General features: G+C 68.8%; 60 protein-coding genes (1 of these 60 cut by a window edge). 26 read left to right on the top strand and 34 right to left on the bottom strand.

The window, feature by feature from the left end; genetic code table 11:
- Positions 1-42: 42 nt before the first annotated feature.
- From ABFY07_RS28520 to ABFY07_RS28510, 3 genes are all read left to right on the top strand, one after another.
- Positions 43-390, top strand: a complete 348-nt coding sequence (locus ABFY07_RS28520) for a hypothetical protein (protein WP_346177252.1) — start codon at positions 43-45, stop codon at positions 388-390.
- Positions 391-499: 109 nt separating this feature from the next.
- On the top strand, positions 500-1,024 hold the full coding sequence (locus tag ABFY07_RS28515) for a hypothetical protein (protein WP_346177251.1): 525 nt from the start codon (positions 500-502) through the stop codon (positions 1,022-1,024).
- An 88-nt stretch (positions 1,025-1,112) separates the two neighbouring features.
- Positions 1,113-1,610 (top strand): hypothetical protein, encoded by a 498-nt coding sequence (locus ABFY07_RS28510; RefSeq protein WP_346177250.1) that lies wholly within the window; start codon positions 1,113-1,115, stop codon positions 1,608-1,610.
- Between the two features lie 170 nt (positions 1,611-1,780).
- Here the strand turns inward: ABFY07_RS28510 and ABFY07_RS28505 are convergent, their stop codons facing one another.
- Together ABFY07_RS28505 and ABFY07_RS28500 are read right to left on the bottom strand one after the other, a co-directional pair.
- Positions 1,781-2,158: a hypothetical protein gene (locus tag ABFY07_RS28505; RefSeq protein ID WP_346177249.1), complete on the bottom strand. Its 378-nt coding sequence runs from the start codon at positions 2,156-2,158 to the stop codon at positions 1,781-1,783.
- A 195-nt stretch (positions 2,159-2,353) separates the two neighbouring features.
- Positions 2,354-2,842 (bottom strand): Lrp/AsnC family transcriptional regulator, encoded by a 489-nt coding sequence (locus ABFY07_RS28500; protein ID WP_346177248.1) that lies wholly within the window; start codon positions 2,840-2,842, stop codon positions 2,354-2,356.
- Between the two features lie 170 nt (positions 2,843-3,012).
- On the opposite strand from ABFY07_RS28500, the gene ABFY07_RS28495 reads away from it, so the two are divergent.
- Positions 3,013-4,452 (top strand): pyridoxal phosphate-dependent decarboxylase family protein, encoded by a 1,440-nt coding sequence (locus tag ABFY07_RS28495; RefSeq protein WP_346177247.1) that lies wholly within the window; start codon positions 3,013-3,015, stop codon positions 4,450-4,452.
- Positions 4,453-4,731: 279 nt separating this feature from the next.
- On the opposite strand, the gene ABFY07_RS28490 is transcribed toward ABFY07_RS28495, so the two are convergent.
- The 4 genes from ABFY07_RS28490 to tap all read right to left on the bottom strand — a co-directional run bounded on the left by ABFY07_RS28490 (position 4,732) and on the right by tap (position 8,429).
- Positions 4,732-5,265, bottom strand: coding sequence for an NUDIX hydrolase (locus tag ABFY07_RS28490; RefSeq protein ID WP_346177246.1), 534 nt, complete (start codon positions 5,263-5,265; stop codon positions 4,732-4,734).
- Between the two features lie 201 nt (positions 5,266-5,466).
- Entirely contained in the window at positions 5,467-6,021 is a 555-nt protein-coding gene (tpg, locus tag ABFY07_RS28485; protein ID WP_346177245.1) for a telomere-protecting terminal protein Tpg, read from the bottom strand.
- Between the two features lie 8 nt (positions 6,022-6,029).
- Positions 6,030-6,287, bottom strand: coding sequence for a hypothetical protein (locus tag ABFY07_RS28480; RefSeq protein WP_346177244.1), 258 nt, complete (start codon positions 6,285-6,287; stop codon positions 6,030-6,032).
- A gap of 3 nt (positions 6,288-6,290) precedes the next feature.
- A complete protein-coding gene (gene tap, locus ABFY07_RS28475; protein WP_346177243.1) occupies positions 6,291-8,429 on the bottom strand; it encodes a telomere-associated protein Tap in 2,139 nt (712 codons plus the stop codon).
- A 264-nt stretch (positions 8,430-8,693) separates the two neighbouring features.
- Here tap and ABFY07_RS28470 point away from each other — a divergent pair, with 264 nt between their 5' ends.
- The gene (locus ABFY07_RS28470; RefSeq protein WP_346177242.1) at positions 8,694-9,296 is read left to right on the top strand and encodes a hypothetical protein; all 603 of its coding nucleotides are present in this window, start codon (positions 8,694-8,696) and stop codon (positions 9,294-9,296) included.
- Positions 9,297-9,433: 137 nt separating this feature from the next.
- On the opposite strand, the gene ABFY07_RS28465 is transcribed toward ABFY07_RS28470, so the two are convergent.
- The 4 genes from ABFY07_RS28465 to dapF all read right to left on the bottom strand — a co-directional run bounded on the left by ABFY07_RS28465 (position 9,434) and on the right by dapF (position 12,662).
- A complete protein-coding gene (locus ABFY07_RS28465; RefSeq protein WP_346177241.1) occupies positions 9,434-10,279 on the bottom strand; it encodes a hypothetical protein in 846 nt (281 codons plus the stop codon).
- Positions 10,276-11,175 carry an RNA polymerase subunit sigma gene (locus tag ABFY07_RS28460; protein WP_346177240.1) on the bottom strand — a complete coding sequence of 300 codons (900 nt, stop codon included), beginning with the start codon at positions 11,173-11,175 and terminating at the stop codon, positions 10,276-10,278. Before ABFY07_RS28460 ends, ABFY07_RS28465 begins: the two co-directional genes overlap by 4 nt.
- Positions 11,172-11,390 carry a hypothetical protein gene (locus tag ABFY07_RS28455; RefSeq protein WP_346177239.1) on the bottom strand — a complete coding sequence of 73 codons (219 nt, stop codon included), beginning with the start codon at positions 11,388-11,390 and terminating at the stop codon, positions 11,172-11,174. Before ABFY07_RS28455 ends, ABFY07_RS28460 begins: the two co-directional genes overlap by 4 nt.
- A gap of 423 nt (positions 11,391-11,813) precedes the next feature.
- Positions 11,814-12,662 carry a diaminopimelate epimerase gene (dapF, locus tag ABFY07_RS28450; protein WP_346177238.1) on the bottom strand — a complete coding sequence of 283 codons (849 nt, stop codon included), beginning with the start codon at positions 12,660-12,662 and terminating at the stop codon, positions 11,814-11,816.
- Between the two features lie 160 nt (positions 12,663-12,822).
- On the opposite strand from dapF, the gene ABFY07_RS28445 reads away from it, so the two are divergent.
- The gene (locus tag ABFY07_RS28445) at positions 12,823-13,149 is read left to right on the top strand and encodes a hypothetical protein (protein ID WP_346177237.1); all 327 of its coding nucleotides are present in this window, start codon (positions 12,823-12,825) and stop codon (positions 13,147-13,149) included.
- 70 nt (positions 13,150-13,219) lie between these two features.
- Here ABFY07_RS28445 and ABFY07_RS28440 read toward each other — a convergent pair whose 3' ends face one another.
- The 3 genes from ABFY07_RS28440 to ABFY07_RS28430 form a co-directional block, all read right to left on the bottom strand.
- Entirely contained in the window at positions 13,220-14,359 is a 1,140-nt protein-coding gene (locus ABFY07_RS28440) for an RES family NAD+ phosphorylase (RefSeq protein WP_346177236.1), read from the bottom strand.
- 12 nt (positions 14,360-14,371) lie between these two features.
- Positions 14,372-15,847, bottom strand: coding sequence for an alpha/beta fold hydrolase (locus ABFY07_RS28435; protein ID WP_346177235.1), 1,476 nt, complete (start codon positions 15,845-15,847; stop codon positions 14,372-14,374).
- Between the two features lie 225 nt (positions 15,848-16,072).
- Positions 16,073-16,384 carry a helix-turn-helix transcriptional regulator gene (locus ABFY07_RS28430; RefSeq protein ID WP_346177234.1) on the bottom strand — a complete coding sequence of 104 codons (312 nt, stop codon included), beginning with the start codon at positions 16,382-16,384 and terminating at the stop codon, positions 16,073-16,075.
- Between the two features lie 159 nt (positions 16,385-16,543).
- Here ABFY07_RS28430 and ABFY07_RS28425 point away from each other — a divergent pair, with 159 nt between their 5' ends.
- On the top strand, positions 16,544-18,373 hold the full coding sequence (locus tag ABFY07_RS28425; protein ID WP_346177233.1) for a zeta toxin family protein: 1,830 nt from the start codon (positions 16,544-16,546) through the stop codon (positions 18,371-18,373).
- Here ABFY07_RS28425 and ABFY07_RS28420 read toward each other — a convergent pair.
- A complete protein-coding gene (locus ABFY07_RS28420) occupies positions 18,337-18,651 on the bottom strand; it encodes a hypothetical protein (protein WP_346177232.1) in 315 nt (104 codons plus the stop codon). The genes ABFY07_RS28425 and ABFY07_RS28420 overlap by 37 nt on opposite strands.
- Positions 18,652-18,818: 167 nt before the next feature.
- On the opposite strand from ABFY07_RS28420, the gene ABFY07_RS28415 reads away from it, so the two are divergent.
- Positions 18,819-21,497, top strand: a complete 2,679-nt coding sequence (locus tag ABFY07_RS28415) for an ATP/GTP-binding protein (protein WP_346177231.1) — start codon at positions 18,819-18,821, stop codon at positions 21,495-21,497.
- Between the two features lie 82 nt (positions 21,498-21,579).
- On the opposite strand, the gene ABFY07_RS28410 is transcribed toward ABFY07_RS28415, so the two are convergent.
- The 3 genes from ABFY07_RS28410 to ABFY07_RS28400 form a co-directional block, all read right to left on the bottom strand.
- On the bottom strand, positions 21,580-21,954 hold the full coding sequence (locus ABFY07_RS28410) for a PIN domain-containing protein (protein WP_346177230.1): 375 nt from the start codon (positions 21,952-21,954) through the stop codon (positions 21,580-21,582).
- Positions 21,951-22,208 carry a hypothetical protein gene (locus ABFY07_RS28405; RefSeq protein WP_346177229.1) on the bottom strand — a complete coding sequence of 86 codons (258 nt, stop codon included), beginning with the start codon at positions 22,206-22,208 and terminating at the stop codon, positions 21,951-21,953. The genes ABFY07_RS28410 and ABFY07_RS28405 overlap by 4 nt, the downstream gene beginning before the upstream one ends.
- 288 nt (positions 22,209-22,496) lie before the next feature.
- Positions 22,497-23,369 carry a pentapeptide repeat-containing protein gene (locus tag ABFY07_RS28400; RefSeq protein ID WP_346177228.1) on the bottom strand — a complete coding sequence of 291 codons (873 nt, stop codon included), beginning with the start codon at positions 23,367-23,369 and terminating at the stop codon, positions 22,497-22,499.
- A gap of 482 nt (positions 23,370-23,851) precedes the next feature.
- On the opposite strand from ABFY07_RS28400, the gene ABFY07_RS28395 reads away from it, so the two are divergent.
- Positions 23,852-24,202, top strand: a complete 351-nt coding sequence (locus ABFY07_RS28395) for a hypothetical protein (protein WP_346177227.1) — start codon at positions 23,852-23,854, stop codon at positions 24,200-24,202.
- A gap of 99 nt (positions 24,203-24,301) precedes the next feature.
- Here ABFY07_RS28395 and ABFY07_RS28390 read toward each other — a convergent pair whose 3' ends face one another.
- Together ABFY07_RS28390 and ABFY07_RS43225 are read right to left on the bottom strand one after the other, a co-directional pair.
- On the bottom strand, positions 24,302-24,556 hold the full coding sequence (locus tag ABFY07_RS28390; RefSeq protein ID WP_346177226.1) for a hypothetical protein: 255 nt from the start codon (positions 24,554-24,556) through the stop codon (positions 24,302-24,304).
- 41 nt (positions 24,557-24,597) lie between these two features.
- Complete coding sequence (locus tag ABFY07_RS43225; protein ID WP_428837020.1) at positions 24,598-24,915, bottom strand: DUF6233 domain-containing protein; 318 nt, start codon at positions 24,913-24,915, stop codon at positions 24,598-24,600.
- A gap of 146 nt (positions 24,916-25,061) precedes the next feature.
- On the opposite strand from ABFY07_RS43225, the gene ku reads away from it, so the two are divergent.
- Complete coding sequence (ku, locus tag ABFY07_RS28385) at positions 25,062-26,129, top strand: non-homologous end joining protein Ku (protein ID WP_346177225.1); 1,068 nt, start codon at positions 25,062-25,064, stop codon at positions 26,127-26,129.
- A 98-nt stretch (positions 26,130-26,227) separates the two neighbouring features.
- Here ku and ABFY07_RS28380 read toward each other — a convergent pair whose 3' ends face one another.
- Both ABFY07_RS28380 and ABFY07_RS28375 read right to left on the bottom strand, forming a co-directional pair.
- A complete protein-coding gene (locus ABFY07_RS28380; RefSeq protein ID WP_346177224.1) occupies positions 26,228-26,491 on the bottom strand; it encodes a hypothetical protein in 264 nt (87 codons plus the stop codon).
- Positions 26,492-26,705: 214 nt separating this feature from the next.
- On the bottom strand, positions 26,706-27,386 hold the full coding sequence (locus ABFY07_RS28375) for an HNH endonuclease family protein (RefSeq protein WP_346177223.1): 681 nt from the start codon (positions 27,384-27,386) through the stop codon (positions 26,706-26,708).
- Positions 27,387-27,657: 271 nt separating this feature from the next.
- Here ABFY07_RS28375 and ABFY07_RS28370 point away from each other — a divergent pair, with 271 nt between their 5' ends.
- The 4 genes from ABFY07_RS28370 (at position 27,658) to ABFY07_RS28355 (ending at position 29,849) form a co-directional block, all read left to right on the top strand.
- Entirely contained in the window at positions 27,658-27,894 is a 237-nt protein-coding gene (locus tag ABFY07_RS28370) for a hypothetical protein (RefSeq protein ID WP_346177222.1), read from the top strand.
- The gene (locus tag ABFY07_RS28365) at positions 27,887-28,462 is read left to right on the top strand and encodes an RNA polymerase sigma factor (RefSeq protein ID WP_346177221.1); all 576 of its coding nucleotides are present in this window, start codon (positions 27,887-27,889) and stop codon (positions 28,460-28,462) included. Before ABFY07_RS28370 ends, ABFY07_RS28365 begins: the two co-directional genes overlap by 8 nt.
- Positions 28,459-29,142: a hypothetical protein gene (locus ABFY07_RS28360; protein ID WP_346177220.1), complete on the top strand. Its 684-nt coding sequence runs from the start codon at positions 28,459-28,461 to the stop codon at positions 29,140-29,142. The genes ABFY07_RS28365 and ABFY07_RS28360 overlap by 4 nt, the downstream gene beginning before the upstream one ends.
- 209 nt (positions 29,143-29,351) lie before the next feature.
- Positions 29,352-29,849 (top strand): hypothetical protein, encoded by a 498-nt coding sequence (locus ABFY07_RS28355; RefSeq protein ID WP_346177219.1) that lies wholly within the window; start codon positions 29,352-29,354, stop codon positions 29,847-29,849.
- Positions 29,850-30,707: 858 nt separating this feature from the next.
- Here the strand turns inward: ABFY07_RS28355 and ABFY07_RS28350 are convergent.
- The 5 genes from ABFY07_RS28350 to ABFY07_RS28330 all read right to left on the bottom strand — a co-directional run bounded on the left by ABFY07_RS28350 (position 30,708) and on the right by ABFY07_RS28330 (position 33,858).
- Positions 30,708-31,055, bottom strand: a complete 348-nt coding sequence (locus ABFY07_RS28350) for a hypothetical protein (protein WP_346177218.1) — start codon at positions 31,053-31,055, stop codon at positions 30,708-30,710.
- 26 nt (positions 31,056-31,081) lie between these two features.
- On the bottom strand, positions 31,082-31,531 hold the full coding sequence (locus ABFY07_RS28345) for a hypothetical protein (RefSeq protein ID WP_346177217.1): 450 nt from the start codon (positions 31,529-31,531) through the stop codon (positions 31,082-31,084).
- Between the two features lie 145 nt (positions 31,532-31,676).
- Entirely contained in the window at positions 31,677-31,985 is a 309-nt protein-coding gene (locus ABFY07_RS28340; protein ID WP_346177216.1) for a hypothetical protein, read from the bottom strand.
- 225 nt (positions 31,986-32,210) lie between these two features.
- Positions 32,211-33,338 (bottom strand): hypothetical protein, encoded by a 1,128-nt coding sequence (locus tag ABFY07_RS28335; protein WP_346177215.1) that lies wholly within the window; start codon positions 33,336-33,338, stop codon positions 32,211-32,213.
- Between the two features lie 367 nt (positions 33,339-33,705).
- On the bottom strand, positions 33,706-33,858 hold the full coding sequence (locus ABFY07_RS28330; RefSeq protein ID WP_346177214.1) for a hypothetical protein: 153 nt from the start codon (positions 33,856-33,858) through the stop codon (positions 33,706-33,708).
- 158 nt (positions 33,859-34,016) lie between these two features.
- Here ABFY07_RS28330 and ABFY07_RS28325 point away from each other — a divergent pair, with 158 nt between their 5' ends.
- Together ABFY07_RS28325 and tcmP are read left to right on the top strand one after the other, a co-directional pair.
- Complete coding sequence (locus ABFY07_RS28325) at positions 34,017-34,460, top strand: hypothetical protein (RefSeq protein WP_346177213.1); 444 nt, start codon at positions 34,017-34,019, stop codon at positions 34,458-34,460.
- Between the two features lie 218 nt (positions 34,461-34,678).
- Entirely contained in the window at positions 34,679-35,860 is a 1,182-nt protein-coding gene (gene tcmP, locus ABFY07_RS28320; protein WP_346177212.1) for a three-Cys-motif partner protein TcmP, read from the top strand.
- 46 nt (positions 35,861-35,906) lie between these two features.
- Here tcmP and ABFY07_RS28315 read toward each other — a convergent pair whose 3' ends face one another.
- Positions 35,907-36,653, bottom strand: a complete 747-nt coding sequence (locus tag ABFY07_RS28315) for a DUF5131 family protein (protein ID WP_346177211.1) — start codon at positions 36,651-36,653, stop codon at positions 35,907-35,909.
- Positions 36,654-37,219: 566 nt separating this feature from the next.
- On the opposite strand from ABFY07_RS28315, the gene ABFY07_RS28310 reads away from it, so the two are divergent.
- Together ABFY07_RS28310 and ABFY07_RS43220 are read left to right on the top strand one after the other, a co-directional pair.
- On the top strand, positions 37,220-37,912 hold the full coding sequence (locus ABFY07_RS28310) for a DUF4232 domain-containing protein (protein WP_346177210.1): 693 nt from the start codon (positions 37,220-37,222) through the stop codon (positions 37,910-37,912).
- 1,248 nt (positions 37,913-39,160) lie between these two features.
- Entirely contained in the window at positions 39,161-39,865 is a 705-nt protein-coding gene (locus ABFY07_RS43220) for a bacteriocin fulvocin C-related protein (protein WP_428837019.1), read from the top strand.
- On the opposite strand, the gene ABFY07_RS28305 is transcribed toward ABFY07_RS43220, so the two are convergent.
- From ABFY07_RS28305 to ABFY07_RS28295, 3 genes are all read right to left on the bottom strand, one after another.
- Positions 39,834-40,745 carry a serine/threonine-protein kinase gene (locus tag ABFY07_RS28305; RefSeq protein ID WP_346177209.1) on the bottom strand — a complete coding sequence of 304 codons (912 nt, stop codon included), beginning with the start codon at positions 40,743-40,745 and terminating at the stop codon, positions 39,834-39,836. The genes ABFY07_RS43220 and ABFY07_RS28305 overlap by 32 nt on opposite strands.
- Before the next feature lie 108 nt (positions 40,746-40,853).
- A complete protein-coding gene (locus ABFY07_RS28300; protein WP_346177208.1) occupies positions 40,854-41,690 on the bottom strand; it encodes a DciA family protein in 837 nt (278 codons plus the stop codon).
- Positions 41,687-44,107 (bottom strand): hypothetical protein, encoded by a 2,421-nt coding sequence (locus tag ABFY07_RS28295; RefSeq protein WP_346177207.1) that lies wholly within the window; start codon positions 44,105-44,107, stop codon positions 41,687-41,689. The genes ABFY07_RS28300 and ABFY07_RS28295 overlap by 4 nt, the downstream gene beginning before the upstream one ends.
- Before the next feature lie 1,131 nt (positions 44,108-45,238).
- Here ABFY07_RS28295 and ABFY07_RS28290 point away from each other — a divergent pair.
- The 3 genes from ABFY07_RS28290 to ABFY07_RS28280 all read left to right on the top strand — a co-directional run bounded on the left by ABFY07_RS28290 (position 45,239) and on the right by ABFY07_RS28280 (position 47,540).
- Positions 45,239-45,877, top strand: a complete 639-nt coding sequence (locus ABFY07_RS28290; RefSeq protein ID WP_346177206.1) for a hypothetical protein — start codon at positions 45,239-45,241, stop codon at positions 45,875-45,877.
- A gap of 168 nt (positions 45,878-46,045) precedes the next feature.
- On the top strand, positions 46,046-46,696 hold the full coding sequence (locus ABFY07_RS28285; protein ID WP_346177205.1) for an HAD family hydrolase: 651 nt from the start codon (positions 46,046-46,048) through the stop codon (positions 46,694-46,696).
- Between the two features lie 4 nt (positions 46,697-46,700).
- Positions 46,701-47,540, top strand: a complete 840-nt coding sequence (locus tag ABFY07_RS28280; RefSeq protein ID WP_346177204.1) for an NAD(P)-dependent oxidoreductase — start codon at positions 46,701-46,703, stop codon at positions 47,538-47,540.
- A gap of 7 nt (positions 47,541-47,547) precedes the next feature.
- Here ABFY07_RS28280 and ABFY07_RS28275 read toward each other — a convergent pair whose 3' ends face one another.
- From ABFY07_RS28275 to ABFY07_RS28260, 4 genes are all read right to left on the bottom strand, one after another.
- Positions 47,548-48,117 (bottom strand): phosphotransferase-like protein, encoded by a 570-nt coding sequence (locus ABFY07_RS28275; RefSeq protein WP_346177203.1) that lies wholly within the window; start codon positions 48,115-48,117, stop codon positions 47,548-47,550.
- Positions 48,114-49,151, bottom strand: coding sequence for an AAA family ATPase (locus ABFY07_RS28270; RefSeq protein WP_346177202.1), 1,038 nt, complete (start codon positions 49,149-49,151; stop codon positions 48,114-48,116). Before ABFY07_RS28270 ends, ABFY07_RS28275 begins: the two co-directional genes overlap by 4 nt.
- A 180-nt stretch (positions 49,152-49,331) precedes the next feature.
- Positions 49,332-49,901 carry a P-loop nucleotide/nucleoside kinase family protein gene (locus ABFY07_RS28265; protein ID WP_346177201.1) on the bottom strand — a complete coding sequence of 190 codons (570 nt, stop codon included), beginning with the start codon at positions 49,899-49,901 and terminating at the stop codon, positions 49,332-49,334.
- A 137-nt stretch (positions 49,902-50,038) separates the two neighbouring features.
- Positions 50,039-50,797, bottom strand: a complete 759-nt coding sequence (locus tag ABFY07_RS28260) for a GntR family transcriptional regulator (protein ID WP_346177200.1) — start codon at positions 50,795-50,797, stop codon at positions 50,039-50,041.
- 334 nt (positions 50,798-51,131) lie between these two features.
- On the opposite strand from ABFY07_RS28260, the gene ABFY07_RS28255 reads away from it, so the two are divergent.
- The 5 genes from ABFY07_RS28255 to ABFY07_RS28235 all read left to right on the top strand — a co-directional run.
- Positions 51,132-51,737: a hypothetical protein gene (locus ABFY07_RS28255; protein ID WP_346177199.1), complete on the top strand. Its 606-nt coding sequence runs from the start codon at positions 51,132-51,134 to the stop codon at positions 51,735-51,737.
- Positions 51,738-51,911: 174 nt separating this feature from the next.
- Positions 51,912-52,205: a hypothetical protein gene (locus ABFY07_RS28250; protein WP_346177198.1), complete on the top strand. Its 294-nt coding sequence runs from the start codon at positions 51,912-51,914 to the stop codon at positions 52,203-52,205.
- A 699-nt stretch (positions 52,206-52,904) separates the two neighbouring features.
- Positions 52,905-53,216 carry a WhiB family transcriptional regulator gene (locus tag ABFY07_RS28245; protein WP_346177197.1) on the top strand — a complete coding sequence of 104 codons (312 nt, stop codon included), beginning with the start codon at positions 52,905-52,907 and terminating at the stop codon, positions 53,214-53,216.
- Between the two features lie 111 nt (positions 53,217-53,327).
- Positions 53,328-53,687, top strand: a complete 360-nt coding sequence (locus ABFY07_RS28240) for a hypothetical protein (protein ID WP_346177196.1) — start codon at positions 53,328-53,330, stop codon at positions 53,685-53,687.
- 240 nt (positions 53,688-53,927) lie between these two features.
- Positions 53,928-54,759 carry the 5' portion of a DUF2637 domain-containing protein gene (locus ABFY07_RS28235; protein ID WP_346177195.1) on the top strand. 935 nt of this gene lie beyond the right edge of the window, so only the first 832 of its 1,767 coding nucleotides appear in the window; it begins with the start codon at positions 53,928-53,930; its stop codon lies off the right edge, out of view.

Genomic DNA, 54,759 nt, shown 5'->3' with positions numbered 1-54,759 from the left:
ATGAGTAGCGAGGTAGTTACTATCTGAGTGGATCCGTGTGAGTTGCCGGCCGACAGCTTCACCGAATCCGACATCGCCAGGATCCATCTGGTGTCCGTGATCGAATCCGCCGCGACCGCCCTCGGCCAGTACGCGCAGATGGTGGGCGAGGACCTGGCGCAGGCCGGCGACTATGCACGTCGAGCGAAGCGTCTCGGCTCGCTCGACTCGCTCGATTCGGTGTTGAGGCAGGCTGTGATCGCAGAGCGGGTCCGTGGGACCAGCTGGGAGACGATCGCAGAGGCCCTCCGCATGGAAGCGCCGGATGCTGAAGCGCGGTGGGGTGATGCGGTAGAGCGGTGGCGCCACCATGCGTTCGCTGGCACCGTCTGCACGCACTGCTCACACTGACCCAGCGACAGCCCGCTCCCGGCCGGAACACGGCGGGTCGCACCGATTCCGTGCTGGCGGTTTGTGTGAGTACCGCCACCGCAGCCCGCCGACTCACTACGGTCAGCGCATGACCAGTGAGCGTGTAGTCGTGGACGAGGCAGTGCGCGCGGCATGGGACTCGTACCGGATCTTGGAGAAGCGCACGCCAGAGAAGGAGCGCCGGCAGGCGCAGCAGCGTGTCCAGGCTGCGATGGACTCCTACGGCCGGGAGGAAGTGTCCCGGGGCGCGGTCTTCCTGGTGGGCGTGCTGACCGCGCACATCATCGGCCAGCCGGGCGGCCCAGAGGAGGACCGCCTCGATCCGCTCAGTGATCTGATCCCGGCCGTGATCCGCAAGCTGCCTGACTTCGAGTCGGCCGACCCCGCCCAGGTGCCGATGGTCACCGGCGTCCTCATGGCCGCGGCCATGGGCATGGACACCGTGGCCTGGCGCGACCAGTTCGGGACGATCCCGCCGAAGGAGGCTCTGGTACACAACTTCGTGCTCTGGTTGCTCGCCGACCTCTTCGACAGCCTGGTCGAACAGCCCGGCGCCACCGACCGGCTGATGCGGGAGACCTTCAACTCGATGGCTGCCGACGATGCCGGTTGACAGGCCCCGACAGAGCGCCTGGCCACGCTCAAACTCGCCCTGCCGACCGTGAGGCCCGACGCCCACGACAGCTTCTAGGAGAAGTGCGATGCCCAAGAAGGCTGGCATCGAGGATTCGTACGGCTACGACCCGGAGACCAACACGGTCCGGGTCGGGCATCACGACTTGGAGCGACTGCTGCTGATGTTCCGTTCGCTGGTCCGCGAGCAGGAGCCTGGCAGCTGGGAGCACATGAGGGACTACGACCTGTCCTTCGAACGTCTGGCAGACGCCGTCGACGCCGCCGCCAAGGCCTGGCAGGGGTCCCGCTGGGAGGGCCCTGACCTCCGGCTGCGCTGCACCACCACTGAGGCCGTCTACGACTGGCCGGACGGAGCCCCCTACGACGGCGGAACGCCGGTCACATGGAACGTTCCGGGCTACGGCTCCCACGCCACCTCCGGTGACAGCAGGGGCCTGCCCACATCGCTGTGTGGCTTCACCTGGTCGACGGAGGAAGGCCGCCCCGTGAGCGGGTTGCCGGACTGCCGCGAATGCCTGCGCGAAGTCCAGCTCGGGGCCGAACGGCCCCGCGGCACCTGGTGACCACGAGCCACCCGGCTGACTACACGTTGCCCCCCGGGTGGCTACTGGTAGTACGGCCGTGGCACGATGCGAAACGCCGCGACCCCGGCAGCTGCAATGCCGGGGTCGGGGCGTTGTCACCAGGTGGCTATCCGGGCCAGACGATGTCCAGCGTGGCGGGGCTGCCGGGCTCAAAGGCTCCATCCGATGCGGGTGAAGACGTAGCCCCGCTCCGCTAGCTCGCTTCGGGAGTCGGTCTGCTCCCGCGCCCACACCAGTGGGAGGACCAGGTCCTCGGTGGGGTCGGCCGTCGGGTAGTCGGCCCAGACATCTCCCTCGTTGTCCAGCCACACGCAGGCGTACTGCGCGGACCCGTTCACCTGCGGCATTCCGAAGGTGGAGACCAGCTCGGTGCGGCAGACCGCGATCCGGGACAGGACACACCCGCGTGCCCCCAACGCACCTCGGGAGACAGGGCGATCGCCATCCCACACCAGCGGCAGCATGTGGTCGTCCGGCGGCACGGTGGGATAGTCGGCCCACACGCCGCCGTCTTCCTCCAGCCACACGGCGGCATGAGCGTCGGTGGGAGCGGTCTCCGGTGCAGTGACGCAGGCTCGTACGCAATCAGGAAGGCGGACCTCCTGACGCTGGCCAGGCCCCCGGACAGCGTCGACGGCCGGGTGTGACTGAGCACTTCAGTTGGCCAGTGAGCGCTTCAGCTTGCCGCTCCGGCGCTCAGCTTGCTGCTTCAGCTTGGCCGGTCATGCACGCGGGGTGGGCCAGGAGGTGAGGGGTAGCGGGCCGCGGTCGATGACGGTGCGGATGCAGAAGGTGCTGCGGGCGTCGCGAACGGGACCGATGGCCAGGATCTGGTCGGTGAGCACCTTTTCGAAGGTGCGCAGGTCCGGCACGGCGAGTTCGACGAAGAAGTCGGCGTCGCCGGAGACCACGTGGCAGGCGACCACGTGGTCGATCGCCTTGAGTGCCTCTTCGACCACCTGGGAGGTGGTGCGGGAGTGCTCGACTTTGAGGGAGAGGAACACAGTCAGTCCGAGGCCGAGGCGGTCGCGGTCCAGATCGGCCCGGTAGCCGGCCAGGACCCCGTCCTCCTCCAGAGCCTTGGTGCGCCGCAGGCAGGACGAGGGTGACAGGCGTACGGCCTCGGCGAGCTCGACGTTGGGGGTGCGTCCGTGGCGCTGGAGGTGGTCCAGGATCGCCCGATCGATACGGTCGTAGAGGGGGCGTGGCATGAAATGCAGCGTATCGGCGGTATCGCCGAACAATCCTGCACTGCGCGGGTGTATGGGCACTCACTACGCCATCGCGTGCCGGGCTCGGCGGCACATTCTGGTCACGCGCTGCAGCCGCCAAGCCGGTCCCGCTGCCGTTCGTACCCCTCTCACACACATCGGACTGCCTCATGCACCGCTTCCCTCTGGAACCCGACCGCGCCGCGATGACCGAGATGGGCCGTCTTGTCCTGGACCGTGTCGTCGACCGCACCGAAAAGCTCGCGGCCCGCCCCGCGACCAGCCCCCTGTCCTCGCAGGCCGAGACCGACCTGGTGGAGTCCTTCCTGGCGCCGCCGCCCGACCGGGGCGGCGACCTGAAGGCCCTGCTCGCACGTCTGGACCAAGCCGCCGACTGCGCGCTGGAGACCGCCGGGCCAGGCCACCTGGCCTATATCCCGGGCAGCGGTCTGTACTCGGCCGCGCTCGCCGAGTTCTACAACCGCGCCACCAACCGCTACGGCGGCCTGGCCTCGGTCGCCCCGGCCTTCGCCGCGCTGGAGGAGAGCGTGATCCGCTGGATGGCCCGCGACGTGTGCGGCCTCCCGGAGGGCAGCGGCGGCCTGCTGACCAGCGGCGGCTCGATGGCCACCTTCTCCGCGACCGTCGCCGCCCGCCACAACAGGCTCGGCGAGGATCTCGCCGGCGGCACCGTCTACACCACCGCCTTCGCCCACCACTCCGTCGCCAAGGCCGCCCGCCTCGCTGGCATCCGCGCCGCCCGCATCCGTACCGTGCCGCACACCCCGGACCTGCGGATGGACCCCCACGCCGCCGCCGCCATGGTCCGCGCGGACCGGAACGCCGGGCTGCGGCCGTTCCTGCTGGTGGCCACCGCCGGCACCACCGACACCGGCACCGTCGACCCGCTGCCCCAGCTGGCCGACCTGGCCCGCCGCGAGGACGTGTGGTTCCACATCGACGCGGCCTACGGCGGCTTCTTCCGGCTCACCGCACGCGGCGCGGAACGCCTCACCGGCATGGAACAGGCCGACTCGATCACCCTCGATCCGCACAAGACGCTGTTCATGCCGTTCGGCACCGGCGCCCTGGTCGTCCGCGACCTCACCGCCCTGCACGCCGCGCACGACGGCACCGGCAGCTACCTCCAGGACATGGGAACGGCGGGGGGCGTCCCGGACTCCGGTCACCTCGGGCCCGAGCTGACCCACGAGATCCGCGGTCTGCGGGCCTGGCTTCCCTTGCACCTGCACGGGGTGGACGCCTTCCGCGAGGCTCTGGACGAGAAGCTCGATCTGGCCGAACACGTCCACGACACGCTGTCCGGCGTCGCGGAGCTGGAGGTCCCGCAGCGCCCGGACCTGTCCACCGTGATCTTCCGCGTCCGCCCCGCCGATGGCAGCCGGGCCGCCGCCGAGCGGGCCGACGAGGCGAGTCGCCATCTGCTGGAGCGGATCAACGGTCACCGGCGCGTCGTGCTCTCCAGCACGGTTGTCGACGGCCGCTACACCCTGCGCGTCTGCGTGGTCTCCCACCGCACCCACCACGACCGCATCGCCGAGGCGCTGAAGATCATCACTGCCGAGGCCAAGCGCCACACCACCGCGTAGCGATCTCCGGCCCGCCTGCGATGCTCAGAGCGGCCAACTGAAGTGCTCAGTCACACCTGAGCCGAAGCTCAGAAGTTGTCACCAGCGGGACCGGCTGACCTGGTGAATGGGGACGGCCGAAGCAGCCTGGTTGTCACCAACGAGGCATCCGACTTGTCACAGGCGCTCGTTCAGCAGTCTTTCTGTCACCAGAAACGGCGCCCTCAAGCGGCTGCTCGAAGACCACGCCGAGCGCCTGGCCAAGGAGATCGACAGACGCTGAACCTGAACGTGATTGGGTCAGGACCGCGCGGTCCGGAACGCCAAATACCGACTGAAGGCTTCGTGGCTGTCGGGGGTGAAGCGCCACTCCAGCAGGGCCGATCGTAGCTCCGGCTCGGTCAGCCAGCCATGCCAGGCGACCTCATCGGGATTGGGGACCACGGCGTCCGGCACCACGGCTTCGTGCACGCCGAGCCAGTGAGGGCTCAAGCCGCTGCGGTTGATGAACGTGAACAGCAGGCGCGGCAGCGCACGAATGCCCAGCTCTTCGGCCAGCTCCCGCGCGGCGGCCTGTTCATAGGACTCGCCGACATTTGCGGCGCCACCGACCTCGACCTCATAGAGCCCGGGGAAGCGCGATACCTGCTCCGACCGCCGGTGGACGAGGACCCGGCCACGATCATCACGACACACCGTCACGGCGACTCGGTGCAGCCACCCCTCCTGGATGGCCTGCCGGCGGCTGACCACCATCCCCAGCACACGATCTTGATCGTCGACACGCTCCACCAGTTCATCCACGGCGCACACCCTGGCAAAGCCCACTGACATCGACGCTTCTCTGAGCCCGCAGAGGCCGACCCAGGAAAGCCAGAACTGGGAGGCCCCGGACACGGATGACCACAATTGTCGACCTGTCACGCTCAGGCTCAACCGCCCACAACACCACCGGTGACAACCAGCCTGCCTATGTGACAACCATCGTGCTTCGGCTCAACACCGGGAATTCCGTGGTCATGCCTTTCCCTGCCTTTAGTAGTCGAGATCCAAATAGTCGATGTCATTGATGGCGACGTCCGAGAGTCCCATAGCTCGGGCCCCGCCGTCCTGGAAATACACGTCCTTAAACCCTTCGGCGATGATTCCGCGCATCTGCTGGTCGCTGGCTCCGGCATCGCGGGCCTCGAACAGGCGGCGGGCGTACTCCGGGGGGAGGTGCACGGTGAGGCGCCGGAAGCGTCCGTCGTCGGTCGTGCCGATGGGCGCGGTGTACCCGAAGCGGGCCCGGGTCTCCACGGTGATCCCACCGGTGGTGGCGGCTTGGCGCTGGCGGCGCTTGCGGACCTGCGGCTGCCACCGCTTCCGTACGGCGTCGTCGATCTTCGCGGCGACGTCGGCGCGGGCGTGCTTGCGGGCGCCGCGCCGGTAGCGGTTGACGGAGTCGGCGGTGACCCCGATCTCCTGCGCGACGGCCTTCGCGCTGCCCAGCTGCTTGAGCAGGTAGCCGATCTGGCCCTTGAGGGTCTTGGGCGGCTCCCGGGTGAAGCCCTCCCGGTCGGCCCGCTCGATCGCATCATGGATCTCCACGGCGGTGCTCAGCTCCCTTCAGAGGTGGGGTCCTGGCCGTCGGGGTCGACCAGGTGGAACCAGGTCTCGCGTGTCTCGCGCAGGTCGTGCCGCCACAGTTCGAACCGCGGCGAGGTGCGGAGGGTGCGCATGGAGAGCTGCAGGGCCTCCATGCGCGCCTCGAGGCGGTCCAGCGTCCGCTCCAGCTCCGCGCCGGCCTCCAGCGACGACGTGCCGCTTATGGCGGATCCGCCATAAGCGGCGGACCGGCCGGTGTCAGTGGCCACGGTCTACTCGCCTTCGTCCAAGACGGCGTCGCCGCCCTTGATGTGGCGAGCGGGGTTGAGGCCCTTCTCCATCAGGTCGACCGCCCACAGCATCGACTGGACGCCCTCCAGCTTCGCCAGGCCAGGCGTGGGACCGAGGCGGAACCCGCCGGGCTGCGGCTTGCCGGACGCGGCGTAGGGGAGGAAGTCGAGCGGGCTGTCGCCGGGGCTGGGGTAAACGACGCAGTCGGAGAGCACGGCGAGGGGGAACAGCCCGGTCATCCGCGACATGTTGAGCAGCTTGCGGTGCATGTTGACCCGGGCCTTGCTGATGACGGCGGCCCGGATGTCGGGGCGCCAGGTCGGCCGCTCCAGGGCCGGCCACCGCTCGCCCTCCTTGTAGTGCTTGCCCTGCGGGCGCTCGCGGAGCTTGCCGACGCCGCCCTTCACCGTGGCCTTGATGGCCGCGAGGACGGCGGCCAGGGCCGGGTCGACCTGCTTGTGCTGCTCCATCGCGGCGAGGAAGGCGCGGTCGTCCAGGTCCTTGGTGACGCCGAGGTCGGCGAGGGTGTCGACGTACGCGTTCTTGAGCCGGTCGTGCCACGGGTCCAGGTACGCGCCGGTCTCACGGCGCAGGTACGCCTCGATCGGCTCCACGTTGTAGCCGAGCTCCTGGGCGTAGGCGACGGTGTGCGTCTGGTACCAGGACGGGCCCGTCGGACGGGAGCCGTCCGGCGTGAACGGCGAGGGCAGGCGCGGGTCCAGCTCGATGTGGCTCAGGTCGACCAGCCACGAGCCGGGGATCTTCGGGTTGAACTTCGGGGCGTGGAAGTGGTCCGGTGCGGACAGACCGACGACCAGGCGGGCCGCGGCGGCGAGGAAGGCGGTGTTGAGGTCCAGGCCGATCGCGAAGGGCAGCATGCACTCCTCATCGGACAGCGCGTCCACCGGCCGCACCCACTGGTACGCCTCCTCATTGAGGAACCCGCCACTCCAGCCGGACTGAACGACGACCGGGTGCTCCGGGGTGGCCTCCGGCGGCGCCGGGTCCATCGGCTCCGTCCCCAGCGAGCCAGGGTTGTGGCCGGAGATCCAGTTGCCGGTCTCCTCATCGCGCTCCGGCTTCGTCGGCGGGCGCAGCGCCGTCATCAGCTCCAGGCCCGAGACGGCCGTGGATCCGCGCGGGGTGATGACCCGCTGAGCGTACACGCCAAGGACGCGGGCGATGTCGGCCGGCTCCATCTCGCTCACGCCGGGCCAGGACCGCTCATCGAGGGCGTCCCACGACAGGATCGCCAGCTGCACGCACTGCCGGTCGCGTCCCTGCGCCTTGCGGTAGATCCGCGCCCACGGGCCGAAGCCGCGCTGCGTGAGCTGCCACTTGGCCTTCGCCACCTGCTTGACGACCGGGTGGTCCTCCGGCAGGCGCAGGGAGCGGCGCTGCTCGTGGCCCTCCAGGCGCTCGGGCAGCCCGAGCTTCACGGCGGCCGCGGCCGTGAGGACGATCAGCGGGTCGGAGTCCTTGCCGTAGCGGTTGAGTTTGGGCGCACCGAGGCCGGACTCGCGCAGCGTCCACTCCACCAGCTCCGGGATCGTGGTGGCCGGACAGTCGAGAACGATCCCGTCGACGCCGTACGCGGAGCCGTCGCCGTCCAGCACGGCGAGCGGACCGTGCGGGAAGCGCGGGTCGACGGCAGGCTTCGTCGCCTTCTTCGCCGCCGGGCGCCGCGAGGACGTGGCCGGGCGTCCGGCCGGACGGGCGGGGCGCTCGGGAGCGGCCGCGGCAGCGGGAGCCTCCACCGGCGCGGCGGCCTTCGCCTCGGGCGCGGCCGGGCCCGTCAACGTCTCCGGCGTCACCGGCTGCGGCGCGGCGGCCGGAGCCATGGGGGCGGCAGGCGCGGCGGGGGCGCCGTTGGCTGGGTACTTCGCCGCCCACCCCTTCAGCAGCCGCTGGTACGCCTCCAGACGCGGCGACTTGGGCTCGGAGCGGCCGTTCTCCCAGTTCTTGATGCTCTGCGTCGACGTCTTCAGCGCGACCGCAAGGCGGGCCTGGGTGATGCCGGCGGCCTCACGCAGCCGGGCACGCTCCGCCGGGGGCGGCAGCTGCGGCTCCTCCTCCAGCAGCGCGTCGACCGACGCGAACAGCTCTTCCTCGGATGCCATGCGTGGATCTCCTCTCGTGCCTCCACCCTAGCAGTACTTATCCTGTTCTTTAACCCGCTTCTTAACCTTATCGAAGCGAGTTTCTGGTCAGTGTGGACGGCAGGCGCAGCCCTGGTTCATACCTCTCACGCCCGCGCCGCACCGCTTCCACCTGGGAAGACAGGCTGTGAGGCTGAGAGCCGCAAGCGGCACCGGCTGGCTGATCTCCCGCAGAGCGGCCCCGTGGCTGGCTCTGGCTTCGGTGCGCTCGGTAGCGTGGCGGCCATGGCGGAACGAGGCGAGACGCAGGGCGGGCCGGCGCGGGGGCAGTCGGGCGCTGTCGGACTGCCGCCGAACGCCCCTCCCGACACAGCGCGGGTGGTCACCGGCACGACGGCCCGGCAGGTGAACGACCAGGAGGCGAGAGACTTCGACGGCGTGGCGAAGGTTCGAGACCGTGGCGAGGTGCTGGGCTTCGGGGTGCCGGTCGTGCTCTTCCTGCCCGGCGTCGCCTACCTCGGGATCACCAACGGCCACCAGTTCATCGCCAACGACTTCTTCGCCTTCATGTACTGCCTGGCCAGCATCGGCTTCGCGTCGGTCCCGCTGGTGGCGTGGCGGCGGGGAGGCGGCCGGTATGCGGACCCGGGCTTCGTTCGGTCCGCATGCTTTCCGTGGCTGTTCACGACCATGCAGGGCGTGGCCTACAGCTCCCCCCGCAGCGACGCGAACGTCGTCATGCTGACCGTGGGCTGGGGCGCGTTCATATACGCCGGGATGGTTGCCCTGTACTTCCTTGGACGCGCGCTGTGGTCCACCGACGCCCAGGCCGCCGTACGCGAGGCCGCGCCTGGTGAGGGAACCGGGCAGCCGAAAACCGGTGCCTGACTCTGCTCAGTCCATAGGTCGCTGTTCGTCATCCAGGCGGGCCATTCCGACCCGAGCTGCCGCACCCCGCACTGAACGGCGGCTGCCCGGCGCAGGCCTGGCGCAGGGACCATGCTGCGCCGCGGTCTGCTCTCCCGTCACCGGGGGCCACGCACGGGCTGCCTGCCCATGGAAGGATTCGCTCGGGCGTGTTGGCGTCGCCAGGGAAGCTTGGGCGATGTGCCAGATCGCCGCTGTGGTTTGTCGGGGCCATGGGTCGCGGACATTGCAGCCAAGATGTTGCGGATGTGATCCGCGAAGTCCGCCATCGCGAGGGGAATCTCGATGTCGGGGTTGGCGAGGTAGCCGATCGTGACCGCGTCGGGGGCGTAGTCCAGCACGGCGTCGAAGACCTCAGCTCTGGGCCGGCCAGCCCTGGTGAGGAGACGGCCCAGGAGGCGCAGCATGGTCGGGGTGCTGGAGTCGAAGGTGAAGACGAATTCCTTGGGCGGCTCAGCATCACAGGAGAGTGTCACGGTCTGGGATGCGGGTTCGGTATCGAGGCCGGTCTGCTCGCGCCACCAGGCGGCCAAGTCGTTCTCGCCGAGCGACAGGTGGTACAGGTAGAGGCAGTAGGACGCGGCTGCGTCCCCGGCGCCGGCGGCGTATTGCCACCAGGACCGGGCGCCGTCTTCCACGTCGGTCAGATGCAGGATGCAGCCGAGGACTCGTGCGCCGGACGGTTCCGGGAGCCGTTCGGTGACGAATTCCTGCAGTGAGGTGGCCGCCGTGTGGGTCACCACGGTTTCGCAGAGGGTCTGCAGATCGTGCGCCGCGGCGTGGCTGGCCCGGTGTCTGCTGAGGGAAGCCCGCTCGGACCAGAGGGGAACACCGTCCAGGGAAGCGGGGGTGTCCGCTTCGACGCACGGAACGATGTCGCGAGGGACGAGGGGTTCTTCCAGTAGAAGAGCTCGGCTCAGAAGTTCTTCGATCGGGGCAGTCACCGGGGTGTTCCTCCTGGGGAGTCGTGGGGGCCGAAGGTGTCAGCCAGGGATTGCGTGGCGTAGCGGTCTGCGGTCCGCACCGAGATGAGGGGCACGCCCAGGACGTCGGCGACGGCGGTGTCGTCCATGCCGCGCAGGTACTTGAGGACCATGACGTCCAGCTGATGATCGGGGAGGCGGCTCAGGGCCTTGAACAGGCTCATGGATTCTGCGATCTGGTCGAAGCGTGCCATGCCCGTTGTCTCACTGAGGCTGACGGTGTTGAAGGCGGCCGGGACCAGTTCGGGGCAGCCGTCGATGTGGGGAGTGCGCGCCATGACACCCGCGCGTAGCACGGACCAGGCGAATTTCTGCACGTCAGAGCTTCCCAGAGCCTCTTTCCACCGCAGCCACAGAATGTCGGACGTCTCATTCACTACGGCTTCGGCCTTCTCATTGCTCAGGAAGACCTTGGCGTAGCGGGTGTAGGCCTCGCGGTTCAGCTTCATGAAGCCCTGGTGGTCCAGGGGCGGGACGGCCGGGCCGGTGGAGAGCGCGACCGTCTCTATGCAGTTGCTGATCCAGGTCGGCTTCTTGTGCGCCTCGGACGCTGCCGCCGCCCACAGTCGCCGCATGGGCCAGGTGGGCATGTCCAGGACATGCAGGAGGCTGCAGGTGATCTCCCACCGCGGGTACAGGCCGGCGCCGCGCAGAAGTTCCGAGATCTTCGACTTTGCGAACCCGGTGCGCTCGCTCAGCTCGCCGATCGTCAGACGGCTGGCGAGGAACCTGGTGCGCAGCGGCTCCAGCCACGCCCGGTGGGCCGCTCCGACGCGGTCGGCGATCGGCCCGAGCTTGCGGCCCCGCTTACCGGGAAGCTCTCCCTCCGGCTGGGCGGGCACGGATCGTGGGCTCATCCCGCGTGCCTCTCATCCTGCGACGCTGCCCGCGGGGGCACATCAGCATGCCGGGTCCTGGTGTTGCCGAAGGCATTGACGATCTGCTGAACGAGCAGCCCGAGGGAGGGGACCAGGGCCGCGATCGCGGTGATGTGCCCGAGTGCGGCCATCACCACGCTCCACACGAGGACCGCCACCAAGACGATGGCGGGCAACACCTGCTTTCTGTACATCGAGGCCTTCCCGAGAAGAAGTCAAAGGTGTCCGGAAGGGCTCCTCCAGGCGGTGCCGACGCGCCATCAGGGAGCTGGAGAGTCAGCATGGCGGGAAAATATTCGAACACGCCACGTGATCATGGGATCACGGAACATTAGGCCACAGGTACGGAACATTAGGCGGACGCGGGGGCGGGCCCCGGGAGGACGGCAGCAGATGATGGCGAATTACCTGCTTTCAGGGGCGAGGTTCCCGGTTCCCTTGCGCCAGGGGGCGCGCTACCCCCTCAATGGGATGACAGGCGCCAGCTGGCGTCGGACCTTCCCGTCCGGAAGGCCGTGCCCCCTCGTGCCGACCCGAGAGGGTGCACACAAAGCTCTGGCCCGGCCGTCCACAACGGCCGGGCCAGAGCGACTGCGGTCGAAGATCTACAGATCCACCTACCGGCCGCCAGCCTGGCGGCCGTTGTCGCGGATGCGGCCGCTGCTCCCCTGGCTGGTCAAGACGCTGGTGAGCCCCACGTGCGCCTCCTGGCGATCGGGCACGGTCAAGGTGAGCGCGACGTGGCCGTGGGCGGTGATGACGGCGGGGCCGGTGAGTTCCATCGCTCCGTCGGGACGTACCGCGATGTGGAGGCGGCCGCCGGGCAGGTCGGCGGTGTAGTGGGCGGCGAGGGGCGGGTGTGGGTGGCGGGCGCGGGCGGCGGCGACGGCGGCGCAGGCTCCGGTGCCGCAGGCGCGTGTTTCGCCGACGCCTCGTTCGTGGACACGCAGCTGGAGGTGGTGGGGGTCGCGGGTGGTGACGAATTCGACGGTGGTCCCGTGGGGGTACGCGGCGGCGGGTGTCACGGTGGGGGCGGTGCGGAGGTCTCCGGCGAGACGGAGGTCCTCGAGGAAGACGACGGCGTGGGGGTTGCCCATGTCGACGTGGGTGGCGGGCCAGGTGTGTCCTGCCGCGGTGACCTGTATGCCGCTGGTGCCGGGCAGGAGGGGCTGGCCCATGTTGATGGTGACCGGGCCGGTGTGGTCGGGGACGTGGACCTGACGGACTCCGGCGCGGGTGGCGACGAGGAAGGTGCCGGGCTGGTGGTGGCCGGCGTCGACGAGGTAACGAGCGAGCATGCGGAGGCCGTTGCCGCACATTGCGCCCGGGGTGCCATCAGGGTTGCGGTAGTCCATGAACCACTCGGCCTCGGTCATCGCGGTGGCCTCGGGGTCGGCGGCGCAGCGTACGGCGCGCAGGATGCCGTCGGCGCCCAGGCCGGTGCGCCGGTCGCACAGGCGGATCACTTCGGCTGGTGTGAGAGTGAGGCGGCCGGCGGGATCGGGGAACGCAAGGCCGAGCACTTCCTCGCATTCGTCGGTATCGCCGCAGCTCTCATCGGCTACCGCCGCTTGAGCAGGTGCACACAGCACCCGCTGTGAAGAACGTTGCCCGAAGATGAGTCGCGTGAACAGATCTCCTCAGCATGACGACGATGTGGCCCGCCTGTGGCAGGAGCACCTACTCGCGGCCTTCCCCGCTGACCTGCGCGGCGCCGAGTTGGCAGGTGTTGACATGGTGCTGCTTGACGCCAGCATCGCCGGGTGTGTGTCGACCTGGAAAGACAACGGTGGCGTTCTCGACAGAGAGCGACAGAGGCTCCTGGACAACTGCATCGCGGACCTGGACCAGGTCATGCCGCTGCTCAACGATGCAGAGGACATCTGCTACTACCGACGCCTGCGTCAGCTGGCTCGACTCGTGTCGGATACCGGTCCTCAACCCACCAAATGAAACGACGTCTAAAGAGGGAGGAATCGTGGCGCACATTGGCGCCAGGGTCATATCCTCCATGGTGGAAGGGTCACGAGGGCGCGTTAGCGCATGTCTCACCCGAGGTACGCGCGAGCACCAGCTCGGTGCCCGGCTGTAGGCGAAGCATCGCGCCGGGCTTGTCTGTATGAGCGTCGATACACCCTTCGGGTCCGGTGAAGAGCGCGTAGTTGACGCCATCGTTTTGCGCGGAACGGAAGACGATGCCCTCCACGCGCAGGGGGGACAACCAACGGAAGTATTCGGTGAGGACCTGAGTGGGGACATACGCGGTGTGTTCTCGCCCGTCCAGCACCACGGGCTGGCTTAAGTCTGTGGCGAAGGATCGGATGAACTCAACCTGATGGAGAAGAGCCCTGCTGTTTGGGGAGAAGGCGCCTGGAGAGGCGGGGATGATGGACAGGTCGATCACACTTACCGGACGGACCAGTTCGAAAGCTGCCACTGCTGCGTACGGGCGTGGATCGTGGGCCGATATTTCCGCGACGGCTGTCTCCACGTCTGCGGAACCGTAGAACATCGACACACCTGCTGGGCTCAGCCGGTTGGCTGTGGCCCGGTCCTGGGGAGTGGATCCGATGGTGGCAGCGACATAGCCCGGTTGGGCGGTATCCGTCCGCATCCGGCCGCGCCATACCTGATGGCCAGCCGACAGCGTACGAACCAGCCCCAACTGCTCAAGGGCGGCCGATACTCCATCGAGTGCGGCCAGTTGAGACTGCTCGTGCAGAGACATGCTGGCCAATAGGGTGAACCGCCGCTGATGTGTGACCCGATCGCGAAAGGCGGGCCACGGCTCGAGGATGACCTCGTCATGCTCCCCGGGTTGAAGGGGCGCACGCAGTTGCCAGGAAGCGGGCTGCGCCCATGCCTGCACAGCGCGGGTCACTTGAGGATCCAGAGCCCCGCGGCAGACGTCCTCGATGACAACGCCGGTGGGAATTCCCCGTTCGGCCCTTTCCAATCGCTCGTATTTCTCGTTGACGCCAGCCATGACAGCCTGGGCAAGACGGTCGAAGTCCACGGCTATTGGCGCGGTCGGATCCATCTGATCGCAGAAAGAACAGTGCCCTGAGGTCAGCGAGGGGCCGAGGTGACGGCGTAGATGATGATCGATGACATGGTTCAGGCACACCGAACGCGAGGAGAGATCCTCATCGGGTGAAGACACCGGCGCGTCTCCCTACGTGATCTGGTCGTACGCTTGCTTCTTCGCCTGGAGCCGGCCATACAGGAGATCGAAGATCGTCCTGCGGCGGGTCGTAAAATGAATGCTCCAACTAGGGTCTTCAGCTAGTTCACTCATCATCGACTCCCAAATCAATTCGAAGCTCTCCACAACGCTCATCTTCCCGCGCCCCGCTCCGAAAAGTGGGAAGCAGATGGAAGACAAGGAAATGCCCAGCTCTTCCCTTTCTCGCCTGGCCAAGTCGAACGTGTTATGTACGGCCCGGGGAATCGCCTGAGGTCCAATCCGGTAGTTGTTTGTGCCAGACATAGGCGTGGCGATGGCAGCGTGATAGATCCTTTTGATATTTCGTCGCTGAAGCGCACCGGAGGGCGTTGGCGCCACCGTTCCCTCCGGGACGGGCAAACCATAACTACCGTGGTTACGGAGCCAGGTGCAGAGGTGCTCACCAGCCACGTCCTCTAGAATTTGGCCGCTTGCACTCTTCTCGGCAGCAGCCCAGCGAAGGCTGCCAGAGGTCGATGGTTTGAAGAATTGGGAGAGCTGCAGGTAGGTGTTCTCGGAAGAGACCACAACGTCGACGTTCCTGAGCTGCTCCACTGGTCCACCGTGGAGGAAGAAATCGGTCGCATGACTTGCGGTGCCGTTGGCGGGGACGGGAATGGGGCCAACGACCTCCAGCTCTGTCAGAACGTCGGCGGCAGGGGTCGATCGGCGGCGGTGGGGAATGTCTGCCTCGGGCTGCGGCTCAAGAGGAAACGGCTCTGCTAGAGCCCGCGCCAACTCCTTGCGCACTGCGTGGATGAGTCGGCTATCCGGTCCGTTCGGCCGGATGACAGAGAAGTGGTCGCCAGGGAGCACGCCCGTTTCAGGGAAGAAACCGGCGGCGGAGGAGGGAACGACTACGTTGTCGCTCTCACCCGCGTAGGCGACGATTGGGATCGGGCACCGGTCCCGTGAGACATCCAGGGCTCTCACGATTCCGTCAAGGACTTTTCGCTGTGTTTCCAGCACCGAGGTCTGCAACGGTTTGAGTTCGCGTTCCTGGGTATTCCGAGTCATGGGAATCAGCCCCTTGCGAGCCAGCAGGAATAGGTCCGACCCGTTGTTAGGGCAAGCAAACATCACCACTCGACGAATCTTTGCGAGATCTCTTCCTCGACCCGCCTGGAGCATGCGGAACAGAAAGCGTTGGGCCACCAGGCCGCCTTGACTGTGGGTGACCAGTACGATTCGTTCGTGTTCGGTGGTGAGATCCCCGATGAAGCCGCGCAGGCTCTCAGCTACCGTGTCCAGATCCGGCATACGACGCAGGGGGTTCCAGGTCACCGGACGTGTCGCGTACTCGAAGAACAGGAAATCGAATTGGTCCGCGACAGCGGGGACCGCGGATAACTCTTGCTGCAACGGCGTCCACGTGGCCGGTGAGGAGAACAGTCCATGCACGAAGACGATCGCGGCCTGACGCAAGTCTCCCCCTATAGTCGTGCCCGGCTTCTGGACATCCGCTCGGCATCATACGGAGATCTCCGGTAGCGGGCGGGCCCTGTGAGGTCCGAGGGTGACTCGAGGCCACAGCACCGCCGTGGTGGCCGCTTCGCGCCACTCGGCGGAGAGCGTTCACACCATCAAAAACAGAGGGATGTCGACCTGATCCGCTGGCACGTCCTGCCGAGCGTTTGAAGAGGGGCTGAGCTACTCCGCTGGGGCGCGGTCAGTCTGCTTGGCCTGGGGCGCCTGCGGTGCTGGTTGATGCGGGACGGGATACCTCACGGCCCACCCCTCGAGCAGTCGGATGTACGCCTGAAGGCGTGGCGGCCGTGGTTGAGTGCGTCCGGTTTCCCATCCGTTGACCGTCTCTCGCCGTGCCTGCAGTGCCTTGGCCACGTCCTGTTGGGTCAGGCCGGCGGCCTCGCGTAGCCGTACTCGCTCGGCTGGCGGTGGCAAGAGGGGGCCTCTCGTGAGCAGTTCGTCGACGGCTGCGAGCAGTTCGTCCTCGGTGGGCATCTGTCACCTCCTCTCAGCACGGTATCAACCGCACTCTGGAAGGCACCACGAAGCGGATTTGAAACTAACTTTGAAACGCACATACTGTGTGGTGATCACTCAGCAGGCGAGCCCGAAGAGGAGCAACCACCGGTGAGCGAGCGGGATGCAGGGCCAGCCGTGCTGTCTGATGCAGAAAGCCAGGAGGTCCTGAGCCGACTCATCCTGCCGAGGTGGACGAAGCATGCCCTGCCCCAGCACCGGCCGGTCGTCGTCTTCGTCGCAGGCCAGCCGGGTAGCGGCAAGACGCAGCTCGCTGACCTCATACAAGCTGTGCTCGACCGCCGTGGCGGCGCGCTCCGGATCGGCAGCGACTTGTACAAGACCGCGCACCGTCACTACGCCGAGCTCCTGGCCGCCGATGTCCGTACCGCCGGGGTGAAGGTCCGGCCGGATACGCGGCGGTGGCAGGCCGCGGTTGAGGAGTACGGCCGCACCCGCGGGTTCGACGCCGTGGTCGAGACAGCCCTGGCCGATCCGGAGGAATTCTGTGCGACCTCCTGCGCATACCGGCGGGCCCGCTTTCGTATCGAAATCCTGGCCCTGGCCACCCCGGAGGCCGTGAGCCAGCTCGGCCTGCTGACCCGCTTCCTTACCGAAGCCCTTGCCGGCGGCGGGCGGTATGTGTCCTGGGAGAACCACGACACCTGCGCGAAGAGGATGCCGGAGACTCTCACGGTCATCGAGACGGAGCGGCTGGCCGACCGGATCACGGTCGTGTGCCGGGATGGTGAGGTGTTGTACGACAACGAGCTCGTCGACGGGGTGTGGCGCAGGCAGCCCGCTGCGGGCAAGGCGGTGGCGGCCGGGCGCGCGCGGCCCTGGACGGCACGGGAGACGGCCGTGTTCCGGCGGGAGCTGGCCGGGACCGACCAGCGTCTGCACCGCGAGGGTCTGCCTTGCGACAAGCGTCTGGCCGTCCAGCGGGACACTGAGCGCGCTGCCGCCCTGGCTGAGCCCGTGCGGCGGATCGCCCAAGCCACGGCCGAATCACCTGGTGTCGCTTATCACCGCCTGTCGGCCCAGGAGCATCGGTGGATCTTCGACGAGCTGATCGTGCCGTCCTACCTGAGCGGCATCACCGCGCAGGAGGAGCCGGTGGCGGTGTATGTGATGGGCCAGCCCGGTGCCGGCAAGACGCGCACGGCGCGTCTGGTCCAGCGTGCCCTGCGGGGCCGTCGGCCTACCCGGATCGTCGGCGAGGACTTCAAGGTCTCCCACCCGGATTACCTGCGGCTGCTGGAGGAGACGCCGCGCACGGCCGGCGCCCGGATCCGCGCCGATTACCAGGCCTGGCAGGACCAGGCCGAGGCATACGTCCGCGATCGACGCGGCGACATGGTTATCGAGATCGCCCCTGGGAGCGCTGGTCAGTTCTTGTCCAGCGCGGCTGCCTCCCGCCAGGCCGGCTACCGGGTCGAGCTGGTGGTCTTGGGAGTGCGGGCGGCGGACAGCCGCCAGGGCACGGCCGCCCGGTACGTCGAAGCGAGCAGGGGCGGTCTCCCGGCCCGGTTCACCACCGCCGCAGGCCACGACACCTGCTTCGCCGCCGTCGCGGAGGCGGTCGAGGCCGCCGAGCTCGGTTCGCTGGTGGACTCGGTGGTGATCATGCGGAGGGACGGCACCGCGGTCTACCGCAACGAGCGCCGGCCGGACGGCGCGTGGGGCCGCCCGGCTGGCGCTGTCTGGGCGCTGGCGGCCGAGCGGCAGCGACCGTACACGCTCCAGGAGGCCGCCGCGTTCTTCGCCGTGCAGCGGCAGCTGCGGGCGGCGCTGCCGCAGTACCGGGCCGAGCTGATCGAGAGCGCCCAGCTGGCCCGCCCGCTGATGCCGCTGCACCTGCAGCCGCGACGGCTCGCGCCCTCCAGCAGGCCTGCGCCACTGCCGCTCCCGGCACGCCGGCCGGCCTCGGCCTACGGCTCGGTGAGTTCCCTGAAGCGCGCGTCGTAGGCGGCCGCGATCCGGGACACCTCTGCGTCGTCGGCGTCCTCCAGCGCTCGCTGGTCGGCTACGCACGCTTGCCGTTCCGCCTTCAGCCGCTTCACGCGGGCCTCGTCGGGGACGGCGGTCCTGGCCTCGCTGAGGATCTGCTCGTTGTACCAGGCGAGCACGCGTTGCACCCGCTCGAGCGCGCCCTCGTAGCTGACTGCGGGCGTCGGCTCAGGAGAAGCGCCTGCGGGCTTTGCAGGGTCGTGCACGGGGACCGCCTTGGTATCGGTGCTGGGCAATCCGGTCATTGTCATCCGTTCGGAAACCGCCCGACAAGGCGAACCGCCGCCCGGCCGGGCCGCCAGCCGGCGGAGAGTGGCCGGGAAGGGGCCGGGGGCCGTCCCGGCCTGTGCGGCAAGGCGGCATCGCGGGTTAGGTTGGGGCCAGTTGATCGCTTGGGGGGTGGATGGTGGCACGCGATCTCAGAGCGCTGTTCAGCACGAACGACCGGCAGCTGGACACATCCGAGGCGTTCACGAACCGGCAGACGCAGTGGGAGCTGACCGCGGCCGCCCTCGCCGAGCATCTGCGGCACATTACCGATCCGGCCTTCGACGTCGAAGACCTCGAAGCACCCCGCAACCATGTGCTCGTCTTCCACGGCGTCGGCGGCATCGGCAAGACCACCTTCTCCCGGAAGCTCGAAGCCGCCCTCACCGGCAGCGGCCACCGGCCCGCCCAGTGGGGCCAGCCCCGGTGGCCAAGCGACCAGGTCATCCCGGTGCGGATCGACCTCGCCCGCTCGGCCGGCACCGACTTCGAACAGCTCGTACTCACCATCCGGCTCGCGCTCGCCGAGCTCGGCCGGCCGCTGCCCGCCTTCGACATCGCGCTGCGCCGCTACTGGGAGCACAACCACCCCGGCGACCCTTTGGAGGAGTACCTGCGCCGCGGCGCCCTGGCCCGCTTCGGCCAGGCCGGGCAGCAGCAGATGCAGTCCGCGCTGGCCGACGTCGCCCAGGCGCTGCTGCTGCCCGGCACAGTCGGGTCGGCGATCGGCCAGGTGACCGGCTCCCTGGTGCGCGCCCTGCGCGAGCGCCGACAGACCGTCCGCGCGCTCGCCGGATGTACCCGGCTGGCCGACCTGCTGGAGACCGAGCCCGACCTCGAGGCGCTCTCCTACTACCCGCACCTGCTGGCCTGGGAGCTCGCCCAGCTCCCGCCGGAGAAGTCGGCGATCCCGGTGATCTTGCTGGACACCTTCGAGGACACCGGCGACCGCACCCACCGCGACCTCGAGCGCCTCATCCAGCGGGTGGTTTGGCTGATGCCGAACGCCTTCTTCGTCATCACCGGCCGCTCCCGACTCCAGTGGGCGAACGACAGCCTCCAGGGCCAGCTCGACTTCACCGGCCCCGCGGCCTGGCCCGGCCTGGTTGCCCACGACACCCCGCCCGCACGTGCGACCTCGCACCTCGGCGGCGGGCGGCAGGTGCTGATCGGCGACTTCTCCCCCGAGGACTGCGACGACTACCTCGCCCGCCGCATCTCCCGCGACGGCCAGCCCCTCATCGGCCCGCCCGTGCGGGAGGTCATCACCCGCCGCTCCCACGGCCTGCCCCTGTACCTCGACCTGTCGGTCATGCGGTTCCTGGAGATCCGCCGCTCAGGCCGCACCCCCGGCCCGGACGACTTCGACCAGGACTTCCCGGCCCTGATCGCCCGCACCCTGTCCGACCTCACCCCCGATGAGCGGCACGTCCTGCGTTCGGTCGCGCTGCTGGACGCTTTCGACGTGGCCCTGGCGACCCGGGCCGCGGGCATGACCCACGACGCGCCGGCCTTGCGCCTGATCGAGAGGCCCTTCGTCAACGAAGATCCCTTCGGTGTGTGGCCCTTCCACCTCCACGGACTGATCCGCTCCACCATCCGCACCGCCCAGGACAACACCGACGACCGCTGGTCACCACGTGACTGGACACACGCCGCCGAGCGCGCCCTCGAGGCGCTCGGCAAGCAGTGGACCACCAGCCCCGCCCCCAACCGCCTGCTGCTGATCGGCTGCCTGCGCCAGGGCCTCCGTCTCGCCCGCGACTTCCGTCTCTCACTGGGCTGGCTCGCCGACGCGGCCTGGGCATACATCAGCGACTCCATCTGGGAACCCCTCGCCCCACCAGCCGCCGGACACGAGCCGGCCACCACCGGGCTGGAGACGGCCGCCGACGCCCTGGTCGAAACCCTCAGCGCACTCAGCCGCCGCCAGCACGAGCACCGCGAACGCACCGTCGACCGGCTCACCCAGGTCCTCGACACCGGCCTGCTGCCCACCGACCTGCATGAGATGGCCCTCTACTACCGGGCCAAAGCCCAGCGCGACCTCGGCCGCACCGACGACTCCCGGCACGGCATGCAGCAGGTCGCCGACGGCGGCGGCCGCCTCGCCCCCGCCGCCCGCCGAGGCCTGGCACACCTCGCCCGCCTCGCCGGCGACTTCCCCACCGCCCTGGCCACCGCCCGCACCCTCGGCTGGACAGGCCGCCACCACCGCGTCGAAGGAGATGTGTGGTGGGTCCAAGGCGAGATGGAGCGCGCGGCCGCCGCCTACGAGGCCGCCCGCCGCGAAGCCGAAGACCATGCTGTTGCCGGGGAGCGGGCCACCTGCCAAGCACAGCGTGCCTTCGTCCTGGCCTTCACCGACCCCGAGCGCGCCGAGGATGAGCTGGAACTCGCCCACCAGATGCTGTCCGGGCTCACCCTGCGCGCCACCACCCTGACCACCCACACCGCCGCCCTCGTCCGCGCCGCCGGTGCCCCCGGCCCTGTGGTGGAAGACGGGGCCAGCGTCCTCCGCGCCGAGATCCACACCGCCGGCGTCGCCGCCGCCCAGGTCACCTTGGAGCTGGCGATGTGCTTCCACCACGCCGTTCGCGGAGCCAATGACGCAGTCCGGACCTCGATCTCCCGGCTGCACGACCTCACCCAAGGCGGCGACTACGCCTACTACGTCGACATCGCCCACTTCATGGCCGACCTCCCCGCGGACCACACCCCCCACACACAGTGGCTCGATGGCAAAGAGCCGACCCGCCAGCGGTGGCGCGACCTGGTGACAGCCCGACGCGCCCATCTGCACGCCGGACCCTGAACGGCCATCCTCGGGCCCGAGCCGCCGAACCACCGCAGATGCGGGACAAGTCCAAGTCACCGGCGGACCCTGTACTGAAAGGTCAGGTGGGGTTCAGCGGGGTGATGCCGCTCCCCGTGTAGAGCTCAGGGTCAAGCGACAGGACGGTGATGGCCGAGCCCGCCTTGACTGCCTGCCAGGCAATCGCCGCCGCGTGGGCGACAGGCCACTCCAGATCCGGCCAGGCCATCGCTTCAGCGGCATGATCGGTGGTGAAGGGGATGGCCTCCGCGAAGCGCAGTGACGCGGCATGCTTCCCGGCGCCGGGTACCTGCCGCTCGGCGGCCAGCACCGACAGTGTCGGGATCAGGACGCGGCCAGTGCCGCGTGAGGCCTCGATGTACAAACCAGTGAAGAAAGCATCCGCCCCGTACAAGGCGGTCAACGCGGTGTGGTCCAGGACAGCTGTCAGACTCATGCGGCGGCGCCGCCACCCTGGTGGGCGCGGATCCGTTCCCAGGCGCTCTGACCAACCCGCTGAACCTGCTCGCTGTAGTCGATACCCAGCTCCCGCGCGGCCTCGACGGCCCGCTGCTCCCGCTCGGCCTCGGTCAGTTCCCGGCCAGCGAGCTCTTCCAGCAGCTCGGTAATGGTCGTACCGCGCTCTTCCGCGAGGACACGCAGCCGATCACGGACTGCCTCACTGGTCTTGATACTCGTCGGCTTGCTCATACCTGTGATTCTACCGCCGGTAGAATCACAGGCGCGACGATTAGCCGAACGACACCTCGGCCCTGCGACGACATCCTCCGAGCGGTTGCCCCGGAGGCCAGCAAGAGCGCGCGCCGTGGGGCGTCAGCGGGCCAACGTGAAGGTGATCACCGTTAACGCCCCGCCGGAGACCATGCTGTTCGGCGACGCCGGTCAGCGGCTCAGAGGCAGGCTCGATGCGGGGGGCGTAAACGACCGTTTCCGCCCCCGGCCCGGCTATGGACTACGTCCGCTGAAACGGGTCCTCCCTCACCGCGTGCCCGTGTGCATGCGGGAGAGCCGCTTGCGGATACGGGGGTCGTCCTTCAGTGCGGACGGGAGCAGGGTGGTGTGATCCCATTGGGTTTCGAGGAGTTGGTCCGCGCTGATCTTGGCAGGCTGTTCGGAGGCCAGGCTATCTGTGTCAGGGTCGTTTTTGCTGTTGCCTCCGGTGTCGCCTTCGATTCGCAACCAGGCGCCCCGTAGGTCTGCACCCTTCAGGTCAGCGCCGACGAGTTGCGCTCCGCGCAGGTCCGTGCCGCGCAGGTCGGCCCTTCGGAGATCGGCGCCTTCCAGCCGGGTGCCGACGAGGTGGGTTCCCGAAAGAAGTGCCCGGGGCAAATGTGCGTTGGCCAGGTCTGCGCCGGAGAGGTTGGCGCGCTCCAGCCTCTGCCCGTTCGCCCCTGTCTCTTCCGCTCCGGCCGGGCCTGGCCGCACACCGATGTAGCGCAGGTGGGTATCACGCAGATCGACCCGGGCTGACTTGTCATGGACGGGGTTCCGTTGGGTGAGCGTTTCGAACGCTGCCCGCACGTCGGGGGCGGGCCGGCCGCCAGCGTCCCGCTTCGTCCCCCCTCCGGCAGCTGGCGCACGCGTGCGGATATACCCCGAGAGAACCTCCACAACGGCTGGCTGATCGCGAGGCGAGTCTTCCATAATCCGCCGAAGAGCGAAGATTCCACCGAGGCGCACCTCGTCGGCCTCGTCTCCCAGGTTGCCCACCGCGGCGTTGAAGCGGTCGGTGATCTGCCCCTCTTTCGTCAACGCCCTCTCCTGCCGGGCTTGATCATTGGCCTGCTGCGTCTGGACACTCGAATACCAGAGGCCGGCCACCGCCACCAAAGACGCGATCAGGATCGACACCAACTCGATGCGCCGCGCCCAGTCCAGACCCCCTGCACCATGCTGAGGGCCGGGTGCGCTCCTCGGCGGCCGAACGGATCTGCCCCCCGAGCTGGGACGGGCAACAAGACGATGAGGGCGAGGTAACCGGGTGCGGCGGGCAGGCGTGGAAGACATACCACCATCCGACTCCGGATGCCCGCATCACCGCAGCGGTTTCCGCTTAGCGCGCAGCTCGCCCTCAGCGCGATCCGCCCTGCGCCCTGGTCCGTGCCGGGGTTCTCGGCGGAGGCGGAGAAGAAGTCAATCGGACACCTATGGTTGCCGCGCTGTCCGGTGACAGAGACGAGCGACCGTTTCCGCCCCCTGTTCGGAATGGATCACGGGGGTGTGCCAGCACGCCAGCACGTCGGCTTGCTGGCGTGCTGGGCAACCGGCGCCCACGGGAGACCCGTTGGCTGCGATGCTCGGCAGACGATCCCGTCTTTCCCTTGGAGAGCAGCATGGAGCTGAGCACCACCGGCGAACCCGTCGTGACGCAGGAGGACCCCCAAGTGGAGGTCGGCCTCGACCTCCAGGAGGGCACGCTCATCCTCACCCAGGACGGCACAGACTTCGTGGCCTACCACGCCCTGGTGGAGTTCGCATCGCCCCGGGAGCAGCCCTGGACGGCGCAGCAGGTCAAGTTCTCGGCTCACGGGCCGGATGGAGCGGTGGCGCTGGTCGTAGATCTCCTCAACGACGCCTGCGACGGGCCCCGGGACGGCATCCCCGACGTGATCTGGCAGGTGGTGGCTCTCGCCGCGACGTCCGCCGGCGACGTCGGCATCACCTACGCGCCTCCCTCACCCTGACACCGCTTTCGCAGGCCGGACCCCCTTGACCACCTGCCGGTCAAGGGGGTGAGGCCGTGGAACCGCAGGCCCGGCGCGATTCCAGGCCGAAGATCAGAATCACCGATCGGAGCCCAGGCCCTGGCGCCCACCGTGGCCCGGCAGCGTCTCGACTTCCCCCTGCGCGGTCCAGGCCCTGAGCACGTGGCGACGACCGCCGACTTCCTCGATCAGCCGGATGACCACCGCCGGGGAGGCGGTCCCGTAAAGCCCGACCCACGCCCGGTAGGCACGCAGGGCGGTAGCGCCAGAGGCCCAATCTCCGGTGACGGCCGGGCCGCTCTCCTCGAACTGGAGCACGACGCGGTACGTCACCGCCGGCTGCCCCGGCCCTGCGCCCGAGCCGCCCGGCCCTGTCACAGCCCCTTCTCCGCGCCACAGGCCTCACACGGCGTGACATCGGGCATCGCCAGGACCAGCCGGGCCTGTTCACGGCTGAGCGACCTGCCGCCTCGTATAAAGCACGTCTCGCGGTGGAGATACCCGCGCGGGGAGCCTCCCGCAGGGCTGGGGAGGAGCTGGAGCGTCCACGCGGCGGCCGCAGTGGCCCGGCCCGGCCGCCTGTCTTCCAACTTCGCGATGCGTGACCGGACAGCGGCGAGCTGGAGACGCAGATAGGTCTCCAAGGCCCGCAGCCGGTCGAGGTCGGGAGGAAGATCGTGTCGCGCGTCCACGGCTCCGCTTTCGACTCTCGACCGCCGTCCTTCAGATGCACTCACCGTTCGAATGATAATCGAACACAGGAAGCGTGGTTGATCTGAGGCACCCCGGCCAGTACGTGTTTACGCTGGTAGACCCAGGGGGGCTCTGGGAGGTAGCCATGCGCCCCGTATGGAGCGGAGCCGTCAGCTTCGGTCTCGTCACCATCCCGATCAAGGTCCTGCCCGCGACCGAGGACCACTCGATCTCCTTCCGGCAGATCCACACCACCGACGGCGGCCGGATCCGCTACCAGAAGACGTGCGAGATCGAAGACGAGGCGCTCACCAATGAGGAGATCGGGCGCGCCTACGAGGCCGCGCCGGATCAGCTCGTCCCCGTCACGGACCAGGACCTGGAGCAGTTGCCCTTGCCGACGGCGAAGGCGATCAATGTCGAAGCTTTCGTGCCGGCCGAGCGCCTGGACCCGATCCGCTTCGGCCGACCCTATTTCCTTCAGGGAGACGGCCCCGTGGCGGCCAAGCCGTACACGCTGCTGAGGGAAGCGCTGCAGCGTAACGACAAGGTGGCGGTCGCCAAGTTTGCCTGGCATGGGCGGGAGCGGCTCGGCGCGCTTCGGGTCGTCGGGGACGCGATCGTGCTGCAGGTCCTGCACTGGGATGACGAGATCCGCAGCGCTGAAGGGATCGCACCGCGACGCGTGGAGTTGCCGGATGCCGAGGTGGATGAGGCGCTGGAGCTGATGGACCTCATCGGCCCCACCGACATCAGCCAGTACCGCGACGAGTACCGCGAAGCCGTAGAGGCTGTGATCCAGGCCAAGGCGGAAGGCGTGGAGCCGGCCGAGCTCGAGGCTGCGGTCCAGCCGGAAGGCAAGGTCGTCGATCTCATGGCCGCCCTCCGCAACAGCGTGCGGGCCGCACGGGAGGCCCGCGGCGAGAGCGCCGACGAGGCCGACGTGCACCAGATGCGGCCCCAGAAGAAGGCCCCGGCCAAGAAGAAGCCCGCGAAGAAGGCCAGCGCCAAGAAGACGCCGGCGAAGAAGACGACGAAGCGGACAGCGTCCTTAAGTCAGCTGCCGTCCGGGTGCTTGCCGACCAGACGCGTAAGCAGCACGATCATCTGCCTTGGTTGCGTTCCATCCGCTGCTCCAGGGCATCAAAGCGAGCATCGAGCTTGGCGAAGCCGTTCCTCACCTCGCGACGGAGCGCGGCCTGGCCCCCGATGACGGCAGCGAAATTGCCACCCGTCTGCACCTGCAGGGACTCCACACGATCTTCGACCGCCTCAGTACGCCGGGTGAGAGCGTGGACAGTGTACTGAAGGTCAGCTGCCATCATCCGGGTGCTTGCCGACCAAGCGCGTAAGCAGGTCGATGATCTGTGCCTGGTTGCGGTCCATCTGCTGCCCGAGCGCTTCAATGTCGTCTTTCAGCCGGTCAACCTTCTGATCAAGGTTTCCGACCTGGAGACGCACCGCCGTCAGGTCGCTCTTGATGATCCCGAACTCGCGGTCGTTCTTCTCTGCGACCTGTTCGAAACGCCGGGTTAGAGCGGCGAGCTCGCTGTGGGCTATGGGGTCCTCGGGCACGCGTGGAGCTCCTGCCAGATCATGAACAGCGGACATCAGGCCCTCCACAATATCGCGGCCGGGGTGCCCGATCCCGAGTCGGCGAACGTCCCGGCCCACCGGTCACCTCATGGCCGCGCTGCCCGCAGGGCCCCGTTGCGGTGGGCGTTACCACGAGGGCAGCATCAGCTCCCTAGACCCGGTGTGGGTGCCGGCGTGCCGGGGGCTGACGTCGTCAGGCGCAGGTGTCGAGCATGCCCTCCAGCGCCGAGCGCTCCGACGGGTCCACGGCCAGGTCGTATACGTACTTCACCGAGATCCAGGCGCGGCCGTAGATGCAGCGGTAGCTGGCGAGTGGGGGCTGCCAGTTGGCGGGGTCCTTGTCGGCCTTCGACCTGTTGGACCGTGCCGAGACCGCGACGAGTTGCGAGTGCACGAGATCGTTGGCGAACGCCTTGCGGTCCTCCGTGGTCCAGGCCGCAGCGCCGGACCGCCACGCCTCCTTGAGGGGCACGACGTGGTCGATGTCGAGCTGGCCGGCCGCGTCGACGGTCACGGCGTCGTACGGCGAGACCCAGTGTCCGGAGATCGCGCGGCACTGGTCGTCCTGCGTGACGTCGGTGCCGTCGCGCTGGAGAACCACCTCGCGGGTGTCACAGGTGCCGTGCTGGATGATCCAGTGCGGAAACTTGCTCCGGCTGTACCCGGGGGCGTCATCCTCCGGCGCGACGGTCAGCTCGTCCAGCTCAGCCCGAGCCTCCTCAGCAGTCGGGGGCTCCGGGAGCTCGTTCACCGAGACAGGAGCGGCGCCAGACGAAGAGGTGCTCGGTGCAGCCCAACTCCATGGACTGAAGGCGAACAGGCTGGTCGTCGCCAGCACAGTGGTCGCAGCAGCGGCCCAGCAACGGATCCTCATGACCGTCACCGTGACGCGCCCGTGCCAGTGATGAACACGAAGCTGACGGCGATTCACCCGGAAGAGGGTGTGTCGGAGCGCCGCTCCAGGTGCCCTTGAGCATCCCGAGGTAGCGAGCTGGCCGATCCGGCTCCACCGTCGGCTCCTAGGTGACCCATCTCACGTCTGTGGCTCCGGATCGATGTCACGTTCCTCAGCGCCGATCGCACTACTGGACATAAGGCTGATCGCAGCAGCGTCCGACAACGGGCGCTTGATGAAGGGGCGTTGAATGGACACGGCGGTTGTGGCCTCCCTGATAGCGGGACTCGGCGCCAGCGTCGGGCGCTTGCTGGTGGTGTGGCTGCGCGAGCGTGCGGCAGTGCAGCGACTGCGGGTGAGCGAGCAGGGCCTGTGCCACCGGGTGAGCGGCCTGCCGCCCGGCAGCCGGCTGAGCGAGCACAGCCCAGGGCGCGGGGAAGTCGTCGTCGAGGTCGGCGCCTGCAAGGAGGTGGGCCCGCATGACTGACGCCAGGTCCCGCGGCGCGGTCTCCGCGCCGGCGGTCGTCATTCCCTGCCAGCGGCCGATCCCCGAGGACAGCAAGGCCCGTGCCGCATTTGCGGAGTACTACCAGCAGGACTTCCTCGCTCTGACGCGGTTCGTGATGCGCCTGGGAGCCGCGCCGCACGAGGCGGCCGACGCCGCCCAGTCCGCGTTCGTGCTGGCGTTCGAGCAATGGGACTCGATCCGCAATCCCGGGGCGTGGCTTCGGACTGTGGCGAAGCGGCGGCTCGACGCCCTGCGGTCCGGGGTGGTGCGGGAGCAGTTGGCTGATCGGTTGCCAGATCTGCCGGGTGGCCGGTGTCCGGTGGCGGCGGTGGAGCTGGGTGAGGAAGAGGCTCGCGTGTACGAAGCGCTGAGCTGGCTGCCGACACGGCAGCGGGAGGTCATGGCATGGACGCTGGATGGATACCGGCCGCAGGAGATCGCACAGATCATGGGGATCACCCCGGAGGCGGCGCGCAAGAACCTGGAGCGCGGCCGGGCGCTGCTCAAGCAGGCGCTGCTGCGCCCGGCGGATGGGAGTGGGCAGTGAGCAAGCGTGATCTCGACGCTGGTCTGTGCGAGGAGTACCGCGACGATTCCGATGCCCAGTTGGACGCGCTGCTGGCGGCGGCCGATGCTGCGGTGTTGGACAAGCTGGCGGCGGTGGTGGACCTCGACGCCGGGCGGGCTGCGGTCTTCGCGCCGTCCGTCACGGCCGAAGAGGTTCCCGCCAGCGGGGATGAGGGGGCCGAGTCCCAGCTGGAGTGGCTGCTGCCGTTCAGTGGTGACTCGCTCGTCCAGTGGTTGGCGATCTCCGGGCCTGGTTACCTGCCCCGGCAGCTCGACAAGGCCACCTCGACCATCCGGACTATGACCGTGGTGGGCCGGGCCCTGCTGCCGGAGTCCATGCGCATCTACTGGGGACTGGCCACCGACTTCCTCAGCGATGCCAGCAGCCAGCTGACCCGGCTGAAGACCGGGCTGGCCCACCACGAGCTCACCCGGGACGCCGCCCTGGCCCTACAGGAGGCCGCCCGGACCGGGATCGATCAGTTCCTCGGCACGCTGCGCAAGGCCGCCCAGATGCCCCACAGCCCACGTGCCAGCCGTGTCATCGAGCGGCTCATCGGCACTGGCGAGATGGTGCTGACCCTGCTGGGATGGGCCCGCGAAAGTGTCGAACAGCTCTTCGCAGACACCGACCACACACGGCACTGCCCCACACGGTGAGCCAAACGGGTTTCCCGTTGACCCGCTGGCCAGTTGCGGCGGGGTTTGCCAGACGGAGCCACAGGGCTGAGGCAGAGCGGAAAGACGGGAAAGCCCCCCTCGCGTATCGCAATTCGGTAAAAGAGATCCTTTCCTCTTTGTCCACCCGTAGTGTGATCACTCTCGCCGGGACCACAGGGGGGTGCCCGGCACGAATCAATGGAGGGCACATGCTCCACGCCCGCACCGTTTCAACTCTCAACTTTGCGGACGCCTCGGGCCCGGAAGACGCGGGCGATTACATGTGGTGGGAAGACCTGTGCCAGCTAGAGATGGATCAAGAAAAATATGAAGAGGAGCGGGCTGCAGAGGCCAGGCGGCTACGCAGCTCTGCCCGGAAGCTGCTGGAAAAGGCCGCAGGTGAGTCCACCCCGGCAGATAGGGAGAGGCTCGTTGAGCAAGTGAGGCGGCTGCTCTGGCAGGCAAACGACCCTCTCCCCCAGAGGCGGCAGGCCCTGGAGCACCGGGAACAGATCACGATGCGCTCGTGTGGGCGACCAGCTGTCCTTGTACGGCCCAGCCTCCCAAGGCTCCGCGAGGTGTATCACCGCGATGAGACCTGCGGGCTCATCAGCGGAGACGGCCGGTACCTGAACAAGGCCGGGTGGACCCCAGTCGGCGAGGCGGAAGCTTCGGGATATCGACCCTGCGCACGCTGTGGTGGCTGATGCCTTCCTCGCCGGACCTTGCGCCCGACGGCCGCAGGGCACCTAGCCACGACGACGGGCGGGGCTTTCTCGGGGTCCCGAATCAACCGGCAATAGGCGACTCGCAGAAACGCGGTGCCCGCGGCCCTGTGCGGGTGCGGGCACCGCGATAGCTTCTGGTGCTTCCCGTGGAACCGCGCTCGCAGACAAGGTGGCTCACCGGAGAACAGCAGACTCGCCAGCGAGGGCACCGCCTGGTCACGGCCCGACGTCACCACCTGGGCGCAACTCCATGACAGCCGAGCAGAGGAGAACTGGGCCAACACCAGAGTCTGGGACGGGCCTGCTCTCTAATGCGGCGAATGATAAGTCATCGCAGAGGCTCTCCGCATGAGCGCAGCAGATGCAGAGAAGCGATGGGGTGGCGCCGGAGCGAGGTGGCTCCGCACTAGGCGAGCAGACAGCCTCTGACGGAAGTATTCCGGAAGCTTTCTCCGTGGGCCGCCCGGTACATCACCGCAGACACGGCCTGCGAGTTCACGACCGCCACGCGTCGGTCCTTGTCTGCCTCGCTGGACGCGGCTGCTCATCTCACCGGCTGCGATGTCGCTGCGGCGGACCATGCGTCTGCCGGGACCGCTTGTACGCACTGCTCCCATTGTCCCTGGGACACTGGAAATGGCTTGCCCCCGGCATCCGGAATGCCGGGGGCAAGGCGTCGCCACCAGGTGGTTACCTGAGCCAGATGCTGTCCAGCACGGACAGGTGTCGCAGGGCGCGGTTTGTGAAGTACATGACCGACAGTTGGCCGACGGACGCGATTACCGGGCAGTGTGGGCACCGGCTGACCGTCATGAGGCGTGGGAGTCGGTCCGTAGGTCAGTTCCGAATGATGCCATCGGCGTCAGGGGTCTTTTTCCTGGCCTCTGTGTAGAACCACTCGATCAAGTGGATTCCGAGCAGCATCGCTGCGAAGTCCGGATCCTCCTCCGCGCTCAGGTCAGGCATAACTCTCTGGCTACGGATGAAGGTGATCCCGGGATGGCTGGCCATGGAAAAGGACACGGTTGCCCATACACCGTCCTCGCGGCTGTCGAAGACAAGTTCCCGCAAGGTGCCACGATCTTCTTCCGTGGCGAACTGGCTGCGCATGCTGGCTTCTGCGGCTCGCTGAAAACGCTCGAGCCACTCTTCCGGGCTTAGCTCACCGTGTACCGCGAGTTCCACTGGCCAACCCCTACTGTCGTGCCCGCTCATTCCTTGAACGCTGTTATTATGCCCCTGGGGCGACCATCGTGAGAGTCGCTGTACACCTTTTCGGAGAAGACCACCCTGAACATCACGCCCTTGGCCAGACGCCACCTGACGACGCGCTTGGTCGGGTCATTGTGGTCAGGCTTGGGCGTCCCATTGTCAAGGGTCTCATCTATCCAGCCGTACAGGGAGGTATCGGGTTGCGGATGACGTTGCTGGATGTGCTTGTACCCCCAACTGTCGGTACCTTCCCGGAGGGGCACGTCTGAGCCGTCCTTCGCGAAGAACGTGGTACGCACTTTCCACTTACCCGTAGGTGCTTGTACCGACGCTGCTGAAGGAACGCTGGTCTTCGGGATTGCCGCGCCCTGTGATGGCGCCGCTGACATGCCAAGAATACCTAAGGACGCTGCGGTGACCCCCACGAGGAGCCGGCGGGCGATTTTCATGATCACTCTTCCGTAGTAGTGATGCCTTTCTGACGCACGCAAGTGAAGCATGCGACTGCTGAGACAAGAGAGCCCGGAATGAGACACACCGGTTGTCTGCCTGTCGGTTCTGGCCCGCTGCTGCCAGTTCACAGTCCTTCCACTGTCAGAGGCATAGGTCGGGGTCGACGGCCGGGTCTACCGTCAGGTCGAACCCGTAAGGCAGTCCGGCCCGTGACGACGGGTAATTGATGCCCGCCCTGTGCGGGCTCCTGATCAAAAACCCAGCGAGGTATTCAATGTCGTTGATGGCGACGCCCGAGAGTCCCACAGCGCGCGCCCGGATGTCGTGGAAATAGATCTCTTTTAAACCATCGGCGATGTCCTGCCCTTCGTTGCTGACCTTCGTGGCCAACCCTGCCTCTGCGAGCCGGTCCGCGAGCTGCTTCCACCCCGCGTCCAGATGCTGTCGCACGCGGCCTGACCACTCGGAGTCCAGCCCCTCATGCCCGTTGCGGCCTGACAGCGTCTCGAACTCCCTGCGCGGCCCAGGTCCTGAACACATCACGCCGACGCGCAGTTAGCGTCAAGTGCTGGCCCGTCTGTGGACGATCACGTAATTCCCCAGGCCGGCGGCGGCTGCCGAGCGTAACCGGCCCTGAAGGGCTTCGATCACGGTTCGGGTGATGGTGCGCGAGGGTCAGTCGGCGGTCCGCGACGCAATGAGCCGGTTGGTGAGCTCCACCGTTCCGAGGTACCACCAGAAGATCCAGTCCAGGAACGCTTCGTCGTAGTTGCCGCGCTGGTCTGCCTTGCGGTGGCGCAGGTCGTAGCGGTTGGCGATCTCGAACAGTGCCCCCTCGTCCTTGCCGAGCTTGTCCTTGAGCAGGGCGCGGCGTTCCTCGAGGATGCCCGCAAGGGTGACGATCGCCGACCGCTTGCTCTCCACCGTCGTGTCCCGGCCGCGGAACAAGGCGATCGCGTGGCGGACCCGGGCCGTGATGTCCGGGGCGCTTTCGTTGAGCGCCCGGTGCACCAGCGCGCTGCGGGCGTCGTCGGTGACGGCGACCAGGCGCCCGAGGTCCTCGCCTTCGGCAGCCAGCTCGTATTCGATGCCGGCCTCGCGCAGCAGCTCGTTGACCTTGCCCCGGTACAGGATGCGGGCGGGCCCGTTGTGGAACTCCGAGTGGTGCCACCCGCAGCTGTTCCAGCTGTGGAAGCGGCGTGTGCGGGGCCGGCTAACCAGGTCGTGGAAGACCTCGATCAGGCCGAAGAAGGTGTCCTCGTCCCACGTCTCCGGGATCAGAGGCCACAGGCCCGGGATGCCGAGTCGCCGCTCGATCACTCGCGAGGCGTCCGGCAGCTCGGTGGGGTCGTCGACGCATTCCTCGCCGAAGACCTCCACCAGGTAGCCGTTGTCGGCGAAGTCGCTGATGATGCGGGTGAAGTCCCGTCGGGTGTCGCGCGCTGTGCTGCCGTCGTGCGACAGACACCGGCCTTGCCGCTGTGGCCAGTACGGTCGCGGCTCGGCCGCATGCCGCAGTTCGGCTGCGCAGCTGACCAGCTCAGTCAGCCACTCCCGTTTGTTCATCCGGCCCCGTTTCCCCCAGCCGGGGGTGGTGCTGGCCCACGGATCATCCGAGGGTGTGGAGCTCTTGGGCAGGTCCTCGAAGTCGGCCGCCGCTGTGGTGCCGACCAGAGCCTCCGTCAGCAGCCATATCGCCTGCTCCTCCCACGACGCACTCGACGAGCGAAGGACACGCTCGCCCTCGGATATGAACAGTGATGTCGGCCAGCGGAGTTCGTAGTTGCTCAAATCCAGACTCACCACGCCATCATCACCCACCAAGGTAGGCGCCACCGCCCCTCGCGCGGATCTGCTCGTTCCCGACTCGGCGCCGCTGATCGACCCCGGATCTCCGCCGACGGCCGTCCCCCGGCGAGGTCGGGGCGGTTGCCGCCCACCGCTCGCGCAGCGAGGCGCCGGCGGCCGGGAACTCCCGGGTCCGCTCGGTGACCAGCGCGCCGATCGCCGCCGCAAGGTTCAGCGGCTCGCGCCCGTCCCGGCGCACCACCGTGGTCGGGCGCGGCTGCTTGGTCTTCGCCGTACGGCCGGCCGCCGCTCTTCCGGGCCTGTTCCATCGCGGCCCGCAGCGCGACCCGAGCCAGCTCCACTTCGGACGTCCTGCCGCCGCTCATGCCTGCCCCCACGGTATGTAGCCGAGGTTCAGGTGACCGAGGCCGGCCACCCGCTGTACCTGGTCCACCAGCCGTCCGGTGAACAGCCTCCTGGCCGAAGTCTCGCCATACCAGTCGATGTGGTCGAAGACCAGCTGCGGATCCTTCATCGCGCGCACCCGCCAGTCGCGGACCTGGTCGCGGGTCAGGTTCTTGAGGATGAGTTCCTACTCCTGGTCGACGTCGTCGACGCCGGGACAGGCACGGCAGCCGAACGCGGAGCGGGCACCACGACCGGTGCGACGGGCGCAGCCTCCACAGCGGGCAGATGCGCGGCCGCGGCTTCGGCGCGGGCCTTTGCCGCCGCCTGCCGGGCGCGGACCTGCTCCCGCTCAGCCTCGCGGGCCCAAGCCCTGGCCATCACGCCCTGGTGGAGTTGCCTGGCGGTGGTCGCCCGGCGCTCTTCCTCGAAAGCGTGCTGCAACGCGGCCTCCACGTCGGCCGCCACCTTCCGGCGCTGTGCACAGCGGTCTTCCCGCCGGTCCTCGCAGCGGGGGCAGTCCCGGCCGGAGTCGAGCAGCACCCGTTCGTTGCACCGGGCATCGCCACATTCCTGGCGCTGCGGCCACGGGCCACCGACGACCCGCGGCCCGATGCCTTTGGGCGTCACGCGCTGCTCAAGGCCATCGACTATGACCCACCGACGAAAGGGTCACATTCGGGCAGCTTCTCGACAGTATCCAAGCCCCCCGCCCCGTCCAGCGCGGTCTGACGCCGGAAGAAACCTCAGACGGGCTGCACGACATAACAACGGACGCCGCACCGGTCTGCAGATGGGTCTTCCGCCCCGGTCACCGTGCGGTGCCCGCGCCGGGCGGCCTGGCGGGGGACAACTCAGTCCTCGTTGGCGGGTTGAGTGGGCCTCTTGCCCTGTTCCCCCCGGTGCTTCACCATCTGTAATCAGACAGATACGGCGATCTGGGGGTGGCGATGTCGTCGGGTACGGGCGGGGGCTACTGGGCCGACAAGGCGCTGCCGAGTGTGTTCAAGCATGATCTCCTCAAGCGGTACCTGCCGCAGTTTGGTGGGATGACGGGCACGCAGTCTCATGACAAGCGCGTCGTCTATCTCGACGGGTATGCGGGCGAGGGCCGCTACGAGAACGGCGACCCGGCATCCGCGGAGATCGCGCTGAGGGTCGCCTCGTATCTGCGCAACAGGCCTGGGCTCACGCTGGAGTGCTTCTTCTCCGAGCCTCAGGCGAAGTCGTTCGACCGGTTACACGAGGTGGTCCAGCACTACCTGGCCCGCGGCGTGCGGGCGCACGCTCACCGCGGCGAGGTCGACGGCGTTCTCGACCAGGTCGTCCAGCGGGCCGTCCGGGAACCGCTGTTCCTTTTCCTGGACCCGTGCGGTCTTGTCCTGCCCCAGGACCGGCTCGTCGACGTCCTCGCCCGGAAGCGACCGCATAAGCGGCCGGCGACCGAGCTGCTGATGAACTTCAGCATGATGGCCGTGTGGCGCCTGGGCGGGCACGTCCGCTCCCCGAAGGGCAACGAGAAGTCGCTGCAGCGGTTCGACGACGTGTGCGGCGGGACCTGGTGGCGGGAGTACTTCGCTGACGCGGTGGCCTCCCGCAACAAGGACGACGCCGCAGCAGACGCCATCGAGGCGGTGGCAGCCGAGTACGCCCGCCGTCTGGAGCGGCGCACCGGGATGCTCCTGCAGTCGGTGCCGGTGTCGCATTCGCCTCGTAAGCGGGCCGTGTACCGGCTGGTGTTCGCTACCCGCAGCCCCTATGGCCTGTGGGTGTTCGGCGATACCGTCGCCAGGGCCCGGGCGACGTGGTGGGAGACGCTGGAGGAGCGCGAAGAGGACGACGCGCTGTTCTCCGTGGCCTCGGTGACCCGCCCGGATCCGAAGGAGGTCGAAGCCAAGGCGGTGCCGGAGATCGCCGAGAACCTGGCCAAGCTGCTGGCGCGGACCCGGCGGCCGGTCAAGCTCGTCGACCACACGCTGGAGGTCTTCGGATCCTTCTACGGGCAGGTCACCGAGCCGGTGGTGCGCCAGGCGGTGCGGCTTCTGCACGAGCAGGGCAGGACGCCCAGCAACGGGGTGGGCGTGAAGAAGACTCGGGAGATCACCCTCTACCCCGGGAACCTCGCGGCCTGACCTCGCCGGGGCGGGCCCCGGTAGGCCCGCCCGACGCGCAGATCGGTCAGGCCGCGACCGGCAGCGGTTTCTGATCCCAGGTCCGGCCCTCCAGGAGACGGCCGCCGGCCTTCGGAGTGCGGCCGCCCCACTGCTTGAAGAAGAAGGCGACACCGGCATCCTGGCAGGCATCGCGGATCTGGGTGACCCAGGCTTCGTCCAGAGGCCGGTGCCCGGGGCCGGACTCGCCGCCGGCAATCACCCAGTGGATGCCGTCCAGCCTCAGGCCAGACAGGGGACCCAACAGCGGCTCACAGGACAGGAACCGCACGGCTGCGGGAACCTCACGCAGATCGTCGACGCGCGCCAGCTCCTTCTCGGTCTCCACCGACACCCCCATCCACACGTTCTCCGGCCAGTCAAGCCTCGGGGCGACCTGCCGCAGGCGCCGGGCCCGCTTGGTGAGGATCTGGTAGGTGTGCTGCGGAGTGTCGGCCATGACCCGGAAGACCTGGCGGACAAAGCCGAGCGGCACCCGCGCGTGGAACAGGTCGGACATCGAGTTCACGAACACCGTCCGCGGACTCTTCCACCCATAGGGAACGTCCAGCGCGTCCGGGTGCAGCGTGACACCGAACCCGGGTCCGGACGTGCGGGGATCACCATCATTCTGGTACTTCGCCGCACCCATCGCCTTCAGCCGCTTCGCCAAGGTCAGCGCGTAGCAGTTGTCGCAGCCCGCAGAGACGCGGTCGCAGCCGGTCGTCGGATTCCAGGTCGCCTCGGTCCACTCGATCGCACTGCGGTCGCTCACCGGTCTCCTCCTGCCCTCGCGTGCGTAGCCGCGCCCCCCGGGGCGGCCGCGGTGTGCTGCATAACGATGCCCCCTGGACCGGGACACCCGGGCGCGTACACCGGTATCCGCACACCCTCGATCGCTTCTCGTAACCTCACGTCTCGAACCTCCATTCAGGAACCTAGTCCTTGTGGTCGACCACGGTCGATACGGCCGCCTCCACCGAGCCAGCCCGCTCCGCCCGCACCCGCCGCAGCGTGCGAGCACGCATGGTGTCAGCGGCCGCCGCTCGCACCTCCTTGGTCTGCGGTGCACAACGAGGAACAGACGACAGCCGCCCCGGATTGATACGGGGCGGCCGTCGTCATTCCTTGAGCGCCAGGAGTTCGCGGGTCTGCTGCTCGTCCGCGTTCCCGTGGTGAGGGACTCCAGGCCGGCCGCGGCTGGTCTCGCCCGTTTGCGCGGTGTGTTTGCGGGACGTGAGTGAGACGTTTCCAGAACGTCAGTAGGCCCGGGAAAGGTGGTGTTCACACCGCGGGAGCCGCCAAAGAGGAATCCCGCACGGAACGCAGGGGGACCTGATCATGCGTACTTCCCGGATTCGTACCGCCGCCCTGGCCGCCGTGACCGCCGCGCTGGCGCTGGGCCTGACCGCCTGCGGCGGCGCCGACGGCGACTCGAAGGCGTCGGGCGGCGACCACGCCTCCGGCACCGCGCAGAGCCGGTCTGCGTCCGACGGGGACGGCAAGGGCAGCGCGGAGCAGGCCGACAGCGGTGCTGACACCAAGGCGGGCGCGCGCTCGGCGACCGCCTCGGACGGCTCGGACGAGGTCGCGAGCAAGGACGCAGCCACCGCCGCCCAGCAGTGCGTGGGCGATGAGATGCTGGTCACCGCGGTGCACCGGTTCGCCGGACAGCAGGGCGACCACCTGCTGGTCACCGCGTCCAACCAGGGCACCAAGCCGTGCTGGGTCACCTCGTTCCCGGCCGTGAAGCTCGGCGACGACGGCCTCGAACTGCCGCACTCGAAGAAGGACAACCCGGGCGGCGACAAGCGCATCACCCTCCAGCCCGGCGGCAAGGTCTACAGCGCGGTGAACCTCTTCGACTACGGCTCCGGACACCAGACGGCGCAGTCGCTCGCCATCGCCCTGCGCGGCACGGACGGCCGCCAAAGCCCCTCTTACTCCGTCGTCATGAAGGGCGGGAGCCAGCAGTTCAGCTGGAACGAGGCCGACGTGCTGAACTGGAGCACCAAGAAGCCGTACGACTTCTGACAGCCGTTGGCTGGTGAGGCGTCGGTTCTGCTCGGTCGAGTGCGGCCCGCCGCGCCTGCGTCCCGGCCCGCTGACCGCTGCCGGCACTTATACGACGGCGAAGTAGCGTCCGGTGTGGACGCCGGTGTGCAGCAGCATCCACCAGGTAACGGACCGCATCGAGTATCGCCCGGTGGCAGTACGCCTCGGGCTGGCCTCCCCGGCCGCGCATCCAGCCTGGTACCGGCAGCAGCGGCTTGACGGCCACCCACTCCGCGTCCGTCATATCCGTGGGGTAGCGCGGCTGCCGGGACCCGTTGTCGGCAGCGTTGCCGAACCGGTGAGCCAGGCAGTCACACTCCCGGGTGACCGGGTTGGACTGCCAGGACATCGGCACGCAAGACTGCGGCACTGGGGCCTCCTGCTACTCGGTGACTCGACACCAACGAGCTGTTCAGGAGGCCCTACTCGTATGCGCCCAGCGCCCCGCAACCACCCAATCGGGACTCCCGTTCGACGCGCATCTCTCAAGATCGGAAAGACAACAGCTACTCACTGTGCACCGTTGCATTTCCCCTGAACCACGGGCGCAGTCCAAGGGAAATGCGGCGCACCGGAGCGCTCCGGTGCGCCGCATCCGATGCGGAGATGCGCAGGGGGATGCGCACCTGGTGCGCTGGCGGAACGGGACGGGGCTGGTGTGGCCGGTCCTCGGGTTGCTCACGCTGGTCACGAGCGGCAGTCTGCGCAGTAGATCGCTGGCGGAGCGGTCGGTTCGTCAGTTCCTGCTCCCTGTGGCCGGGCTGCCTTCTACGATCCGGTACATGGATCCCGAGCTCCGAGCTGCTGGAACGGATCATCGCGCGGCGCGCGGAACTGGACGAACTCGAGGCACAGCTGGCCAAGCAGCTGGCGGAAGTACGGGCGGAACGCGATGAACTCGCCGTCGCCGAACGTGTCCCCTTGAGCCGATGAGCGGGGCAGCTCGCCGACGAGCACGCCTCGGCCGCGCCGGCGCGCGGGCAGGTGGGTGGACGAGCGGTGATGCGGTCCTGCCGCCCGGCCGGATCGCGGCGAACTCGGCGTCGGATGGCCGTCTACGGGATACCGCCGCGGGGCTACAGACACCTGCCGCCCATGGTGTGCGCGAATCGGCAACAATCCTGCGCGGAATGACAAGGCCGGAGGCTGTCGCTCTCGGCATCCTGGACGTCGAGCTTCGGAAACGACCCTGCAAACTTCAGCCTCGCTTAGCGGAAAGTAGGCACTATGTCTTCCGAATCACGCTGGGTCCTCGGATTCGACGCTTCCTGCAGCAGATGCAGAGCGATCACCCACGCAGTCGAAAACGCCGTCGGGGACGTACTCGAGACACTGCCGTTGGCGAACGCCGACGTCCAGCGCTGGCGCGACGAATCTCTCGGACCTGACGCCCCCTGGCTTCCCACCCTCATTCGTATCGAAGATGGCTACGTACGCGCCTGGACGGGCCCGGCGATGGGATTGCGCCTACTCACTCGACTCGGCCCTGCGGGTGCGTTCAAGCTCTTCAGGACGCTGGGCGAGCTGCGCCACTCCGATAGGCGGCAAGAGCCGGGGCGGAATCTGACCGATCGACGGCGGTTCCTCAGGTTCGGCGCGGGACTGGGAATCGCGGCAGGCATCGTTCTGGCCGGCAGAGCTCCTGCCCTGGCTGACGAAGCGGGCAGGGCCCACGCGTGGGTAGCGGCCAACAAGGACCGGCTACCAAAGACCTATGCGGAATTCTCGAAGTACTCCATGTCATACCGCAGGGCGATCTACTCCGAGCTTGGCCCATCCGACAGGTCCGGGCTGTGGGCCGAGCATGTGACCCAGTATCGCCGGGCCCACCTTGAGCTGTCCCCAAGACAGCAGCAGCTCCTCGATGCCCTCGAAACCCATGTCAGGGACGAGTCCACTTTTAGGCGCCGTCGGTGGCTTCCGCCGCGGTGACGTTGATGTTGTGGGCGATGTCCTTGCCGCGGCTGGGCGGTGCGGCGCCGAAGTGCCGGTCGTTGATCTCTTTGAGAGTGGCCCACACGTCTGCGCTGGCTGGTCGCTGAGCAGGGTCCTTGGCCATGAGCCGGCTGACGAGCCGCTCCAGCTCCGCAGGGGCGTCCGGGCGCAGGGTGCGCAGTGGTGCCGGCTGCTCGTTGAGGTGCTGGTTGACCAGGCGCCAGGAGGTGCCGGTGAAGGGCCGTTGCCCGGTGACCATTTCGTAGAGCACGCAGCCCAGGGAGTACATGTCGGAGCGGCAGTCGAACGTGCCGGACAGGGCCTCGGGGGCCATGTAGGCGGGGGTCCCGATCAGGACGCCGGTGGTGGTGATGTCGTGCCGGGCGTCGCTGCTCCTGGTGATGCCGAAGTCGACGACTGTGGCCTCGCCGCTGGAGCGGACGATGATGTTGGACGGCTTGATGTCCCGGTGGGTCAGGCCCGCCTCGTGCGCGGCCTCCAGGGCGTCGGCGACGCAGGCTGCCGTGTACATGGCTTTCGACAGCGGGAGCCGCCCGGCCTCGAGGACTGTGCTGAGTGACTTGCCGGGCAGCAGCTGCATCACCAGGTAGGCGTGCAGACGCCCGTCGTACATCGCGGATCCGAAGTCGTGCACGGTGACGATGTTCGGGTGGGACAGACCGCCGGCGACCGCAGCCTCGCGGGCGAACCGGGCCACCTGCCGGTCATGGTCCGCGCCGCCGTCGCCAGCGAGGACCTTGACCGCCACCTTCCGGTCGACCCGGGGATCGTGCGCTTTCCAGACCTGCCCGAAGCCGCCCGCACCGATCGGCTGAATCAGCCGATAGCGGCCGTCCAGCACGGTCCCTGCCTGCACGACTCCCCCTCTTCCAGCGGTCACCGCGACAGCGGCACACGGTGTACCAGGCGTGTGCCCGTCACACTACGCGGTGACAACCACCAGTAACAGGGGGTGCTGGCCTGCTCAGGCCGTGTCGCGCAGTGCAGCCGACTGAGGGACGTCGGCGGGCGTCCCGAACTCCCGGGCCGCGCGCTCTTGCCGGGCCCGGCGCAGGGCGGCGGCCTCGGTGGCCGCGGCCTGGCGGCGGCGCTGTGCCCGGGTTGCCTCGATCGAGGCCGGCGCATCGTCCGCGACGACGTCTGGGTCGGGGAACGCCCGGCGGCTCAGCTCCCGCATCGCGGCGGTCTGCCGCTCCACCGCTTCCGCGATGGCCGGGTCATCCTTCGACGGCCGGACGGCCTGGCGGTGCGCCTCGATGGCACGGCGGTAGCCGTCCGGCGGGGTCCGCCGCTGCACCGGCGCGGCGGGCACGGTCGGCGGAGCCGGGTCGGCGGCCGCCGTGGCGGGGCCGGCCTTCACGGGTGCGGGCGCCAGGACGTGCAGCGTGCGGACGTTCGCGCCGCGCACCTTCTCGTTGGCGGCCGCGACCAGCTTCGGCGCGCTCCAGCGCAGTTTCGCGCCGTAGGCGGGGGCATCGGGGATGACGTCCAGACGACCGGTGTCCGCGTCGAACGCCACGGCCTGGACGTGACCGGCAAGTTGCGGCGCGGCCGCGGCGAGGATGTCGTCGAACTGCGCGAGGACGCTGCCGCCGGCGGCCGGGGCGACCAGGCCGCGCTCGGTCATCATCAGGCCGATCGCCGCGCCGAGCCCGAGCGGCTCGCGGCCATCGCGGCGCACGACCGTGCCGGTGCGCCGCTTCGGCTTCTGCTTCCGGGCGCCCCCGTTCTTCCGCGCCGCTTCCCGGGCCGCGACCAGGGCCTGGCGGGCGAGGTCGACCCCGCTCGCCTCGGTGCTCATACGACCACCGCCCCGGCCGGTTCGCCCTCGAGGGGACGGGCGGCGAGCTTTGGCAGCCGGTCGGTCCACGGCGCGGGGCCGGCCGGCTCGGTGTGGACCGCGGTCTGCTCGAGGCGCAGCTGCTCCAGCCGCGCCTCGAGCAGGTACTGGGCGGTGCGCTCCCGGGCGGAGTTGGCGGCCTTGGTCGCGGCGGCGATGGCGTCCGCGCCCTTCGGGTTGGCCCTGAACCAGCGGCGCCCTTGCTCGGTCTTGTACGCCCGGCGGGCCTCGGCTTCGGCTTCCTCGGTCCGGCCCAGCATCGCCAGCGCGTTCTCCCGGTACTCCGGCGCCGCCTGCTCCACCGCCTGGAGGGCGGCGAAGGCGAGCGCCGATGCCGCCGCGGCCGGATTCTCGTCCAGTTCGCCTGGCTCCACCAGCTCCAGGAACTGCGCGTGCGCGGCCTCGATGCCTGCCTCCAGCGACGCCCGGACGTGGCCGGTGACGGCGGCGACGTCGGCCGCGTCGCCCAGGTCGGCCGCCCAGGTCGCGGTGACCAGTCCGGCCTCCACGACCAGGGCCTCGGTCCGGCGTCGGTAGCCGCACGCCTCGCACAGCCCGGCCGCCCGCCGCTGCCCGCAGTCCTCGCACGCCAGCTCCTGGTGCACCGCGTCGGCGGCGGCCGCGGCCGCCCGTTCGGCCTCCGCCCGCTCCTGGGCAGCCGCACGGGCCGCATCCCGGCGGGCCTGCTGCTCGCGGGCCTGGTCCTGGCGCCACGCCAGGTCCTCCGCCTCAATGGCCACCTGCTCGCGCAGCCGCTTCTCGATGACGCGTCGGCGCTCGCCGCCGGACAGGCCGGGCAGCTCCCGGTCGATGTCCGCGCCGATCCGGGCGCGGCGGGCGCGGCGGATGTGGAGTACGTTGGCGCAGTTCTCACACCCGGCGCCGGTGTCCAGCCGGATCCCGTCGTCGCAGCGCCGGTCTGAGCAGGACGGCCGCTGGACCAGGCCGCGCCGGATCAGCCAGCCGTACGGGGTGGTGATCAAGGCCTCGCCGCCGGTCTCCTCCAGGCGGTCGGCGAGCCGGTCGGCCAGCAGCCGCGGCGCGCCGCCCGGCAGCGCGAGCAGGCCCTCCAGGCGGGCCAACTCCGTCTTCGCAGCCGCCTCCACCTGGTCCTGCTGCCATCCGGACAGCCGCTCCCACAGCCACGAGACGGGCCCCAGGGCCACCCGCAGACGAAGATCAGCCGGCAGGCCTACCCTCCGCTGCTGCCGCGCCTTTCCGCCACCCACGGCCTTCGGCCGGACACCGGCTCCAGCCCCGGCAGCGCGCTGTCTCACCTGCTCATCGACCAGGGACTCCTTCGGCTTTTCCCCGCGAAGCGGGCCGTCCTCAGCCGACGGCGACCCGGGCTCGGCAACGGCGGTCTCGCCGTCGGCGGCCTGGTCCTCGCCCGCGCACGCGCGGTCCGGCCGACGGCCTTCAGCCCCACGGCCTTCGCCGGAAAAGCCACCAGAGAGCTGCAGAGGAATGACGGGAGTAACCAGGTGAGGGTGATCAGTGTGAAGGGCTGCCGCAACGTCGGGCTCTGCAGCACCAGCCTCATCCGTCACCAGCACGCCGCTGACCTGCGATTCCGTCTCGAGGCCCGGCTCCTCAACAGGCCCTGCCGCAACGTCGGGGTCTGAAAACCCGGGCTCCGGGGCCTCCACGCGGTCCTCCTGGACGTCGTCGGCGACCGTACGGCCGTGCGCGGCGGCGACCGCCGGCACCATCAGCCGCGACCGGCTCGCCAGGCCCGAACCCGTCCGGAGACGCACCCGCAGCACCAGCTCCCGGTCCTCCAAGCGCTCCAGCACCCGCTCCCCCGCCGACGCCGAACAGCCCAGCAGCCGGGCCACCGTCGCCGCAGCCCGACCGCGCTTGGTATCCACCGCCCCGCCGCACTGCCGCACCCGCCCGGTCTCCCGCGCCTCCAGCACCAGCAGCAGCAGCGCCAGCCGGTCCGTCGCCGCCCCCCGACCGGTACGCGTACCGATCAGCCCGGCCGGAGTGACCGAGCCGTCCCGGTGCGTCCACCCCGGCGCCATCACGGCCTCCAGCAGCCGCAGCAGCGTCGCGTACTCCCGCTTCGTCAAGTTCAGCGGGTGCCCAGCCACGTCCTGCGCCGCCCACAGCGGCAGCACCCGGCACCTCAGGCCGTCGTCCTGGCCGTACTCGCCCTCCGCCGTCTCCACCGACACCACGCCCGAGCGGCGCAGCACCGGCACCACGGCGGAGGCCGTGTACGACGCGGACAGCCCAAGCCACCGGCCCAGCTCCGAGGTGCGGATCTCCACCACACCGGTCTCCGACGGCGTCCGCGACGCCAACACCAGCACCGCCAGGCGCACCGCGTCCGACGCTCCGTCCAGGCCGGCCAGGTCCAGCAGCGCGCGCACCGCGCCACCCAGACGGGCGCGGGCGTCCCGACCGAGCGACAGCGGATGACCCGCAGTCCGCTCCGGGACAGGCCTGGCCGGTATGGACAACTCCGAACGGGGGTGCGCGCACGCGTTGACCACTTTCGACGCGGCGGGCGGAGACGGGGTCATCACGGCGGCCTTCGCCGCCACGGCACTCACTGGGCCGCCCGTATGGCGACATGGGCTGACAACAACGAAGACGCGATCACAAGGCGACCCTCGAACGGACCGCCTGTGGACAGAGGACGGGCCGAGCCGCTCGGACAGCCGACGGGCGCAGCCGAGTGGACGGGCAGGACAGCGAAAGAGGCAGGGGTCGACACACCTGCTACAGGTGCGGCGATCCGCTCTGGTGTGACACTGGCCAGTCGTTCGTCTCGCCCAGCGGGATTCATCAGGCAAAACGGGCTGTGAGATTTCGTCACACGGGAAGCTCGAAACCGGCCAAGATGGATGAAACGGGCATATCTGGGCTGGCGAAAGCCAAAGTGGTCATGCAAAATGGCGACGTCCTCCTGTTTCACAGGTGGGCAAAGAAGAACCCCTCGGGGTGCTTCTGGTTCTGGGTGGAACCAAAGATCGAACTGTTCGAAGCCGGCTGGCACCGGGTCGAACAATCCCTCCGGAGAGGGCCCTGGCAGGCCGATCCGGAGATCAGATGAGGCGCTGGGCCGTGGTGACTGGCATCACCACGGGCCTCGGCCCCGGGCGGCTAGAAGCCCTGCAGAGCAGGCGCCGCCCCCAGACCTATGTCATCTTGACCCCCTCAGCAGAGGGCTGGTTGGGGCGTGTGGAGAAGCAGAAAAACCCCGCTGACATGCTGCGCGAGTGATCGCGTAGACGGCGGGGATCTTGTGTGCGGACAACGGCCCGCGGGTACAGTGGTGCCATGAACACCGAGAGCCTCCCAACAGGTTCTCCACTCCCCCAGGGCTTACCAGGCGCTGGGGGCTTTTCCATATTCAGGTAGATCTTGATCGGGCCCACCCTACCTTGTCGATCACCCTCTGCGCAGGGGGCGACGCGAGGAAGATGACCAGACGAGTGAAGCAGCATCTCTCTATGCCGAGACCTACGCTGACAGCCGCTCAGGGCATGATGAACGCCATGCCTGACTCCCCTACGACGGACGCCCCCCTGGCCACGTACGCGACAGCCGCCCAGCAGCGCGCCTACATCGCGGCCATGAAGAAGATCCGGCAGGCGCGGAAGCCAGGGGAGCCCGTTCGCGTCTACGTCTGCGCCTCGCCGCACATCGCGCGTCGCCGTCACTGGGATGAACGCCTGGCAAAAATCCGCCATCGTCTTCCCGGCGTGCAGCTGGTGCAGTTCGACGACGTCTTCACCCCGGAGAACTACACGGAAAAGTGGCCGGAGCTGTCGCCGACTTTCGACGGCATGGTCGTCGTCGGCACCCCCAAGCGCGGCCTTCAAGGACACGTCTACCGACTGGGTGAAGTCGCCCGGCTCGAGGTCATCGACCTCGTCAAGACAGGTAGACCGGTCCTGCTTCACGCCCGCAGGTACGGCCTCATCCCCTTCGTCGACTGCAAGATCCACCGCGTCGGCGAGAACATCCTCCGCACGAAGGTGACTGTTCCGGACGGCTGGGACCCCAGCGACTACGAGCCGACGCTCCAGGCTGCCCTGCGTGCCCTGCGACCGCGCAGCACGGAAGCTGAGAGCCACCGGGGCGCCGACGCACCGAGCCATCTGGCCCATCCGTTCGCTGCACCTCCCCGGTAACACCTCGATAGCGCTGGTAGTGGCCAAGAGCTGACCAGATCCCGAGTGCGGAATCCAAGGGGCTCGGTCGAATTCCTTGACGCTTCCCGCCGGGCGAGCGACTTTCCACCCGTGATTCCCGCCCGACGGGAGCCACGTCGCGCCCGACGCCCTGTAGGGTCCCTGGCCGTGCCCCCTCTCGCGCTTTTCGATTTGGACGGCACGCTGGCCGACCGGCAGTCGGCGCTCAGCGACGCCGTGACTGGGCTCTGCCGTGCCCACGCTCTTCCCTCCGCTGCCGAACAGTGGCTGCGCACTGAGCTGGCCGACCGCGCGAACGCCTCCGACTTCGCACAGCTGCGGGAAACCTTCGGCCTGGATGTGCCCGCCGCGGATTTGTGGCAGGAGTACGTCGACCTCATGTCGGCCGCCGTTACCTGCCGTCCCGAGGTCCTCGAGGGCCTGGCCCGTCTGCGCGCGGCCGCGTGGACGATTGGCATCATCACCAACGGGGCCGGCGACATCCAGCGCGCCAAACTGGCCGCCACCGGCCTCGCCGCCCTGGTCGACGGCGTCGCTGTCTCCGGCGACCTGGAGATCCGCAAGCCGGACCCGCGCCTGTTCGAACTCGCGGCCTCTCGTTGCAATGCAAGCCTCGCGGACGGCGGCTGGATGGTCGGCGACAACCCGGCAGGAGACATCGGCGGCGGCCACCAGGCCGGCCTGCGCACCATCTGGCTGCGCGGCCGTCCCTGGCCCGACGGCCTTCCCGCCGCGCACCACGTCGTCGACGACGTCACCGACGCCATCACCATCCTGCTCAAAGAGACCTCGGAGTAGCACCGTGCACCCGTCGACCGTCGGCATCCTCCACCCCGGCAGCATGGGCGCCGCCGTCGCCGCCTGCGCCGCGATGAACGCGACCGGGGTCCTGTGGTGCGCGGAGGGACGCAGTCCAGCCTCCGCCGCCCGTGCCAAGAAGGCTGGCCTGGAATCCGTGGCCACATTGCCGGAACTGCTGGAGCGCAGCGACATCGTCATCAGCCTCTGCCCGCCGGCCGCCGCCGAAGACCTCGCCCGCGACGTCGCCCAGGCCGGGTTCGCGGGCGTGTACGTGGAGGCCAACGCCATCAACCCCGAGCGGGCGATGCGAATCGCCGAACTGCTCGCGCCAGAGGCCACCGTCGTCGACGCCGGCGTCGTCGGCTCCCCGCCCGTACGCGGCAAAACACCGACGCTGCACCTGTCCGGCCCGCCCGCCGAGACCGCCCAGCTCGAAGAACTCTTCGCAGGCACCGCCGTGCGGACCAAGGTCCTGGGCTCCGAGGTCGGGCAGGCCTCCGCGCTCAAGCTCGCGTACGCGGCGTACCAGAAGGCCAGCCGCGTCCTGGTGGCGCTCGCGACCGGGTTGGCCCGAGAGCACGGCGTCGACCAGGAGCTCATTGGCATTGCCTCGCAGCGCACCGCCTCATACCTCTCCGAGCCCGAGTACATCGCGAAAACCGCGGCCCGCGCCTGGCGCTGGGGTCCGGAGCTGGAGGAAGCCGCCGACATGCTCGCATCCGCCGGCCTTCCACCAGAGATGCTGCGAGCGGCCGCGACCACGCTGGCACGGTGGGACGACGTCAAGGACGCCAGCGAGCTCACGCTCACCGACGCCCTGGACCGCCTCGCCCAGCCGTAACCCGCGCTCATGCCGTGGCCACCTCCGCCCGCTGCACCAGCAGCTGGTCGATGCGCCGGGCCGACTCCTGCGGCGACGTCGTCGTCGTGTCCACCGTGAGGTCCCATGCCATGGCCGCGTGCACGTTCAGGTCCTCACGGGTCGCATCCCACGCGACCAGACGCGCTGTGGTGTCCGCGTCACCCCGGCCCTCGGACCGTCGCGCGGTTTCCTCCCGCGAGCACCACAACAGCACAACAGCCCAGTCGGCTGGGTAGCCGCCGACCAGGGCCTGAATGCCATCGACCTGCCCGAGGTGCACCACCGGCACCCCGGCCTTGAACGCGGCGTCCAGGCCCGGCCGGTCGATGACGTACGTGTTGCCGTACCGGGCATTGGCGTAGACGACGTCGCCACTGGTCTCCAGGGCGTGCAGCTGCTCGGCAGTGGCCATCCGGTAGCCGGAGCTCTTCCCCGAGCCGACCTTGAGTCGCGCGAACTGGGCGTACTGCGGGTCCAGTTCGGTAAGCGCTCGGGTGACGGTGTCCTTGCCCGCTGCCGGCGGGCCGTACAACACCACTCCGTGCTTGCCGCTCACGAGTACATCGCCCCCATCGCCTGCCGAGCCTGGTCCGCGAGTGAGACCGCGGCCCCGAGACGGTTGTCGACGACCAGGTGCGGCACCGCAGGCCGCAGGTCCAGGTCGATCGTCGCCATGTACTCATCCCACCGCTGCAGCTTCCAGGCGTCCCGCGCCGCGCCGCGGAAGCCGATGTACTCGCGCATCGACTCTTCGTCACAGCGGACCCAGACCGGATAGACGTCGACGCCCATGGACGCCGCGCGGTTGGTCAGGCGCTGCATCCAAGCCTGGTCCGTCATCTCCGCGATGAACGGTGCCGTGAGCACCGTGCTGATCCCGCACTTGATGTTGGCCATCGCGGACTGCATCAGGCAGTCGTACTCCACAGGCCGGACCTGCGTGCGATACAGGTCGGTGTGCCGGTCGTTAGAGTCACCACCCAGCGCCAGCAGCAGCTTCTCCACCAGCGGGCGTGTCAGCGGATCCTTGTCGAGCAGTGGCCAGCCGGTGAGCTGAACGAAGAACCTCGCCAACTCGGTCTTCCCGCTGCCCGCGTACCCGCCGACCAGGATCAGGACCGGCCGGTGTGGGTCACCGCCGGTGTGCCGGCGCTTCCACGCGTCAATGATCCGCTGCTGCAGCCCGAAGTGATCAGCGTCGTCACTGCCCGGCGCGATGCGGTGAACTGCACGCTCGACCGCCAGGACGTGCGCGCCGTTGAGACGGTCGTCCATCGGCGTGAGCTTGAAGGAGGTCTCCTCCCCCGGCAGAGCAGCGCGGAACCCAAGGTCCGGCTCCGTCGCCCTGTACAGGAGACAGTAGGCGCGACGGTAATGCGGGCCCGGGTAGACCTCCCCCTGCTCGTGCTGCCACAACGTCTGGGGATTCGCGGCCGGGATGCCCTTGAGCTTGGCTTGCTCAGCAACCTCACGGAGGCGCTCGCCGGCCTTCTCCAAAGTCAGCCCGTGAGCCTCACGCTGCTCACGCAACCGGTCCGGCCGCCACCCTGCCCGGTGCTTCCCCACCCTGTTCCCCTCCGTCGTCGTCATGGCCGCGAGCCTAGAGCGCAGCCCCGAAAATCCATGTGTACGTAGATGTTGAAAACCCGCTGACGCGGATGCGCATGAGCTTCGACAAGACGCTGTGATGTTGCGATCCGGCTCCCGCGAGTGTGATGGCCCCCACAAGACGGTCAACCAAGGCCTGGTGCGGCGAGTGAGAGGTAGAAGTCAATGTCGACTGCCATCCGTGGAGCGGCGTGCACGGCGGAGCTCCGCCAGCACGTTCTTCGGGTGACCGTCGTACACAATGTGTGGCTCATCCTCGGTCGGCGGGCAGAAACGGCCCGCATGCCGAAGCAGATCCTCCTCGCTGAACTCGATGCTGTTTGGGTCGACCAACGACTTGGCGTTGCGCTTTCGGATCCGCTCCCAGCGCACCTCATGCGGCACGGGCAAGTAGATGAGAATGGGCTCGCCGCCGGCCTCTATTGCGGTCGCTGCCCACTGCGCCCGCTCTTCCCGAGTCCAGAAGCCGTGGTCGACCACGGCGTCGTGTCCGGCCGCCAGGAGTTCCTGGAGCTCAAGAGCGACGTCCTTGAGCACGGGCGCCTCCCTGATCCTGAACTGTCCGCGGGGAAAGTCCCTGCCGTAGTGGCCGTACCGGCGGAACATTTCCTCGTCAGGGCAGAGACGCCGGAACCCGGCCTCCTCCAGGGCACGGGCGAGGGTCGTTTTGCCAGCACCCTGCAGACCGGACATGAGAATGGCGCGAGGTGCGGGGCCCGGTCGGCCGGACAAAGCGGCGGAGATGCGCGTGATCTTGAATCATCCTTCCAGCGTGAGGGTGTAGGTCTGCTCAGCTCGCAGGAGTTGGCCGAGGCGGGCTTCGAGGCAGGACACGAGCGTGTCGTCCAGGATGACGGCGTTGTACGTCGTCACCGCTGCACCTCCGACGTCGTGCGACGGGTGCGGCCCGGGGCGCCCAGGTCCACGCCGTACTCCAGCAGCTCGCCGTCGGCGTCCAGGAAGCGCGCGGTCAGCACGAGGATCGCCGCGATGGTGCCGGCCTCCAGCTCCAGGAGCTCGAGGTCCTGCGACGTGGCGATGCGAGCCGACTCCTCATCCACTCGCTTCACGACCTGGCGACCCGTGGCGCGAGCGATCAGGTCCAATGAGAGGCCGCCCTTGAGTCGCTCGCTTCGGGCCAGCTCAGGCACGACCTGGGCGAGTTCCGCCGGGATCCATGACGTCGAGTGGCAGACGATGCCATGACCGTCTCGGTAAACACGGCTGCGGCGAATCACGTCGTCACTGGGCGAAATACCCAACACGTGAGCGACGTCTTCGGGAGCCGCGACAATGCCGGCGGTGTGGCCGGACGACTTCTCTCCGACGCCCCACGACGACTGCGTCTTGCTGCTGCGGTCGTGGCGCTCCGCCCCGGAGGACAACGAGATGGGGCGCGCCATCACCTCGGTGCCGACACCCGGGATGCCTCGCACCAGCTTCTCTTCGCGCAGCAGTCTCATCGCCCGGTCCGCAGTGGCGGTGCTGACCTCCCATTGGGTGGCCAGCGTCTTGATGCTAGGCAGCAGGTCGCCCGGCGAGAGCTCCCCGGAGCTGATCAGGTCGCGGTAGTGGCCCGCGATGCGCGCGTACGGCGGCCGGTTATCGGCTCGGGGTGGCCCGGACATGTGCCTTCGCCTCCTTCAATCCCGTCTGGTTGCCTCACTATACCGCTTGACACCTGAGGTTACCTGATGCAACCTGATGTATGTAAGGCGTCGGTGATCCCCCGGGAGCACCGAGTGAGCCTCACTGCAAGACCGCAGTAGTCGTCCGCCCTTCGAGGCGGCCGGGGTCGAGAGCTTCATCAAACTCCCCTGGGCCTGACCGCACGACGACTGCGTGCACGTCGCAGCGCTGTGCGCTGTCTGTCCTGCGGGCCGCCAGCTTTGTGCCGTGCGGCCCGGAGGGCAGAGAGAGCATCGCGACGCTCCCCCGCCACTCCGTCCATGAGGAGTTCAGATGCCTGCTTCGACCCTTGAGCGCACCGCCCGTCCCCGGAGGAGCCGGACCCGTTCGCGGAACATCAGCGGCCGCCCGGCGCTCGTCATCTCCACTCTCAAGCCTCACCAGTACGACCTGCGCCCTGTCTGCGCGTCGCTGATCTGCCCGGACTGCACGACGTGGGTGCCGATCACTGGCATTCAGGCCAAGAAGCAGAAGTTAGTCCCGCACGACACCGGGCGGGCGGGGAAGGACGCGGCCGTCCGCTGCCAGGGCAGCAACCGCCTGGTCACCGTCGACGTCGCGTTCGAGACGTGGCAGGAGCGCCTGGAGGACGGCAGCTCCGAGACCGCCGGCCGCCGCCGGACCACTGTGCGGCGCAAGCCGAAGGTTGCGGTCGCCCCGGCCGTCAGCCAGATCGCCGCGCAGAAGCAGGCGACGACGGATGACGAGTCCGGCAACGGCCGGCCCCTGTGGTTGCTGCGCGAGATGAAGTGGGCGTCGACCGAGTCGGCGGTCCGCGACACCGACACCCGGCGCGCGCAGTTGCCCGCCGGTGAAGCGCCGCTGGGCGCGCCGCCGGTCCCGCTCAAGACGCTCCACCCTCAGCACCGCGCGCACTGAACCCCGCACGAACGACCACGGCCCCGGCCATCCCCCGCGCTCGGGGTGGGCGGGGCCGTGGCTGCTCGTACGAAGCGAACAGCCTGAACAGCACGCTCGCACGCGATGAACCCCCAGGGATGCGCCCCTGAGGGGTTCTTGTCGTAGGCCATCCACGCCAGGAGGACGACCCACATGCACAGCATCACATTCCGCCAGGCCCGCCCCGACGTGCAGAACGAGATCGGCCCCCGTCTCCCGGGCGCCATCTACTCCAACAGCGACGGACGGTTCGAGGTCCTGGCGCTCGTCACGACTCCGGCCGACGCCGCGCAGCTGCTGCGCCGGACGGCAGCACGGTGGGCGGTCATCGTCCGCGACACTCTCCGCCCCGACGGCCAGCCGTTCGCGGTCGGCAGCGTCTGGACGACGAGCGACTATCTGATCCGCCCCGCCAAGACCGCGTCCGCGTACGTTCCGGCGGCCTGACGATCCGCCACGGTCCCTCTCCCACTCCCGTCGGTGCGGTGGTGGGAGACGGGCCGTGGCTGGCCGTCCGGCCAGCCATACGGCGACAGCCCCGGAGCTCTGAACCTCCGGGGCTGTCCATACAGGAAGAGACGGTTCCTGTGATCGACAGGATGACACGTTCCCGGCTTGTGTCGGCAGACCAAAGCTGTAACCGCCCCTTCGGCGGGGGTCTCGGCGTTGGAGGTGGTCGGTGACCGGTAAGCCCACTCCGCCGCCTATGGAGATTCCCCCGCCCGTCGGTGACCGGCTCGGCCGCGCGCTGGACACGATCGCCGGTCGTCAGGGCGGTGGTCGCTGATGAGGATCCCGCGCGTGATCGTGGCGACCTGGACCTGCTGGTTCTGCCAGGCCGAGGTTCCCGGCGACCAGCCCGTGTGCGGATGCCAGCGCACCAACTGACCCGCGGCACGGCCGGGCAGCGGCTGCACGAGGGCTTCGCCCGGCTCCAGGACGCCTACACCGCACGCCAACGCCAGTCCAAGCAGCGCTGACCCCGGCCCTGCCCGTCGTCCCCGCGCCTTCCCGCGCGGGGCCGGCGGAGAGCGCCGGGAGCTCCCGCACGCTCCGGCCGTCCGGCCGCCGCACACGCAACAGCCCCGGGGTGGCCGCCCCGGGGCTGTCTCTTCGCTCTGTACCTGGACCTTCTGGGAGGCCCTGATGAATCGCGAGTCCATCGTACGCACCAGCTACGCCCCCTCCGCCGGCCTGCCGGTCAACACCAACTGGCGCGAGGACGGAGCCTGCTCGCGGGAGGACCCCGAGCTGTTCTTCCCTATTGGCAACACCGGCTCGGCACTCCTGCAGATTGAGGAGGCCAAGTCGGTGTGCCGCAGGTGCCCCGTGATGGAGCGGTGTGCCTCCTGGGCGCTGGAGATGGGCGAGGCCCACGGCGTGTGGGGCGGCATGAGCGAGGACGACCGCCGTCGCATCAAGCGCCGCGCCGCCCGCAACCGCACCAAGGCTGTCTGATCCGGTCTGGCGGCTGCCTGATCCGCCCGCACCGACCGCTGCACCACGGCGGCCGGGACGGGCGGTGAAGGGGAGCCGGACAGCCCGGACCGACAGTCGAGGGAGGCCCCTATGGCCACGACGATGACCCCGCTCCAGCCTGGCACGGAAGCCGCCGCCCAGGCATGCGCCTTCGCGATCTTCGGCAGCGACATCCCGCCGATCGAGCCGGAGGACTACGACGGCAGCTGGCGCACCACCCTCCACGTCATCGCGGAGGAATGGGTCGGCGAGGGCCGCTTCGAGCGCCACGCCGCCCGCACCGCGGCCGCGCTCAACGAGTTGTTCGCCACGCAGAAGCTCTACGGCGTCGGCTCGCCAGAGGCGCGGGCCGAAGGCACCAGGATCCAGCCGCTGATCGACCGGTGCCGCCACTTCGGCATCACCACCGCCGACCTCCGCCGGCACGGCGCGCAGTTCCCCGAGAGCTGACTTCCCGCCCGCCCGGCGGGAGCCGCACCCAGTTTCGCGCCCGCCCCGCGACGCTTCGCGAATCCGGCCGCCCACCCCCAGGGCCGCCGGACTTCGCGTGTGCGCGGAGCGGGTAGAGCCGGTGTCCGCTTCGCAAGCAACCATCCGCACCACAGGCCGCTTCGGGAACGCTCCGCCGCGTTTCGGGAGCAGCCCCCGCCGTTTCGCGCACGCCCTGAACGACCCCCTCCGGAGGCCCCCATGACGATGACCGACTGGCCGCGCACCGCGGCTGAACCCACCCCCGAGACGGCTTCACCGGCCGCCGTTTCGGGAACGTCCACGCCGGTTTCGCAGACGCCCGGCACCGTTTCGGAGACGGCTGAGTCCGTTTCGGAGACGGAAAGCGGAACCGGAACGAAGCAGTCCGAGGGACGACTGACCGGCACCCAGAAGTTGACGGCCAGCGCGATCGTCGTCGCCGCGCTCGCCCTTGCGGGCATCGGCCTGTACCTGTCCTTCGAGCACGTCGCCCAGTTCGCCCACGAGGAGCTGCGCTTCGGCTCGCTGGGTAAGGGCCAGCTTTTCGCGGTCGGCGTCGACGTCGGCATCATGGTGATGATCGCGGTCGATCTGCTGATGGCCTGGCTCAAGCGCCCCATCAGCTGGATCCGTTACCCGGTGTGGCTGCTGACCGCCGCGACCGTCGTCCTCAACGCCGCGTCCGGCGCCCCGGAGGGCGCCTGGAAGCTGCTGGACTACGTGGCCGCCGGCGCCCACGGCGTCGTGCCGGTCCTGTTCATCACGGTCGTCGAACTCGGGCGCACCGCGATTGACCGCGTTGTCCGGCCTGAGCAGGAAGAACGCGACTCGATCCCGTGGCTGCGGTGGATCCTCGCCCCGATCGCGACGGCCCGGATCTTCCGCCGGATGCGGCTGTGGGGCGTCACCTCCTACCCGGAGATGATCCGCCGCGACCAGGAGCTCATCGCCTACGAGCAGTGGCTCAAGCGCAAGTACGAGGGCGACATCTCCCAGGCCAGCGAGGACGAGCTGCTACCGATGAAGATGGCCCCCTACGGCTACACCGTCG

This window comes from Streptomyces sparsogenes subsp. cuspidosporus, assembly GCF_039532705.1.
Lineage (GTDB): Bacteria > Actinomycetota > Actinomycetes > Streptomycetales > Streptomycetaceae > Streptomyces > Streptomyces sparsogenes.
Note: the sequence above shows the minus strand (reverse complement) of the source record. Positions and strands in the feature narration are given on the sequence as shown.

Excerpts from the sequence above, each read along its gene's own strand:
- ABFY07_RS28515 (WP_346177251.1), top strand. The coding sequence starts at position 500 with ATGACCAGTGAGCGTGTAGTCGTGGACGAGGCAGTGCGCGCGGCATGG.
- ABFY07_RS28510 (WP_346177250.1), top strand. The coding sequence starts at position 1,113 with ATGCCCAAGAAGGCTGGCATCGAGGATTCGTACGGCTACGACCCGGAG.
- ABFY07_RS28500 (WP_346177248.1), bottom strand. The coding sequence starts at position 2,842 with ATGCCACGCCCCCTCTACGACCGTATCGATCGGGCGATCCTGGACCAC.
- ABFY07_RS28495 (WP_346177247.1), top strand. The coding sequence starts at position 3,013 with ATGCACCGCTTCCCTCTGGAACCCGACCGCGCCGCGATGACCGAGATG.
- ABFY07_RS28490 (WP_346177246.1), bottom strand. The coding sequence starts at position 5,265 with ATGTCAGTGGGCTTTGCCAGGGTGTGCGCCGTGGATGAACTGGTGGAG.
- tap (WP_346177243.1), bottom strand. The coding sequence starts at position 8,429 with ATGGCATCCGAGGAAGAGCTGTTCGCGTCGGTCGACGCGCTGCTGGAG.
- ABFY07_RS28470 (WP_346177242.1), top strand. The coding sequence starts at position 8,694 with ATGGCGGAACGAGGCGAGACGCAGGGCGGGCCGGCGCGGGGGCAGTCG.
- ABFY07_RS28460 (WP_346177240.1), bottom strand. The coding sequence starts at position 11,175 with ATGAGCCCACGATCCGTGCCCGCCCAGCCGGAGGGAGAGCTTCCCGGT.
- ABFY07_RS28455 (WP_346177239.1), bottom strand. The coding sequence starts at position 11,390 with ATGTACAGAAAGCAGGTGTTGCCCGCCATCGTCTTGGTGGCGGTCCTC.
- ABFY07_RS28430 (WP_346177234.1), bottom strand. The coding sequence starts at position 16,384 with ATGCCCACCGAGGACGAACTGCTCGCAGCCGTCGACGAACTGCTCACG.
- ABFY07_RS28415 (WP_346177231.1), top strand. The coding sequence starts at position 18,819 with ATGGTGGCACGCGATCTCAGAGCGCTGTTCAGCACGAACGACCGGCAG.
- ABFY07_RS28410 (WP_346177230.1), bottom strand. The coding sequence starts at position 21,954 with ATGAGTCTGACAGCTGTCCTGGACCACACCGCGTTGACCGCCTTGTAC.
- ABFY07_RS28405 (WP_346177229.1), bottom strand. The coding sequence starts at position 22,208 with ATGAGCAAGCCGACGAGTATCAAGACCAGTGAGGCAGTCCGTGATCGG.
- ABFY07_RS28395 (WP_346177227.1), top strand. The coding sequence starts at position 23,852 with ATGGAGCTGAGCACCACCGGCGAACCCGTCGTGACGCAGGAGGACCCC.
- ku (WP_346177225.1), top strand. The coding sequence starts at position 25,062 with ATGCGCCCCGTATGGAGCGGAGCCGTCAGCTTCGGTCTCGTCACCATC.
- ABFY07_RS28375 (WP_346177223.1), bottom strand. The coding sequence starts at position 27,386 with ATGAGGATCCGTTGCTGGGCCGCTGCTGCGACCACTGTGCTGGCGACG.
- ABFY07_RS28370 (WP_346177222.1), top strand. The coding sequence starts at position 27,658 with ATGGACACGGCGGTTGTGGCCTCCCTGATAGCGGGACTCGGCGCCAGC.
- ABFY07_RS28365 (WP_346177221.1), top strand. The coding sequence starts at position 27,887 with ATGACTGACGCCAGGTCCCGCGGCGCGGTCTCCGCGCCGGCGGTCGTC.
- ABFY07_RS28355 (WP_346177219.1), top strand. The coding sequence starts at position 29,352 with ATGCTCCACGCCCGCACCGTTTCAACTCTCAACTTTGCGGACGCCTCG.
- ABFY07_RS28345 (WP_346177217.1), bottom strand. The coding sequence starts at position 31,531 with ATGAAAATCGCCCGCCGGCTCCTCGTGGGGGTCACCGCAGCGTCCTTA.
- ABFY07_RS28330 (WP_346177214.1), bottom strand. The coding sequence starts at position 33,858 with ATGAAGGATCCGCAGCTGGTCTTCGACCACATCGACTGGTATGGCGAG.
- ABFY07_RS28325 (WP_346177213.1), top strand. The coding sequence starts at position 34,017 with ATGCGCGGCCGCGGCTTCGGCGCGGGCCTTTGCCGCCGCCTGCCGGGC.
- tcmP (WP_346177212.1), top strand. The coding sequence starts at position 34,679 with ATGTCGTCGGGTACGGGCGGGGGCTACTGGGCCGACAAGGCGCTGCCG.
- ABFY07_RS28310 (WP_346177210.1), top strand. The coding sequence starts at position 37,220 with ATGCGTACTTCCCGGATTCGTACCGCCGCCCTGGCCGCCGTGACCGCC.
- ABFY07_RS43220 (WP_428837019.1), top strand. The coding sequence starts at position 39,161 with ATGTCTTCCGAATCACGCTGGGTCCTCGGATTCGACGCTTCCTGCAGC.
- ABFY07_RS28300 (WP_346177208.1), bottom strand. The coding sequence starts at position 41,690 with ATGAGCACCGAGGCGAGCGGGGTCGACCTCGCCCGCCAGGCCCTGGTC.
- ABFY07_RS28290 (WP_346177206.1), top strand. The coding sequence starts at position 45,239 with ATGCCTGACTCCCCTACGACGGACGCCCCCCTGGCCACGTACGCGACA.
- ABFY07_RS28270 (WP_346177202.1), bottom strand. The coding sequence starts at position 49,151 with ATGACGACGACGGAGGGGAACAGGGTGGGGAAGCACCGGGCAGGGTGG.
- ABFY07_RS28260 (WP_346177200.1), bottom strand. The coding sequence starts at position 50,797 with ATGTCCGGGCCACCCCGAGCCGATAACCGGCCGCCGTACGCGCGCATC.
- ABFY07_RS28255 (WP_346177199.1), top strand. The coding sequence starts at position 51,132 with ATGCCTGCTTCGACCCTTGAGCGCACCGCCCGTCCCCGGAGGAGCCGG.
- ABFY07_RS28250 (WP_346177198.1), top strand. The coding sequence starts at position 51,912 with ATGCACAGCATCACATTCCGCCAGGCCCGCCCCGACGTGCAGAACGAG.
- ABFY07_RS28245 (WP_346177197.1), top strand. The coding sequence starts at position 52,905 with ATGAATCGCGAGTCCATCGTACGCACCAGCTACGCCCCCTCCGCCGGC.
- ABFY07_RS28240 (WP_346177196.1), top strand. The coding sequence starts at position 53,328 with ATGGCCACGACGATGACCCCGCTCCAGCCTGGCACGGAAGCCGCCGCC.